54 protein-coding genes, 1 tRNA gene and 1 pseudogene (2 of these 56 running past the window's edge) are annotated in these 55785 nt (G+C 68.9%); 39 read left to right on the top strand and 17 right to left on the bottom strand.

Going from position 1 to position 55785, the window contains the following annotated elements:
• The 12 genes and pseudogenes from BMZ25_RS07765 to BMZ25_RS21420 form a co-directional block, all read left to right on the top strand.
• Positions 1-215, top strand: the final stretch of a protein-coding gene (locus tag BMZ25_RS07765; RefSeq protein ID WP_092691462.1) for a head-tail connector protein. Its footprint begins 382 nt before the window's first position; 215 of the gene's 597 nt are visible here — the last part of the coding sequence; the start codon falls outside the window, past its left edge; it ends in the stop codon at positions 213-215.
• The gene (locus BMZ25_RS07760) at positions 212-550 is read left to right on the top strand and encodes a head-tail adaptor protein (RefSeq protein WP_092691456.1); all 339 of its coding nucleotides are present in this window, start codon (positions 212-214) and stop codon (positions 548-550) included. Before BMZ25_RS07765 ends, BMZ25_RS07760 begins: the two co-directional genes overlap by 4 nt.
• Complete coding sequence (locus BMZ25_RS07755; RefSeq protein WP_092691450.1) at positions 547-957, top strand: DUF3168 domain-containing protein; 411 nt, start codon at positions 547-549, stop codon at positions 955-957. Before BMZ25_RS07760 ends, BMZ25_RS07755 begins: the two co-directional genes overlap by 4 nt.
• A gap of 18 nt (positions 958-975) precedes the next feature.
• The gene (locus BMZ25_RS07750; RefSeq protein WP_092691445.1) at positions 976-1389 is read left to right on the top strand and encodes a phage major tail protein, TP901-1 family; all 414 of its coding nucleotides are present in this window, start codon (positions 976-978) and stop codon (positions 1387-1389) included.
• Positions 1389-1709, top strand: a complete 321-nt coding sequence (locus BMZ25_RS07745; RefSeq protein WP_092691442.1) for a gene transfer agent family protein — start codon at positions 1389-1391, stop codon at positions 1707-1709. Before BMZ25_RS07750 ends, BMZ25_RS07745 begins: the two co-directional genes overlap by 1 nt.
• Positions 1702-1899, top strand: coding sequence for a rcc01693 family protein (locus BMZ25_RS07740; protein ID WP_092691436.1), 198 nt, complete (start codon positions 1702-1704; stop codon positions 1897-1899). Before BMZ25_RS07745 ends, BMZ25_RS07740 begins: the two co-directional genes overlap by 8 nt.
• Positions 1886-2536, top strand: coding sequence for a phage tail tape measure protein (locus tag BMZ25_RS07735; RefSeq protein ID WP_092691431.1), 651 nt, complete (start codon positions 1886-1888; stop codon positions 2534-2536). Before BMZ25_RS07740 ends, BMZ25_RS07735 begins: the two co-directional genes overlap by 14 nt.
• 10 nt (positions 2537-2546) lie before the next feature.
• Entirely contained in the window at positions 2547-3179 is a 633-nt protein-coding gene (locus BMZ25_RS07730) for a DUF2460 domain-containing protein (protein WP_092691428.1), read from the top strand.
• On the top strand, positions 3176-4051 hold the full coding sequence (locus BMZ25_RS07725; RefSeq protein ID WP_092691425.1) for a DUF2163 domain-containing protein: 876 nt from the start codon (positions 3176-3178) through the stop codon (positions 4049-4051). Before BMZ25_RS07730 ends, BMZ25_RS07725 begins: the two co-directional genes overlap by 4 nt.
• Positions 4048-4488 carry a C40 family peptidase gene (locus tag BMZ25_RS07720; protein ID WP_092691423.1) on the top strand — a complete coding sequence of 147 codons (441 nt, stop codon included), beginning with the start codon at positions 4048-4050 and terminating at the stop codon, positions 4486-4488. The genes BMZ25_RS07725 and BMZ25_RS07720 overlap by 4 nt, the downstream gene beginning before the upstream one ends.
• Positions 4488-6287 (top strand): annotated as a pseudogene (locus tag BMZ25_RS21425) (baseplate multidomain protein megatron); the annotation flags it as partial. The gene BMZ25_RS07720 and the pseudogene BMZ25_RS21425, both read left to right, overlap by 1 nt.
• 36 nt (positions 6288-6323) lie before the next feature.
• On the top strand, positions 6324-8879 hold the full coding sequence (locus BMZ25_RS21420; protein ID WP_456243231.1) for a baseplate multidomain protein megatron: 2556 nt from the start codon (positions 6324-6326) through the stop codon (positions 8877-8879).
• 7 nt (positions 8880-8886) lie between these two features.
• Here the strand turns inward: BMZ25_RS21420 and BMZ25_RS07710 are convergent, their stop codons facing one another.
• Entirely contained in the window at positions 8887-9225 is a 339-nt protein-coding gene (locus tag BMZ25_RS07710) for a TraR/DksA C4-type zinc finger protein (protein WP_092691418.1), read from the bottom strand.
• A 67-nt stretch (positions 9226-9292) separates the two neighbouring features.
• Here BMZ25_RS07710 and cysE point away from each other — a divergent pair, with 67 nt between their 5' ends.
• Positions 9293-10102 carry a serine O-acetyltransferase gene (gene cysE, locus BMZ25_RS07705; RefSeq protein WP_092691414.1) on the top strand — a complete coding sequence of 270 codons (810 nt, stop codon included), beginning with the start codon at positions 9293-9295 and terminating at the stop codon, positions 10100-10102.
• A gap of 7 nt (positions 10103-10109) precedes the next feature.
• On the opposite strand, the gene BMZ25_RS07700 is transcribed toward cysE, so the two are convergent.
• From BMZ25_RS07700 to BMZ25_RS07690, 3 genes are all read right to left on the bottom strand, one after another.
• Positions 10110-11381, bottom strand: coding sequence for a transketolase C-terminal domain-containing protein (locus BMZ25_RS07700; RefSeq protein ID WP_092691412.1), 1272 nt, complete (start codon positions 11379-11381; stop codon positions 10110-10112).
• The gene (locus tag BMZ25_RS07695) at positions 11378-12355 is read right to left on the bottom strand and encodes a thiamine pyrophosphate-dependent enzyme (RefSeq protein WP_092691410.1); all 978 of its coding nucleotides are present in this window, start codon (positions 12353-12355) and stop codon (positions 11378-11380) included. Before BMZ25_RS07695 ends, BMZ25_RS07700 begins: the two co-directional genes overlap by 4 nt.
• Positions 12356-12423: 68 nt before the next feature.
• The gene (locus BMZ25_RS07690; protein ID WP_092691407.1) at positions 12424-12726 is read right to left on the bottom strand and encodes an FtsB family cell division protein; all 303 of its coding nucleotides are present in this window, start codon (positions 12724-12726) and stop codon (positions 12424-12426) included.
• A 133-nt stretch (positions 12727-12859) separates the two neighbouring features.
• Between BMZ25_RS07690 and BMZ25_RS07685 the strand changes: the two genes are divergently transcribed.
• Entirely contained in the window at positions 12860-14467 is a 1608-nt protein-coding gene (locus BMZ25_RS07685) for an acyl-CoA dehydrogenase family protein (protein WP_092691404.1), read from the top strand.
• A 139-nt stretch (positions 14468-14606) separates the two neighbouring features.
• On the opposite strand, the gene BMZ25_RS07680 is transcribed toward BMZ25_RS07685, so the two are convergent.
• Complete coding sequence (locus BMZ25_RS07680) at positions 14607-15536, bottom strand: class I fructose-bisphosphate aldolase (RefSeq protein ID WP_092691398.1); 930 nt, start codon at positions 15534-15536, stop codon at positions 14607-14609.
• Between the two features lie 182 nt (positions 15537-15718).
• Positions 15719-16918, bottom strand: coding sequence for a phosphoglycerate kinase (locus BMZ25_RS07675; RefSeq protein WP_092691394.1), 1200 nt, complete (start codon positions 16916-16918; stop codon positions 15719-15721).
• A gap of 154 nt (positions 16919-17072) precedes the next feature.
• Here BMZ25_RS07675 and BMZ25_RS07670 point away from each other — a divergent pair, with 154 nt between their 5' ends.
• The 3 genes from BMZ25_RS07670 to BMZ25_RS07660 all read left to right on the top strand — a co-directional run bounded on the left by BMZ25_RS07670 (position 17073) and on the right by BMZ25_RS07660 (position 19169).
• Positions 17073-17579, top strand: coding sequence for a peptidylprolyl isomerase (locus BMZ25_RS07670; protein WP_092691392.1), 507 nt, complete (start codon positions 17073-17075; stop codon positions 17577-17579).
• Positions 17572-18117, top strand: a complete 546-nt coding sequence (locus BMZ25_RS07665) for a peptidylprolyl isomerase (RefSeq protein WP_092691389.1) — start codon at positions 17572-17574, stop codon at positions 18115-18117. Before BMZ25_RS07670 ends, BMZ25_RS07665 begins: the two co-directional genes overlap by 8 nt.
• 86 nt (positions 18118-18203) lie before the next feature.
• Positions 18204-19169, top strand: coding sequence for a DUF3179 domain-containing protein (locus tag BMZ25_RS07660; RefSeq protein ID WP_092691387.1), 966 nt, complete (start codon positions 18204-18206; stop codon positions 19167-19169).
• A 146-nt stretch (positions 19170-19315) separates the two neighbouring features.
• Here the strand turns inward: BMZ25_RS07660 and BMZ25_RS07655 are convergent, their stop codons facing one another.
• Entirely contained in the window at positions 19316-20746 is a 1431-nt protein-coding gene (locus tag BMZ25_RS07655; RefSeq protein WP_092691386.1) for a protein adenylyltransferase SelO, read from the bottom strand.
• Positions 20747-20886: 140 nt separating this feature from the next.
• On the opposite strand from BMZ25_RS07655, the gene BMZ25_RS07650 reads away from it, so the two are divergent.
• Positions 20887-21426 (top strand): CBS domain-containing protein, encoded by a 540-nt coding sequence (locus tag BMZ25_RS07650; RefSeq protein ID WP_092691383.1) that lies wholly within the window; start codon positions 20887-20889, stop codon positions 21424-21426.
• 6 nt (positions 21427-21432) lie between these two features.
• On the opposite strand, the gene BMZ25_RS07645 is transcribed toward BMZ25_RS07650, so the two are convergent.
• The 4 genes from BMZ25_RS07645 to BMZ25_RS07630 are packed head-to-tail and all read right to left on the bottom strand — an operon-like array spanning position 21433 to position 24741.
• Positions 21433-21882 carry a GNAT family N-acetyltransferase gene (locus BMZ25_RS07645; RefSeq protein ID WP_092691380.1) on the bottom strand — a complete coding sequence of 150 codons (450 nt, stop codon included), beginning with the start codon at positions 21880-21882 and terminating at the stop codon, positions 21433-21435.
• Positions 21879-22403, bottom strand: coding sequence for a hypothetical protein (locus BMZ25_RS07640; RefSeq protein ID WP_092691377.1), 525 nt, complete (start codon positions 22401-22403; stop codon positions 21879-21881). Before BMZ25_RS07640 ends, BMZ25_RS07645 begins: the two co-directional genes overlap by 4 nt.
• A 28-nt stretch (positions 22404-22431) precedes the next feature.
• Positions 22432-23370, bottom strand: a complete 939-nt coding sequence (locus BMZ25_RS07635) for a nucleoside hydrolase (protein ID WP_092691374.1) — start codon at positions 23368-23370, stop codon at positions 22432-22434.
• A 3-nt stretch (positions 23371-23373) separates the two neighbouring features.
• Positions 23374-24741, bottom strand: coding sequence for a M20/M25/M40 family metallo-hydrolase (locus tag BMZ25_RS07630; RefSeq protein WP_092691371.1), 1368 nt, complete (start codon positions 24739-24741; stop codon positions 23374-23376).
• A gap of 327 nt (positions 24742-25068) precedes the next feature.
• Between BMZ25_RS07630 and hemA the strand changes: the two genes are divergently transcribed.
• The 3 genes from hemA (at position 25069) to ispG (ending at position 28931) form a co-directional block, all read left to right on the top strand.
• Positions 25069-26292, top strand: coding sequence for a 5-aminolevulinate synthase (gene hemA / locus BMZ25_RS07625; protein ID WP_092691365.1), 1224 nt, complete (start codon positions 25069-25071; stop codon positions 26290-26292).
• Between the two features lie 120 nt (positions 26293-26412).
• Positions 26413-27714, top strand: a complete 1302-nt coding sequence (locus BMZ25_RS07620) for a helix-turn-helix domain-containing protein (RefSeq protein WP_092691360.1) — start codon at positions 26413-26415, stop codon at positions 27712-27714.
• An 83-nt stretch (positions 27715-27797) separates the two neighbouring features.
• Positions 27798-28931 (top strand): flavodoxin-dependent (E)-4-hydroxy-3-methylbut-2-enyl-diphosphate synthase, encoded by a 1134-nt coding sequence (gene ispG, locus BMZ25_RS07615; RefSeq protein ID WP_092691357.1) that lies wholly within the window; start codon positions 27798-27800, stop codon positions 28929-28931.
• 320 nt (positions 28932-29251) lie between these two features.
• Here the strand turns inward: ispG and BMZ25_RS07610 are convergent, their stop codons facing one another.
• Entirely contained in the window at positions 29252-30298 is a 1047-nt protein-coding gene (locus BMZ25_RS07610; RefSeq protein ID WP_092691353.1) for an extracellular solute-binding protein, read from the bottom strand.
• 153 nt (positions 30299-30451) lie between these two features.
• Between BMZ25_RS07610 and BMZ25_RS07605 the strand changes: the two genes are divergently transcribed.
• The 16 genes from BMZ25_RS07605 to BMZ25_RS07525 all read left to right on the top strand — a co-directional run bounded on the left by BMZ25_RS07605 (position 30452) and on the right by BMZ25_RS07525 (position 48168).
• Positions 30452-31441, top strand: coding sequence for an MDR family oxidoreductase (locus BMZ25_RS07605; protein WP_092691347.1), 990 nt, complete (start codon positions 30452-30454; stop codon positions 31439-31441).
• A gap of 174 nt (positions 31442-31615) precedes the next feature.
• Entirely contained in the window at positions 31616-33283 is a 1668-nt protein-coding gene (locus tag BMZ25_RS07600) for a BCCT family transporter (protein WP_092691344.1), read from the top strand.
• Positions 33284-33386: 103 nt separating this feature from the next.
• Positions 33387-34610, top strand: a complete 1224-nt coding sequence (locus tag BMZ25_RS07595; RefSeq protein ID WP_092691342.1) for an aminotransferase class V-fold PLP-dependent enzyme — start codon at positions 33387-33389, stop codon at positions 34608-34610.
• A 45-nt stretch (positions 34611-34655) separates the two neighbouring features.
• Positions 34656-36077 (top strand): cryptochrome/photolyase family protein, encoded by a 1422-nt coding sequence (locus tag BMZ25_RS07590; protein WP_092691338.1) that lies wholly within the window; start codon positions 34656-34658, stop codon positions 36075-36077.
• 140 nt (positions 36078-36217) lie between these two features.
• Positions 36218-37429, top strand: a complete 1212-nt coding sequence (locus tag BMZ25_RS07585; protein ID WP_092692440.1) for an SAM-dependent methyltransferase — start codon at positions 36218-36220, stop codon at positions 37427-37429.
• 4 nt (positions 37430-37433) lie between these two features.
• Entirely contained in the window at positions 37434-37886 is a 453-nt protein-coding gene (locus BMZ25_RS07580; protein WP_092691334.1) for a TrgA family protein, read from the top strand.
• The gene (locus BMZ25_RS07575) at positions 37883-38992 is read left to right on the top strand and encodes an NUDIX domain-containing protein (RefSeq protein ID WP_092691331.1); all 1110 of its coding nucleotides are present in this window, start codon (positions 37883-37885) and stop codon (positions 38990-38992) included. Before BMZ25_RS07580 ends, BMZ25_RS07575 begins: the two co-directional genes overlap by 4 nt.
• A gap of 56 nt (positions 38993-39048) precedes the next feature.
• Entirely contained in the window at positions 39049-40083 is a 1035-nt protein-coding gene (locus BMZ25_RS07570; RefSeq protein ID WP_092691329.1) for a cysteine synthase A, read from the top strand.
• A 5-nt stretch (positions 40084-40088) separates the two neighbouring features.
• Positions 40089-42503, top strand: a complete 2415-nt coding sequence (locus BMZ25_RS07565; RefSeq protein ID WP_092691326.1) for a DUF3772 domain-containing protein — start codon at positions 40089-40091, stop codon at positions 42501-42503.
• Positions 42500-43219 carry an alanyl-tRNA editing protein gene (locus tag BMZ25_RS07560; protein WP_092691322.1) on the top strand — a complete coding sequence of 240 codons (720 nt, stop codon included), beginning with the start codon at positions 42500-42502 and terminating at the stop codon, positions 43217-43219. The genes BMZ25_RS07565 and BMZ25_RS07560 overlap by 4 nt, the downstream gene beginning before the upstream one ends.
• A gap of 41 nt (positions 43220-43260) precedes the next feature.
• On the top strand, positions 43261-43782 hold the full coding sequence (locus tag BMZ25_RS07555; protein WP_092691316.1) for a DUF2799 domain-containing protein: 522 nt from the start codon (positions 43261-43263) through the stop codon (positions 43780-43782).
• Positions 43783-43826: 44 nt separating this feature from the next.
• A tRNA-Ser gene (locus tag BMZ25_RS07550) sits at positions 43827-43916 on the top strand.
• Between the two features lie 153 nt (positions 43917-44069).
• Positions 44070-45257 carry a tyrosine-type recombinase/integrase gene (locus BMZ25_RS07545; RefSeq protein ID WP_092691309.1) on the top strand — a complete coding sequence of 396 codons (1188 nt, stop codon included), beginning with the start codon at positions 44070-44072 and terminating at the stop codon, positions 45255-45257.
• Positions 45257-45949, top strand: a complete 693-nt coding sequence (locus BMZ25_RS07540) for a hypothetical protein (RefSeq protein WP_092691302.1) — start codon at positions 45257-45259, stop codon at positions 45947-45949. Before BMZ25_RS07545 ends, BMZ25_RS07540 begins: the two co-directional genes overlap by 1 nt.
• 39 nt (positions 45950-45988) lie before the next feature.
• On the top strand, positions 45989-46198 hold the full coding sequence (locus BMZ25_RS07535; RefSeq protein WP_235859818.1) for a helix-turn-helix domain-containing protein: 210 nt from the start codon (positions 45989-45991) through the stop codon (positions 46196-46198).
• Between the two features lie 407 nt (positions 46199-46605).
• A complete protein-coding gene (locus BMZ25_RS07525; RefSeq protein WP_092691297.1) occupies positions 46606-48168 on the top strand; it encodes a tyrosine-type recombinase/integrase in 1563 nt (520 codons plus the stop codon).
• Positions 48169-48626: 458 nt separating this feature from the next.
• Here BMZ25_RS07525 and BMZ25_RS07520 read toward each other — a convergent pair whose 3' ends face one another.
• The 3 genes from BMZ25_RS07520 to BMZ25_RS07510 all read right to left on the bottom strand — a co-directional run bounded on the left by BMZ25_RS07520 (position 48627) and on the right by BMZ25_RS07510 (position 50335).
• Positions 48627-49250 (bottom strand): transmembrane anchor protein, encoded by a 624-nt coding sequence (locus tag BMZ25_RS07520; protein WP_092691290.1) that lies wholly within the window; start codon positions 49248-49250, stop codon positions 48627-48629.
• 16 nt (positions 49251-49266) lie between these two features.
• On the bottom strand, positions 49267-49995 hold the full coding sequence (locus BMZ25_RS07515; protein WP_092691287.1) for a HupE/UreJ family protein: 729 nt from the start codon (positions 49993-49995) through the stop codon (positions 49267-49269).
• A 61-nt stretch (positions 49996-50056) separates the two neighbouring features.
• Complete coding sequence (locus BMZ25_RS07510; RefSeq protein ID WP_235859817.1) at positions 50057-50335, bottom strand: hypothetical protein; 279 nt, start codon at positions 50333-50335, stop codon at positions 50057-50059.
• A gap of 156 nt (positions 50336-50491) precedes the next feature.
• On the opposite strand from BMZ25_RS07510, the gene BMZ25_RS07505 reads away from it, so the two are divergent.
• Both BMZ25_RS07505 and BMZ25_RS07500 read left to right on the top strand, forming a co-directional pair.
• Positions 50492-50752, top strand: a complete 261-nt coding sequence (locus tag BMZ25_RS07505; RefSeq protein ID WP_092691282.1) for a metal-sensing transcriptional repressor — start codon at positions 50492-50494, stop codon at positions 50750-50752.
• A 7-nt stretch (positions 50753-50759) separates the two neighbouring features.
• Complete coding sequence (locus BMZ25_RS07500) at positions 50760-52085, top strand: MFS transporter (protein ID WP_092691279.1); 1326 nt, start codon at positions 50760-50762, stop codon at positions 52083-52085.
• Between the two features lie 495 nt (positions 52086-52580).
• Here the strand turns inward: BMZ25_RS07500 and BMZ25_RS07490 are convergent, their stop codons facing one another.
• Positions 52581-54911: a heavy metal translocating P-type ATPase gene (locus BMZ25_RS07490; protein WP_092691270.1), complete on the bottom strand. Its 2331-nt coding sequence runs from the start codon at positions 54909-54911 to the stop codon at positions 52581-52583.
• A gap of 49 nt (positions 54912-54960) precedes the next feature.
• Positions 54961-55785, bottom strand: the 3' portion of a protein-coding gene (locus tag BMZ25_RS07485; protein WP_092691267.1) for an APC family permease. 522 nt of this gene lie beyond the right edge of the window; the window shows 825 of its 1347 coding nt (coding positions 523-1347); its start codon lies off the right edge, out of view — the gene reads right to left on this strand; it ends in the stop codon at positions 54961-54963.

Here is a 55785-nt window from a genome sequence, read left to right as displayed (position 1 = left end):
CGACGGGCGGCGCGGCCGAGGTGCTGTTCGAGGCGGGCTATGGCGCCGGGTGGGAGACCGTTCCGGGCGACCTGGCGCAGGCGGTGCTGATGCTGGCCGCCCATCACTATGCCCGGCGCGGCGACGGCGAAGGCGAGGTGCGCCCGATGCCGGGGCCGGTCGAGGGCCTGCTGGGCCCATATCGCCCGGTGCGCCTTCTGGGCGGTGCGGCATGAGTGCGCCGGATCTGAGCCGGCGGCTGGAGTTGCAGGCGCGCGTCGGTGTGCCGGACGGCGCCGGGGGCCTGTCAGAGAGCTGGGAGACGCTGGGCGTGCTCTGGGCCGCGATGGACCGGCGGACCGGGCGCGAGACGGCCGCGCCCGGTGGGCCGGTCGGGCTGACCCGGTGGCGGATCACGGTGCGCGGCGCGCGGGTGGGTTCGCCCGCGCGGCCGGCGCCGGGGCAGCGCTTTCGCGAGGGGGCGCGCTGTTTCGCGATCCGCGCGGTGGGCGAGGCGGACCCGCGCGGGCGGTACCTGCTGTGCGATGCGGACGAGGAGGTGGCGGCATGAGCTATGCGATGGCCGGCGCGTTGCAGGAGGCCGTCTATGCGCGGCTGAAGGCGGACGCGGCGCTGCGGGCGGTGGTGGGCGACGCCGTCCACGACGCCCGGCCCGCCGGGGTGCTTTCGGGAACCTTCGTGCTGATCGGCGAGGAGCGGGTGCGCGAGGCGGGCGACATGCTGTCGGCCGGCGCCCGTCACGACCTGACGATCAGCGTGGAGAGCGACGCGGCGGGCTTTGCCACGGCCAAGGCGGCCGCGGCTGCGGTGTCGGATGCGCTGACCGGTGCGGCGCTGACGTTGGGGCGCGGGCGGCTGGTGGGGCTGTGGTTCCGCCAGGCGCGGGCGCAGCGCCTGTCGCCGGGGGACCGGCGGCGGATCGACCTGCGCTTTCGGGCGCGGACGGATGACGAGTGAGTAGCGGGAGGAGCGGAGATGGCGGCCCAGAACGGCAAGGATTTGTTGATAAAGCTCGACCTCACCGGGGGCGGGCAGTTCGAGACGGTGGCGGGGCTGCGCGCCACGCGGCTGTCGTTCAACGCCGAGAGCGTCGAGGTGACCTCGCTGGAGAGCGAGGGGGGATGGCGAGAACTGTTGTCGGGCGCGGGCGTGCGGTCGGCGACGATCTCGGGCTCGGGGGTGTTCAAGGACACCGCGACCGACGCACGGGCGCGGGACATCTTCTTTCAGGGGATCACGCCCGACTTCCAGGTGATCGTGCCGGATTTCGGCATCGTCCAGGGGCCGTTCCAGGTGACGGCGCTGGAATATGCCGGCAGCCACGACGGCGAGGCGACCTACGAGATGGCGCTGGCTTCGGCCGGGGCACTGAGCTTCACGGCGCTCTGATGGCCAATCCCCATGCCGGAGAGGTGGCGCTGACGCTGGATGGCGAGCGCCGGGTGGCGAAGCTGACGCTGGGTGCGTTGGCGGAGTTGGAAGCAGCGCTGGAGGCCGGGACGCTGATGGACCTGGTCGAGCGGTTCGAGGCGGGGCGGTTCTCGACCCGCGACGTGCTGGCGCTGATCGTGGCCGGCCTGCGGGGCGGCGGCTGGCGCGGAGGCCCACGCGATCTGCTGAGCGCCGAGATCGGCGGCGGACCGGTCGAGGCGGCGCGGGTGGCCGGGGCGCTGTTGGCGCGGGCCTTTGCGGGGCCGGGCGATGTTTGACTGGGCCGCGCTGATGCGGGTGGCGCTGTCGGGCCTGGGCCTGCGTCCCGACCAGTTCTGGGCGCTGACCCCGGCGGAGCTAGCGCTGATGCTGGGGGCCGGGCGCGCGCCGGCGCCGCTTGGGCGGGCGCGGCTGGAGGAACTGCGCGCGGCCTATCCCGACCAAGGAGGGGCGGATGACGGAACCTGACGAGATCGACGACCTGGAGGTGCAGCTGACCTCTCTGGAAGAGGCGATGGGCGGCGCAAGGTCGGTGACGGCGGCGTTCGAGGCCGAACTGGGCCGGATGCGCGGCGAGATCGCCGGCGCCGGCCGCGAGGTGACCGCCTTGTCGCGCGGCCTGTCGCGGGGATTGCGGCGGTCGTTCGAGGACCTGGTCTTTGACGGCGCGTCGCTGAGCGAGGCGCTGCGCTGCGTTGCGCAGTCGATGGCCGACACCGCCTATCGCGCGGCGGTGAAGCCGGTGTCGCGCCAGTTGGGCGGGATGCTGGCCGAGGGCGTGGGCGCGCTGATGCCGTTCGCGGACGGGGCCGGGTTCGCGCAGGGCCGGGTGCGGCCCTTTGCGACGGGCGGTGTGGTGTCGGGGCCGGTCGCGTTCCCGATGCGCGGCGGCACGGGCCTGATGGGCGAGGCCGGTCCCGAGGCGATCCTGCCGCTGGCGCGGGGCGCCGACGGCCGGCTGGGCGTGCAGGCGGGGGGCGGCGGCCGGCCGGTGCAGGTGGTCGTCAACGTCGCGACCCGCGACGCCGAGAGCTTTCGCCGCAGTCACAGCCAGATCGCGGCGCAGATGGGCCGGGCGCTTTCGCGCGGCCAGAGAAACCGCTGAGGGAGAAGATATGAGTTTCCATGAGGTGAGATTTCCCGCGGCCCTGAGCTTTGGCTCGGTCGGGGGGCCGCAGCGGCGGACCGAGATCGTGACGCTGGCCAACGGGTTCGAAGAGCGCAACACGCCGTGGGAGCATGCAAGGCGCCGCTATGACGCGGGCGTGGCCATGCGCTCGCAGGATGACCTGGCGGCGCTGGTCGCCTTCTTCGAGGCGCGGCGCGGGCAGTTGCACGGATTCCGCTGGAAGGACTGGAGCGACTACAAGTCGTGCCTGCCCTCGGCGCGGGTCGATTTCGAGGACCAGGTGATCGGGCGCGGCGACGGGACGACGACCGTGTTCCAGCTGTGCAAGACCTATCGCTCGGGGCAGGAGAGCTATGCCCGGCCGGTCCGCAAGCCGGTGGCGGGCACGGTGCGCGTCGGCGTCGGTGGGCTGGAGCTGCGCGAGGGGGTGCATTTCTCGGTCGATCCGGCGGCGGGACGGGTGACGCTGGAGGTCGCGCCGCCCTTGGGCGACGCGGTGACGGCGGGGTTCGAGTTCGACGTGCCGGTGCGGTTCGATGCCGACACGGTGCAGACCTCGCTGGCGAGCTTCGAGGCGGGCGAGGTGCCCTCGGTTCCGGTGGTCGAGGTGCGGGTATGAGCGCGCTGGAGACGCATCTCGCGGGCGGTGTCACGACGCTCTGCCGCTGCTGGCGGCTGGTGCGGCGGGACGGGATGACGCTGGGCTTTACCGACCACGACCAGCCGGTGCACTTCGACGGCGCGGTCTTCGCGCCGCAGGGCGGGCTGAGCGGGCTGGCGTTGGCGCAGGGTACGGGGCTGTCGGTCGACAACAGCGAGGCCGAGGGCGTTCTGAGCGCCGAGGGCTTGCGGGAGGAGGACATCCGCGCGGGGCGCTACGATGGCTGCGGCGTCGAGGTGTGGCAGGTGAACTGGGCGGATGCGGAGATGCGGCGCTGCCTATTCCGGGGCACGCTTGGCGAGATCACCCGCGCGGGCGGTGCCTTTCGCGCCGAGCTGCGCGGGCTGACCGAGGCGCTGAACCAGCCGCAGGGCCGGATTTTCCAGCGGCGCTGCGGTGCGGTGCTGGGTGACGCGGCCTGCGGCGTGGACCTGGGCGCCGAGGGCCGGTCGGCGGAACGGACGCTCGAGGCGGTGGAGGAGGGGTGGCGGTTGCATGTGCGCCCCGTCGCCGCTGTCGCGGAGGGCTGGTTCGAGGGCGGGCGCGTCGTGGCGCTGTCGGGCATGGCGGAGGGCGTGTCGCGACGGGTGAAGATCGACCGCGCGGGCGACGGTCTGCGCGAGCTGGTCCTGTGGGATGCGTTGCCCGGCCTGGCGGTGGGCGACCGGGTGCGGCTGGAGGTCGGCTGCGACAAGAGTCCTGGCACCTGCCGCGACCGGTTCGGCAACCTCCTGAACTTCCGCGGCTTTCCGCATCTGCCGAGCGAGGACTGGCTGATGGTGCATCCCGCCCGCGCCGATCGCGTCGACGTCGGGAGCCGGGCGCGATGAGCGGCGCGCGGGTCGTGGCCGAGGCGCGGCGCTGGATCGGTACGCCCTATCGCCACCAGGCGTCCGTGCCGGGGGTGGGGGCGGATTGCCTGGGCCTGGTGCGGGGCGTGTGGCGTGTGCTGCTGGGGACCGAACCGGTGGCGGTGCCGCCCTATGGCCCCGACTGGTCCGAGGCGGCGCGGGAAGAGACGCTGTGGGAGGCCGCGCGCCGCCACCTCGTCGCCCTGCCGCCGGGACCGCCGGCGCCGGGCGACGTGCTGCTGTTCCGCCTGCGCGCGGGCGGCGTCGCCAAGCATCTGGGCATCGTGGGCGAAGGTGCCCCCTGCGCGAGCGTGATCCACGCCTATTCCGGGCATGGCGTGGTCGAAAGTCCGCTGAGCCATCCGTGGCAACGGCGGATCGTGGCCCGGTTCCGGTTTCCTGTGGGAGAGACGTGATGGCGACACTGGTTCTGTCCGGTCTGGGGAGCGCCGTTGGCGCGTCGGTCGGCGGCGGCGTGCTGGGCGTGAGCTCGGCCATGCTGGGGCGCGCGGTGGGCGCGACCGTGGGGCGCGTGATCGACCAGACGCTTCTGGGCAGCGGCTCGGCTCCGGTCGAGACCGGGCGGTTGGACCGCCTGCGGCTGACCGGGGCCGGCGAGGGGGCGGCGGTGCCGCGCCTGCACGGCCGGCCGCGAGTGGCGGGTCACGTGATCTGGGCTTCGCGGTTCCTCGAGACCGAGACGACCCATGGCGGAGGCAAGGGTGCCGGACGTGCCCCGGCGGTGACCGAGTACGGCTATTCGGTCAGCCTGGCGGTTGCGCTGGGCGAGGGTCCCATTTCGCGCGTGGGGCGGATCTGGGCCGACGGGGCCGAGGTCGAACAGGACACGCTGACGATGCGGGTCTATGACGGAGATGACGGGCAGCTTCCCGATCCCAAGATCGCGGCGGTCGAGGGGGCAGCGAATGCCCCGGCCTATCGCGGCACGGCCTATGTCGTGTTCGAGGACCTGGACTTGTCGCCCTATGGCAACCGGGTGCCGCAATTCTCGTTCGAGGTGATCCGCACCGGAGGTGTCGGCCGCGACATGGCCGACGTGGTGCAGGGCGTCGCGATGATCCCCGGCACCGGCGAATACGCCCTGGCGACGACGCCGGTGCGCTACGAGGACGGGCCGGGGATCAGCCGGTCGGCCAACGTCAACACGCCCCTGGGCAAGACCGACTTCGCCGTGTCGGTGGAGGCCCTGACGCAGGAGTTGCCGGGATGCGGGAGCACGGCGCTGGTCGTGTCGTGGTTCGGCAGCGACCTGCGTTGCGGTACCTGCGAGATCGCGCCCAAGGTCGAACAGGACGCAACGGACGGCGCGCAGATGGCCTGGCGCGTCTCGGGCGTGGACCGCGCGGCTGCGGGTGTCGTGCCGCGGGGTGCGGCGGGGCCGGTCTATGGCGGCACGCCCGCGGACCGCGCGGTGATCGAGGCGATCGAGGCGCTGCGCGAGGCGGGGCAGCACGTGATGTTCTATCCCTTCCTGCTGATGGAGCCGCTGGCGGGGAACGGTCTGCCCGATCCCTACGGCGGTGCCGAGCAGCCTGCGCTGCCGTGGCGGGGGCGGATCACCCTGTCGGTGGCGCCGGGGCGCGACGGCTCGCCCGACCGCAGCGCCGCGGCGGCGCAGGAGGTGGCGGCGTTCTTCGGCACGGCGGAGCGGGAGGCGTTCGTTCCCGAGACCGACACAATCCGCTACGAGGGGGCGGACGGCTGGAGCTATCGCCGGTTCATCCTGCACTATGCCCATCTGTGCGCACAGGTGGGGGGCGTGGACGCGTTCTGCATCGGTTCCGAGATGCGGGGGCTGACGGGGATACGCGGGGCGGTGGACAGCTTTCCGGCGGTGACGGAGCTGCGCCGGCTTGCGGCGGACGTGCGCGCGATCCTCGGGCCTGAGGTGAAGATCGGCTATGCCGCCGACTGGTCGGAATATTTCGGCTATCAGCCTCAGGACGGATCGGGCGACGTGTTCTATCACCTCGATCCCCTGTGGGCGGACGAAGCGATCGATTTCGTGGGGATCGACAATTACATGCCGCTCTCGGATTGGCGCGAGGGCGAGGATCACGCCGATGCCGCCGCCGGGGCGATCCATGACCTCGACTACCTGTCCGTCAATATCGCGGGGGGCGAGGGATACGACTGGTACTATCCGACTGATGCCGCGCGGGCGGCGCAGGCGCGGACGCCGATCATCGACGGCGCGACGCTGCTGATCGAGCGGGAGGCGGACGAGACCGTGCCGCCGGGGCCCTTCGCGGGGCTTGGCGCGGGCGCGCGGGGGCGCACGGTGACGCTGAGCGGCTCGGTGCGGTTGCCGGAGGCGCCGGTCGATGCCGCGTTGCTGAGCACGGCCGGCGAGGGGGCCGGTCTGTGGCTGGGCGTGCGGGACGGAAAGGTGCGGTTGCGCGCCGGGGCGCTGGAGGCCGGCACGGATGTGGCGGTGGTCGAGGTGCCGGTTGCGGGGCTGCCCTTCGACGGAGACGTGCATCGCCTGACAATCGAGGCGCGGCCCGCCGCGCCGGGGGGCGTGCGGCTGTGGGTCGACGGCACGCTGGCGGGCGAGGCCGAGCTGGCCGGTGCGCTGGGCGGGTCGGTCTGGTCCGACGGGCCTGCGGGCGGCTGGCTGTCGGGCCACGTGGCGGTGGACGACGAGCCGCTGGGCGATTGGCCCGCGCCGGAGGGCGGGACGTTGTCGCTGGCGCGGGGGGCGGTCGAGACGGTGCGGCCGGAAGAGCCGTGGATCTTTCGTTACAAGGATATCCGCAACTGGTGGAGCCGACCGCATCACGAGCGGATAGGCGGGGCCCGGCGGGCGAAGCGGACCGAGTGGGAGCCCCGCTCGAAGCCGATCTGGTTCACCGAGTTCGGGTGTCCGGCGGTGGACAAGGGCACGAACCAGCCGAACGTGTTCTTCGATCCGAAATCCTCGGTATCGGCGTTGCCCCATCACTCCACCGGCCGGCGCGACGATTTCCTGCAGCTGCAATACCTGCGGGCCGTGACCGGGTTCTGGAGCGATCCGAGCAACAACCCGGTGTCGGATGTCTACGGCGGGCCGATGGTGCCGTTGGAGCGCGCCCATGCCTGGGCGTGGGACGCGCGGCCCTATCCGTGGTTCCCGGGCACGCCCGAGCTGTGGGCCGATACCGCGAACTGGACGCGCGGTCACTGGCTGCCAGGGCGCGCCGGGGCGCGGGCGCTGGCGAGCGTAGTGGAGGAGACCTGTGCGGCCGCCGGCGTCGGCTCGGTCGACGTGACGCGGCTGTGGGGGCTGGTGCGCGGCTATGCGGTGGACGAGGTGACCGGGGGGCGCAATGTCCTGCAACCCTTGATGCTGGCCTACGGGTTCGATGCGGTGGAGCGCGACGGCCTGCTGCGGTTCCAAAGCCGGAACGGGCGGGTGGATGCCGTCCTTTCGGGGGACGACCTGGCGGTGACGGACGAGCTGGACGGGGCGGTCGAGCAGGTGCGGAGCGCCGAGGTCGAGACGGGCGATAGGGTGCAGATCGGGTATCTCGGCGAGGGCAGGGACTTCGCGCCGGCCGTGTCGGAGGCCGTGTTGCCGGGACGCGCGGCGCGGATGGTCGCGCGCACCGACCTGCCCTTGGTTCTGACCGAGGGCGAGGCGACGGGCGCGGCGGAGCGCTGGCTCTCTGAGACCCACGTGGCGCGCGACAGGGTGCGGCTGGCCCTGCCGCCGTCGCGGACCGCGCTGGGCGCGGGTGACGTCGTCGGGCTGGAGGGAGAGCGCTATCGCATCGACCGGGTGGAGTTGACGGAGCACGCCCTGATCGAGGCGCAACGGATCGACCCGGAGGTCTACCGCCCGCGCCATGCCGAGGAGGCACCCGCCCGTGTGTCCCGCCATGTCGCGGCGGGGCCGGTGCGGGCGGTGTTCCTGGACCTGCCGCTGCTGACGGGGAACGAGGCGCCGCACGCGCCGCATGTGGCGATGACGGCGCGGCCTTGGTCCGGCGGGGCGGCGCTGTACGACTCGGCGTCTGGTGACGGCTTCGGGCTGAACGCGGTGATCGAACGGCAGGCGGCGGTGGGCGTGACGGAAACACCGCTGCATCGCGCGGCGAGCGGCGTGGTGGACCGGGGGGCGCCGCTGCGGGTGCGGATGTGGCACGGTGCGCCGCTGTCGGTGTCGTGGGAGCGATTGCTGGCCGGTGCGAACGGTGTGGCGATCGGCAGTGGCGAGGACGACCTGTGGGAGGTGTTCCAGTTCGCCGAGGCCGACGTGGCCGGTCCCGACCGTTATGACCTGTCGCTGAGGTTGCGCGGGCAACTCGGGACCGACGGCGTGATGCCCGAGGTCTGGCCGGCGGGCAGTTGCGTGGTTCTGCTGGACGAGCGACTGCGGCAGATCCGTCTGGCCCCGGCGGCGCGGGGCACGCGGCGGGTCTACCGGATCGGGCCGTCGCGGCAGCCGCTAGGGCACGACAGCTACGTCAGTGTCGAGCGGACGTTCGCGGGGGTGGGCCTGCGGCCCTATGCCCCGGTGCATCTGTCCGCCGCGCGCGACGGCGATGAGTTGGTCGTCCGCTGGGTCCGGCGCGCGCGGGTCGAAGGCGACAGCTGGGACGGGCTGGATGTGCCATTGGGCGAGGGACGCGAGCTGTACCTCGTGCGGGCGCTGAGCGACGGCGCGATCGTCGCAGAAGAGACGGTGACCGCGCCGCTCTGGCGGCTGGCGTCGCCGTCACCCGGCCCGCTGTCTATCGAGGTGGCGCAGGTGTCCGAGACCTACGGGTCCGGACCAGCGGCGCGCCTGACGGTCCCGGAGTGAATGGCGGTCAGCCCATGCAGTCGCGGCAGCGCAGGATCGTCGGATCGAAGGCGAGCCGGTCTTCGGCGATCTCGTCGCCACATTCGGTGCAATAGCCGAACTCGGCGCTTTCGATCCGTCGGCGGGCGGCCTGCAGGCGGGTGCGCATGGCGTCGCGGCGCCGCTGGCCGGCCTGTGCCAGCGCCTGCTGCTGCAACGCGTCCATGCGGCTGAGCCGGCCCATGGACTGCTGGTCGAGTTCGACCGGGCGCTGGCCCTCGCCGCCGCGACGGTCCTCGTCGTCGAGCGCCGCTTCGGCGGCGTCAATCGCGCGGGCGAATTCTGCGAGGCGGTCTTCGGTGAACATGATCGTTGGATCTTTCGCACCCGTGCCTATCTGGTGTAAACCGCGACAGCCACGAAAAGGATGCGCCATGGCCGATGCCCGCACGAAAATCGCCGAGCTCGACCCGGTCTGGTCGCGCATTCTGCAGGAGGCCGAGGACGCGGTGCAGGCCGAACCCCTGCTGGGCGGGCTTGTCCACTCGTCGATCCTGCACCACGCGACGCTGGAGCGCGCGCTGGCCTACCGGGTGTCGCTGAAGCTCGCCTCGGGCGAGATGTCCGAGCAGATCCTGCGCGAGATCGCGGACGAGGGCTATAACACCGACCCCGCGCTGGGCGCGGCGGCGCGGGCCGACATCGTGGCCGTCTACGAGCGCGACCCGGCCTGCCACCGGCTGCTGCAGCCGCTGCTGTACTTCAAGGGTTTCCAGGCCGTGCAGGCCTATCGGCTGGGGCACTGGCTGTGGGAGCAGGGGCGGCACGACCTGGCGTATTTCATTCAGATGCGCGTGAGCGAGGTCTATGGCGTCGACATCCATCCCGCCGCCAGGATCGGCCGCGGAATCATGATCGACCACGCCCATTCGATCGTCGTCGGCGAGACGGCGGTGGTGGGCGACAACGTCTCGATGCTGCACTCGGTCACGCTGGGCGGCACCGGCAAGGAAGACCACGACCGTCATCCCAAGATCGGCGACGGCGTCCTGATCGGGGCGGGCGCGAAGGTCCTGGGCAACATCGAAATCGGCGCCTGCACCCGCATCGCCGCGGGGTCGGTGGTGCTGGAGAACGTGCCGCCGAAAAAGACCGTCGCCGGTGTTCCGGCGCGGATCGTCGGCGAGGCCGGGTGCAGCCAGCCGGCGACGAGCATGGATCAGCTGTTTCTCAGCAAGACCTGAACCGGCGTCAGGTGCCGCGCGTGCGGCGGACGGCGGCGACGATGTCGGCCGTCGTAGGTACGCTCGCCGCTTCGAGCGCCTCGGCATAGGGGCAGGGGGTGTCCGCCCCCGCGCATGTCTCGACCGGCGCGGCGAGGTCGGCGAAGGCGGCTTGCGTCACCCGGGCGGCGATGTAGGCGCCGATCCCGCCCTGCGAGGGGCCATGCTCGACCGTCACGCAGCGGCCCGTGCGGCGCACGCTGTCGGTGACGGTGGCAAGGTCCAGCGGTCGCAGGGTGCCAAGGTCGATGACCTCGGCCGCAAAGCCTTCGGCGTCCAGACGCTCGGCCGCCGAGAGGGTCGTTGGCATTGCCGCGCCAAAACCTACGAGCGTGACGTCGCGCCCGGTCCGGACGATGCGCGCCTCGCCGATCCGGCGGGGCCGGTCCGGCCGCGTGCCGCCGTCGCAGCCGCGGGCAAAGAGCGTCTCGCTCTCCAGAAAGATCACCGGCGTGTCCGAGGCGATGGCGGCCTCCATCAGCGCGCGGGCGTCGGCGGGCTCGGACGGGGCAACCACGGTGAGGCCCGGCGCCGCCGCCATCAGTGCCGCGACGTCCTGCCCATGCACCCCGCCGAGACGGCCCGCGGGCCCGTGCACGCCGCGGATCACCAGCGGGCAGGTGGCCCGGTCGCCCGACAGCGGTCCGGTCTTGGCCGCCACGTGCAGCACCTGTTCCAGCGCGCCGTAGATATCCGCGAAGCGCCCGATGTCGATCACCACCCGCTGCCCCCCGAGCGCGGCACCCACCGCCAGCCCCAGCGCCGGTTCGGCGCCGCTGCCGGGGTCGATCACGCGGGCATGGCCGAACGCGTCGCGCAGCTCTCCGGCCAGCCGCGCACCGCCCTGTTCCGGCGGCCGTGCAAGGTAGAGAAGCGCCGGGTCCGCCTCCATCGCGCCGCGTAGGGCGGTGCCGATGGCGTGGCGATAGGTGGCGCCGCGTGGCGTCTCGCCGGTGCGCTGTTCGGCGGCTGGCGGGGCGGCGTCGTTGCCGGCCCCTGTCGGGTCGATGATCGCGATGGCGGTGTCGACGGCCACGTCGCGCGTGCCGGCGGCGACGAGGATGCGCCCGATGCGCCCCGATTGCAGCGCCTCGATCTCGCGCACGATGGTGTCTCCGACGATCTCGGCGATCACGTCACCGGCGCGCACGACATCGCCCTCGCGGACCAGCCAGCGCGACAGCGTGACCCGCGCGACGCCCGGTTCGGGGGCGGGGATGCGCAGCGCCTCGGGGGTCATACGGGCGCCCCGGTTCGAGCCGCGGTCACGGCGGCGCCGGCCTCGGGGGCCGCCCTCGCGGCCTCGGCGGCGGCGGCGACCCGGTCGCGCGCCTCGGTCTCGATGGCGCGGAGCTGTGCGGCCTCGGCGGCGCCGTCCCCGATCAGCGCCTCGCGCAGAAGATCGAGCGGATCGTGCCGGGCACGGACGCGGCGCTGTTCGTCGCGGCTGCGGGCGCGGTCGGTGTCGCCCATGGCGTGACCGCGATAGCGATAGGTCCGCGCCGCGATCAGCGACGGACCCCGTCCGCGTCGCGCCCGCTCTGCGGCCTTTTCCGCCGCCGCAGCCACCGCGCGGGCATCCATGCCGTCGACCTCGCGGGACGGAATGCCGTGCAGCTCGGCGCGGGCGGCGACGCGCGCGCGGGTTGCCGCGGCCTCGGCGCTCTCACGGTTGGTCTCGAGCACGTAGACGACAGGCAGGGCCAGCCGGACGGCCAGGGCCAGGCTCTCGTCGAGGCGCCCCTGGTCGGCGGCCCGGTCGCCGAACACGGCGAAGGTCACGCCGGCATCCTCGCGGCTGCGATGCGCCAGAGCCAGCCCGGCGGCGAGCGGGATCTGCGCCCCGATCAGCCCGTGGCCGGAGTGATAGCCATGGGCCGGGGAGACGACGTGCAGCGATCCGGCCCGACCGCCGCAGAGTCCCGTCTCGCGGCCAAGCAACTCGGCCATCAGTGCCTCGGGCGGGATCCCGGCGGCCAGCATGTGCCCGTGGCCCCGCCGCCCGGCCAGCCGCGTGTCGCCGGGCCGCGCCGCCGCGCCCAGCCCCGCCGACACCGCTTCCTGTCCGATGCTCAGATGGCAGAAGCCGCCGATCAGGCCCAGCCCGTAGAGCTGCCCGGCCTTCTCCTCGAAACGGCGGATCAGCGCCATCGTCCGGTAGAGCGCGAGCGCCGCCTCCGTCGTGTCCGCCACCGCTGCGGGATCGCCCGACATGATCGTGTCCTCCCCGGTCCGCTCCCGTGGAGGGGTAGCGTCCCACATCCCGGGAACGATGGGAAGGCTCAGCGCAGCACGACCTCGTCCGAGCGCACCATGCCGAGCACGTCGCGCACCTGCTCGTCCAGCAGGTCGAGGTCCAGGTAGGCGTCCGACAGCCGCCGCGTCTTGTTCTGCAGGACGGCGACCTCGCCTTCCAGCCGCGCGAGGTCGGCCGAGAGCGCGTCGATCTCGGCCTCGATCTGGATGCGGCGGAACAGCCCGTAATTGCCCTGCACGCTGGCATAGGTGAAATACATGCCCAGCACGAAGGCCAGCGCAAAATAGATGACGGTGCCGATCGCGGGACGGCCTGTGGACTTGGTCATGCTCTGCCTCTCGGGCCGCGTCTTTCCGCGCGGCTGTGGCGGTATGATGCCACACCCGCGGGCGCTTGTGAATCGCCAAGTGACGCCACGCACGGGCTTTCCAGCCGCCCGCCCGCCGCGCTAGCCTCGCCCCATGCTTCCGCGGGACCGCCTGCCGACCCACGAGGTCGAGAACCAGCCCGACGAGCCCGGCGACCGCGATCTCTGGGCCGAAGACCCGATCCTGCGCGCCGCCGCCGGTGCCGCCGGCGCGGAAGCGGGCCTGCTCTCCGCCCATGCCCGCGCGCTCGGCACCGCGCAGATGGCCGAGGCCGCGCGCGAGGCCGAGAGGACGGGCCCCGAGCTGAAGACCTTCGACCGGGGCGGGCGGCGGCTCGACGAGGTGCGCTTTCCCGCCGGCTACCACAGCCTGCTGCGGCTGGGCCTCGGGGCGGGATACGCCGCGCTGCCGTGGCGCGGCGCGGCGGGCGGGCACGCCACCCACGCCGCGATGGTCTACCTGCACAGCCAGGTCGAGCCGGGCACCTGCTGCCCGATGACGATGACCTACGCCTCAGTGCCCGCCCTCGAGGCCGATCCCGGCCTCGCCGCGCTCTGGCGCCCGCGGCTCACGGCGGCGGCCTACGATCCCGCGGTGGCGCCGGTGGCCGAGAAGACCGCGGCGACGCTCGGCATGGCGATGACCGAAAAGCAGGGCGGCTCGGACGTGCGCGCCAACACCACGCGGGCCGAACCCGCCGACGGCGCCTATCGCCTGACCGGGCACAAGTGGTTCTGCTCCGCTCCGATGTCCGACGGCTTCCTGACGCTGGCGCAGGCGCCGGGCGGTCTGACCTGTTTCCTGGTGCCCCGCTGGCTCGAGGAGGGGCGCAACGCGATCCACCTGATGCGGCTCAAGGACAAGCTCGGCAACCGCGCCAACGCTTCCGCCGAGATCGAGTATCACGGCGCCGTGGCCCACCGCCTGGGCGACGAGGGCGCGGGCGTGCGCACGATCATCGAGATGGTCCACCACACCCGCCTCGACACCGCGATGGCGCCCGCGGGCCTGATGCGCGCCGCGCTGGCTGAGGCCATGCGCTGGGTCTCGGGCCGCCGCGCCTTCCAGCGCCGGCTGGTGGACCAGCCGTTGATGCGCAGCGTGCTGGCCGACCTCGCACTCGATCTCGAGGGCGCGGCGGCGCTGGCCTTCCGCACCGCCCGCGCCTTCGACGACCCCGCCGAGCGTCCCTTCGCCCGGATCGCCGTGGCGCTGGCGAAATACCTGTCGAACAAGCGCTGCCCCACCGTGATCGCCGAGGCGATGGAGGTGCTGGGCGGCATGGGATACGTCGCCGACACGCCGCTGCCCATGCTCTACCGCGAGGCGCCGCTGAACGGCATCTGGGAAGGCTCGGGCAACGTCATCTGCCTCGACATCCTGCGCACGCTGTCGCGCGATCCCGACGCCCGCGCCGCGCTCGAGCGCGAACTGGCCGCTCCCGCCGGCGCCAGCCGGGCCTACGATGCCGCCCTCGCGGCCTACCGCGACCGCTGGCGCGACGGCCCGGACGAGGCCGCCGCCCGCGCCTTCGCCGAAGAGACCGCCCATCTCCTCGCCGCAGCGATCCTAGCGCCCGACACCCCCGACATCGCCGACAGCTACGTCCGCGCGCGCCTGACCCACCGCCCGCTCACGCCCGGCACCGTCACCGGCCTCTCGACGGACAGCCTCCTCGCCCGCCTCGCGCCGCCGGCCTGACCCGCCTCTTCGGTTCCTGAAATATCCCGGGGGAGTCCGCCCAACGGGCGGACGGGGGGCAGCGCCCCCCAACGCCGGCACGCCCCCGAAGGGGCGCGCCGGAAATGGCATGCGGGCCGTCAGGCCCGCGCCGCGTGGCTCACTCCTGGCCCTTGTAGATCGACACCAGCTTGTCGAGCATCAACAGCGCCTCGTCGCGGTCCCGCTGAAAGGTGTTGCGGCCGATGATCGAGCCGTTGCCGCCGCCGTCGCGGATCGCGCGGGCATCGTCGTAGACTCCGTCCGAGGCCTTCTTCGAGCCGCCCGAGAACACGATCAGCCGGCGTCCGTTGAAGGCCGAGCGCACGCATTCTCGCACCCGCGCCGACTGGCTCGAGATGTCGATGTCCTGCTCCTCGAAGACCTTCTTGGCCTCCTTCTGCTCCAGGTGGTCGGTAGACAGCTTCACCTTGATGATATGTGCGCCGAGCAGCGCGGCGATATGCGCGGCATAGGCGCCGATATCCACTGCCGTCTCGCCGTCCTTCGAGATCGCTTCGCCGCGGGGATAGGACCAGATCACGGTCGGCAGGCCCTTGGCGGCGGCCTCCTTGCGCATCTCGACGATCTCTTCGAACATCCCCAGCGCCATGTCCGAGCCGGGATAGATGGTAAAGCCGATCGCGGTGCAGCCGAGCCGCAGCGCGTCGTCGACGCTGGCGGTGATCGCCTGGTCCTTGCCGGCGGTGTCCGACATCAGCGAGTTGGCCGAGTTCGCTTTCAGGATCGTCGGGATCTGCCCGGCGAAGGTGTCGGCGCCCGCCTCCAGCGGCCCCAGAGGCGCGGCATAGGCGTTCAGACCCGCGTCGATCGCCAGCTGGTAATGGTAGTGCGGATCATAGGCCGGCGGGTTCGGCGCGAAGGAGCGCGCGGGCCCGTGCTCGAAGCCCTGGTCCACCGGCAGGATGATCATCTTGCCGGTGCCCTTGAGCTTGCCGTGCATCAGCATCTGGCACAGCTTGCCCTTCACGCCGGGCGTTTCCCCCTCGTAGTTCGAGAGGATGCGTTTGACTTCGCGGGAGGCCTTCATCGGCGGGTCCTTCCTGGTGCTTCGGTGAACTGCGGCCAAGGCTTAAGTGCCGTCGCCGCGCCGCGCAACGCCGGTGGCGCTAACGGAGACCGCATTTCCCGGCACCGGCACCGATCCGCCCAGCTTCGGCGGCCAAGTCCTTGAGCGGGCGGGGGAAGACGCCGCCCGCACCGCTTTCCGCGTCAGTCCTGCGAGCCGGTGCGCAGCGCCGCGACGCCGGGCAGGGTCTTGCCCTCCATCCATTCCAGGAACGCGCCGCCGGCGGTCGAGATGTACGAGAACTTGTCGGCCACCCCGGCGCGGTTCAGCGCCGACACGGTGTCGCCGCCGCCCGCGACCGAGATCAGCTCGCCCGCCTCGGTCAGCTCGGCCGCCTTCTGTGCGGCGGCGTTTGTGGCGGTGTCGAAGGGCGGGATCTCGAACGCGCCCAGGGGGCCGTTCCAGATCAGCGTCTCGCACTTCCCGAAGATGTCGCCGATCCGCGCCACGCTGTCGGGGCCGGCGTCGAGGATCATCGCGTCCGACGGGCAGGCCTCGGCTGCCACCGTCTCGCTCTCGGCGCCCGCCTCGAAGGCGCGGGCGACGACGATGTCGACCGGCAGCACGATCTCGCAGGACACCTCCTCGGCCGCCGACATCACCTCGCGCGCGGTATCGGCCAGGTCGTGCTCGGCCAGCGACGTGCCCACGTCGATCCCCTTGGCCGCCAGGAACGTGTTCGCCATGCCGCCGCCGATCACCAGGTAATCCACCTTGCGCAGGAGGTTCGACAGCAGGTCCAGCTTGGTCGACACCTTGGCGCCCCCGACCACCGCCGCAACGGGCCGCTTGGGATCGCTCAGCGCCGCCTCCAGCGCCTTCAACTCGGCCTCCATCAGCCGGCCGGCGCAGTTCGGCAGCAGCTGCGCCACCGCCTCGGTCGAGGCATGCGCCCGGTGCGCCGCCGAGAAGGCGTCGTTGCAGTACACATCCGCCAGCGCGGCCAGCTCGGCCGCCAGCCGGCCGTCATTCGCCTCCTCGCCGGGATCGAAGCGCATGTTCTCCAGCAGAAGAACCTGTCCCGGCTTCATCTCGGCCACGGCCTGCTTGTTGGTCTTGCCGCTGTCGCCCACGAAGACCACCTCGCGCCCCAGCGCCGCTTCCAGCGCCGGCACCGTCACCTTGAGCGACATCTCGGGGACGACCTTGCCCTTGGGCCGGCCGAAATGCGCCACGAGAACCGGCTTGCCGCCCGCCTCGAGGATGTCCGTCACCGTCGGCACGATCTTCTCGATCCGGGTGGGATCGGTGACCTTCCCGTCCTCGACGGGAACGTTGATGTCGACGCGGACCAGCACGGTCTTTCCGTCGAGCTCCATCTCGTCGAGCGTTTTCCAGGGCATGAGGGGGCTCCTTGTTGCGGCGGCGTCTGCCCCTGTGAAGACCCGATCGGCGCCCTGCCGTCAACCGGACAGCGCCCCGCGCGGCGGCCCTTTCCCTCGCTCCGTGGCGCCGCTAGGGTCCGCGCCGGACGCATTTCCCGCCAAGGAGGGCCGCATGGCCGAGATCACCGATCCCGAGAACACAATCATCATCGAGCTCAAGGACGGCCCCGTCACGATCGAGCTGATGCCCAAGATCGCCCACGAACACGCCGAGCGGATGAAGACGCTCGCCCGTCGCGGCGACTACGACAACGTCGTCTTCCACCGCGTGATCGAGGGCTTCATGGCCCAGACCGGCGATGTCGCGCACGGCGACTTCGAGGACGGGTTCGACCTGCGCATGGCCGGCACCGGCGGCTCGGACATGCCGAACCTGCCCGCCGAGTTCTCGAAGGTGCCGCACGATCGCGGCACGCTCGGCGCCGCCCGCAGCCAGAACCCGAACTCGGCCAATTCGCAGTTCTTCATCAACTTCAAGGACAACCACTTCCTCAACGGCCAGTACACCGTCTACGGCCGGGTGATCTCGGGGATGGAGCATGTCGACGCGCTGACCCGGGGCGAGCCGCCGGAAAAGCCCGACCGCATGCTCAGCGTGAAGGTGGCCGCCGATGCGTAAGCTCGCCCTTCTGCTGGCGCTCGCCGCCGGCCCCGCCGCCGCTACCGGGATCGAGATCGACGTCGCCGGCGAGGCCGAGGGCACAATCGCCATCGACCTCTTCGAGGACGTCGCCCCGAACCACGTCGACCGGATCACCAGCCTGGCGCGCGAGGGCGCCTACGACGACGTCGTGTTCCACCGGGTGATCGAGGGCTTCATGGCCCAGACCGGCGACGTCTCGAACGGCAAGCTCGGCTCCGATCTCTCGCGCGCCGGGACCGGCGGCTCGGACCGGCCCGATCTCGAGGCCGAGTTCTCCGACCGCCCGTTCGAGCGTGGCACCATCGGCATGGCCCGCTCGTCCGACCCGGATTCGGCCAACAGCCAGTTCTTCATCATGTTCGCCCCCGCGCCGCACCTGAACGGCGGCTACACCGTGGTGGGCGAGGTGACCGACGGCATGGACGTGGTCGACGCGATCAAGCGCGGCGAGGGCCGCAACGGCGCCGTCACCGGCCGCCCCGACGTGATCGAGGCGGTGCGCGTCACCGACTGACGCAGGGTCACATTGCCGTAGGCGGGGCTTCCCGGCCCCGCCTACTGCGGGCATCCTCGCTCTCGGGAAAAGGGGGAGGAGGGCCCATGATCCGCATCTGTCTCGCCGCGCTCGTGGCGCTTGCCGCCGGCGCCGCGTCCGCCGATCCGTCGTTCTGGCGCCACGAATGGCCCGGGACGGACTTCTCCCGCACCAGTGTCGACAATTGGGCCGAGATCCGCTCCGGCGGCCCCGGCAAGGACGGGATTCCCGCGCTCACCGCGCCGCGGATGCATCCGGTCGCGGACGAGACCCGGCTCGCCCCGCGCGAGCCCGTGATCGCGGTCGAGATCGACGGCGCCGCGCCCCGCGCCTACCCGGTCCGCTACCTCACCTGGCATGAAATCGTGAACGACACGGCGGGCGGCGTGCCGGTCGCGGTCACCTTCTGCCCGCTCTGCAATTCCTTCCCCACCTTCGACCGCCGCGTCGACGGGCGGACGCTGACCTTCGGGGTCACCGGCAAGCTGCGCCATTCCGACATGGTGATGTACGACCGCGAAACACAGAGCTGGTGGCAGCAGGCGACGGGACGCGGCATCGTCGGTGCCATGACCGGACAGGCGCTGCACCCGGTCCCCACCTGGATGGAAAGCTGGGAAACGTTCCGCGCGCGCAATCCGGACGGCCTCGTGATGGACGAGCCCGACTGGCCCCGACGCTACGGCCGCAATCCCTATCGCGGCTACGACACCGCCGCGCGCCCGTTCCTCTACGACGGCACGCCGCCGCCCCACGGCATCGCGCCGCTCGCCCGCGTGGTGCGGGTCGGCACCATGGCCTGGCCCCTGTCGCGCCTGTCGGCCGAGACGCCGCTCACCGAGGCGGGCGTCACCCTGACCTGGTCCGCGGGCCTCGCCTCGGCCCTCGACAGCGCCCGCATCGCCGACGGCCGCGACATCGGCGCCGTGCGGGTCCGCGATGCGCAAGGCCAGGACGTCCCCCACGACGTGATGTTCGCCTTCGCCTTCCACGCCTTCCACCCGGACGGCACCTGGATGCTGGGCGACTGACCCACGGTCATCGTCCCCACCCAACGACCGCCCCTTCTTCTGCCCCAGAATATCCCCGCCGGAGGCAAGGCGCCGCGCCGGATGGCGCGGCCATGATCAAGTCGCGCCGAAGGCGCGCCAATTTCAGGAAGCCGCCAAACGCGCCCTCAGGTCCCGCAGAAGGTCCGCCGCACCGCCTCGTCCGGGGCCGGCGGTCGGGAAAGGTCGGCGTCGGGCGCGAACGGCGTGGCGAGCGCGGTGCGCAGCCGCTCGAAGGGGCCTAAATCGCCGTCGACCGCCGCGGCGGTCGCATGTTCGATGCGGTGGTTGCGGGGGATCACGGCGGGGTTGGCGGCCTCCATGACCGCGCGGCGCGCCTCGGGGCCGGCGGGGTCGCGGGCGAGACGTGCCTCCCAGTCCGCCTGCCAGGCGTCGAGCGCCTCCGGTGCCTCGAAGGCATCGGCGGCGGTGCCGTCGGCCAGGCCGCGGAACGCGTTGGTGAAATCGGCGCGGCCCGCCGCCATCCGGTCGAGCAGCCCGTGGATCAGGTCGGCATCGCCGTCCTCGGCCGATGTCAGGCCGATCTTCGGGCGGAATACGTCCAGCCACGCCGCGCGGAACAGCTCGGGGAAGCGGTGGACCGACTCGGTCGCATGCTCCACCGCCGCGTCGCGGTCCTCGCCCATCAGTGGCAGCAGGCATGTGGCGAATTGCGCCAGGTTCCAGACCGCGATGTCCGGCTGGCGGCTGTAGGCGTAGCGCCCGAACTGGTCGATGGACGAAAACACCGTCTCGGGATGGTAGGTGTCGAGGAAGGCGCAGGGGCCGTAATCGATCGTCTCGCCGGCGATCGAGACGTTGTCGGTGTTCATCACGCCGTGGATGAAGCCCACGCCCAGCCAGTGCGCCACCAGCCGCGCCTGCGCCGCGACCACGGCGTCCAGCAGGTCGAGCGGCCCGGCGGCCTCGGGATAGTGGCGGGCGATGGCGTGGTCGGTCAGTGCCTGCAGCGCCTCGGTATCCTCGCGCGCGGCGAAGTATTGGAAGGTGCCGACGCGGATATGGCTCCGAGCGACGCGGGTCAGGACGGCGCCGGGCAGGGGGGCTTCGCGCAGTACGGTCTCGCCGGTCGTCACGGCGGCCAGCGCGCGGGTCGTCGGCACGCCGAGCGCATGCATCGCCTCGGACACGATGTATTCGCGCAGCACCGGCCCGATCCAGGCGCGGCCGTCGCCCATGCGGCTGAACGGCGTGCGGCCCGCCCCCTTGAGCTGGATGTCGCGGCGGGTGCCCGTGCGGTCGACGATCTCGCCCAGCAGCACGGCGCGGCCGTCGCCCAGCTGCGGCACCCAGCCACCGAACTGGTGGCCGGCATAGGCCTGGGCGAGCGGCTCGGCGCCCTCGGGCACGCGGCTGCCTGCCAGGATCTCAAGTCCCTCGGGCGTGTCGAGCGCGGCGGCGTCGAGCCCCAGCTCGGCTGCGAGATCGGCGTTGATGGCGATCTTGCCGGGCGTCGCCACCGGGGTCGGGTCCTGCCGGGCGTAGAACCGGTCGGGCAGGCGGGCATAGCTGTTGTCGAAGGCGAAGCGGAGCTGCATGGCGTCCTCCTTTCTCCTCCAGCTAGGCGCGGGCACCGCCGATTGCCAGCCCCGCCTGCGGCGGTTTGACCCGCTGGCCGCCCCGCGCGGTGCCCTATCGTCCCTGACGCAAGGTCATGCAGAGCCAGGGAGGAAAGCGCATGTCAGAGGACCGCCGCGCGGGGAACCGGATCAAGGACCGCCCCGAATTCGCCAGCAAGCCCCGGCCGCTGAGCTTTGCCGCCGACACCACGGTTGCCGAGGCCGTCGCCGCGATGTGTGACAAGAACTACGGCTCGGTGATGGTGGTGGACGGCGATCAGAAGGTGATCGGCGTGGTCACCGAGCGCGACGTGATGCGCAAGGTCGTGAACGGATCCCTCGACGCCGGCAGCACCCGGCTTGAACAGGTGATGACACGAGAGCCGCGCCTCGCACACGAGGATGACGACGTGGTCGACTGGCTGCGGATCATGTCGAACGAGCGCTTCCGCCGCCTGCCGGTCGTTGATGCCGACGGGCGCATCAAGGCGGTGTTCACCCAGGGCGACTTCGTCTCGTACACTTGGCCCGACCTGATGTACCAGGCGACGCAGATGGGCCGTGCCACGCTGACGCGGAACTTCCCCGTGGTGCTGATCGGCGGCGGCGTGATGCTCTACACGATCCTGATGGTGATCGTGCTGGGCGTGGTGCTGTGACCGCCCTCAGAGACGGCGGCTCATCGTCTTGGTGCCGTTGCGCGGGTTGAAGCCCTGCCGGGTGAAGAGGTCGATCAGCCGCCCGGCGTCTGCCGGGACCTGAAGGTGCAGGGCGCACACGTCGTGCTTTGCCAGGCTCTTGGCCAGGGCGGCCAGCGCCTCGGACCCCATGCGGCGGCGGCGCACGGCGGGCCGGACGTAAATCTCGTCCACGGTTCCGGCGAGACCGCCCTCGGCCAGCGAGAAGCCGAACGAGATCATCAGGTAGCCCACGGGCGAGGACGGCGGGCCGATCAGGTAGGCGACCCCGTGGGGTGTGCCCTCCAGCAGGGTCGCCAGCGCCTCCCGGCGGCTCTCGGCATCCTGGCTGAGCCCGGTCTCGTCGCGATAAGCGGCCGACATCCTGTCGATCCGCTCGAAATCGTCCTGCGTGGCGATGCGGAGGGTGACGGTCACTGGGGCAGCGTGCCCGTGAAGGTGCCCTCGACCGCGACGGGCGTGCCGCCCTCGATCGGGCTGGCGTCCATGTCGTCGCCGCTTTCCATCGGTTGCATCTCTCCGCTGAAGGACAGTGTGATCGCGCCGTCGTCCCCGCGCGAGAAGTCGGTGACATCGGCCGGTGCGCCGCTGTCGGAATTTGCCATGAGGACCCGGTCCTCGGTGCGCCAGTCGACCGACACGGTGCCGTCCGCGACCGCGCCGTCCTCGAGCGTGGCGAGCAGGGTGGCGAAGGGCCGGGCAGGGCGGCCGTCATCCTCGGCCACGGCGCTGATCGTCACGATGGTGAAGCCCGCCGAGTCCTGCGCGGTGACGTAGGCGCGGTCGCGCTCGGTGTCGTTGAGGGCGTAGAGCGTGTGGTCCTCGCCGCCGAGCGTCAGCTCGAGCGTGCCAATCACCTCGTAGGCGTCGTCGAACTCCTGCGCGGCCACGGGCGCGGCGGCGAGAAGGGCGGCAAGGGCGAGCGGGGTGGGGCGCATGGTCTGGCTCCGGGTCGGTCTGGCGGTGTCAGGCATAGGTGGCGAGCCGGTCGGTGAGAAGCGCGAAGAAACCGTCCGGTTCCACGTCGCCGATGAACCGCGCGTTGCGGGGGCGGTCGGTGACGCCCCACCAGTCGGCCACGGTCATGCCGCGGGTCAGGTCCGAGACGGTCTCGATCTCGACGTTGATCTCGCGGCCCGAGAACAGGTCGGGCCGCAGCAGGTAGGCGGTCACGCAGGGGTCGTGCAGCGGGGCGCCCTCGCTGCCGTACTTGTCCTTGTCGAAGCGCTCGAAGAAGTCGGTCATCTCGGCCACGGCAACGCCCACGGGCGTGCCGAGGTTTCGGAACGCGTCGTTGCGCGCCGTCGTCACCAGCGCCTTGTGGGTGGCGTCGAGCGGCAGCACGGTCAGCGGCGCTCCGGCGCGGAACACGATCTCGGCCGCCTCGGGATCGACGTAGATGTTGAACTCGGCCGCCGGGGTGATGTTGCCGACCTCGAAATAGGCGCCGCCCATCAGCACGATTTCCTGCACCTTTTCGGCGAGGTCGGGGGCGCGGGTCAGGGCGGTGGCGATGTTCGTCAGTGGCCCCAGCGGGCACAGCGTGACGCTGCCCGCGGGCTCGCGCCGCAGCGTGTCGATCAGGAAGTCGACGGCGTGGTCGTCCTGCAGCGGCATCGCCGGATCGGGCAGGATCGGCCCGTCGAGCCCGGTGCGTCCGTGCACGTGCTCGGCGGTGACGAGCGGGCGCTTCAGCGGCGCGTCGCAGCCGGCGAAAACGGGCACGTCGGTGCGGTCGGCCAGCTCACAGACGATGCGGGCGTTCTTCGCCGTCAGGTCGAGCGGCACGTTGCCGGCGACCGCGGTGATGCCCATCACGTCGAGTTCGGGCGAGGCGAGCGCCAGCAGGATGGCGACGGCGTCATCCTGGCCGGGATCGGTGTCGATGATGATCTTCCGCGCCATCGCTCAGCCGATCGCGTCGAGGATGCGGGCCCAGGAGCGAATCCCGCGGTGGAAGCTCTTCATGTCGTATTTCTCGTTCGGGCTGTGGATCTGGTCGTCGTCCTTGCCGAAGCCGATCAGCATCGAGTCCATCTCGAGATGGGTCTTGAAGTAGCCGGCGATCGGGATCGAGCCGCCGCCGCCGACATAGGCCGCGTCGTGGGGCCATTCGTCCGACAGCGCCCGGCGGGCGGATTCGAAGGCCGGATCGCCGATCGCCATCTGGCTGGCGGGCGAGGCGCCGTGGGCGTGGAACTCGACGGTGCAATCTTCGGGCAGCTGCGCCTCGACCCACTTGCGGAAGTGCTCGCGGATCTCGTGCGGGTTCTGCTGTCCGACGAGACGGAACGACACCTTGGCGTGCGCCTCGGCCGGCAGCACGGTCTTGAAGCCCGCGCCGGTATAGCCGCCCCAGATGCCGTTGATCTCGGCCGTGGGGCGGGACCACAGCTGCTCGAGCGCGGTGCGGTCGCGCTCGCCCGCGGGGGACTTGAGCCCGACGCCCTCGAGGAAACGGTGTGCATCGAATCCGAGTGCCTCCCACTGGGCACGCAGCTGCTCGGGCAACTCGGGCACCGCGTCGTAGAAATGCGGTACCTGCACGCGCCCCTCGTCGTCGTGCAGCCCGCCGAGAATCCGGGTGAGCACGCGGATCGGGTTCATCGACACGCCGCCGTAGAGCCCGGAATGAAGGTCCTTCGAGGGGCCGTGAACCGTGATCTCCTCGCCCACGAGGCCGCGCAGCATGGTGACGATGGCGGGCGTGTCCTCGGCAAACAGGCCGGTGTCGCAGATCAGCGCGATGTCGGCCTTCAGCTCTTCGGTGTTGTCCTTGAGGAAGGGCACCAGCGACGGCGAGCCCGATTCCTCTTCGCCTTCGAACAGGAAGGTGACGTTGGGCAGGTCGCCGCGCTCGGCCTTCCAGGCGCGGCAGGCCTCGACGAAGGTCATCAACTGGCCCTTGTCGTCGCTCGCGCCGCGGCCGCGGATCACCTTGCCGTCGGCGCCGTCCTCGATCGCGGGATCGAACGGGTCGCGCGCCCACAGGTGCAGCGGATCCACCGGCTGAACGTCGTAGTGGCCGTAGAACAGGACGTGCCGCCCGGTGCCGTTCGTGTGCCCGACCACCATCGGATGCCCCGGCGTCTCGCGGATCGAGGCCTCGGCCCCCAGCTCGGTCAGCTGCGCGACCAGCCATTCGGCGGCGGCGCGGCACTGTGCCTTGTAGGCCGGATCGGTCGAGATCGACTGGATGCGCAGCAGATCCTTGAGACGGTCGGTGGACGTGTCGATGTCGGCGTCGATACGCGACAGAACGGCGTTGAGGGACATGGGCTCTCCTGTCGGTGTTCGGGCGCGACACTATCAGGCGGCAAGGGGGTGTCCAGTAGCGGTGGAAGTCACCCCGCGCGCGCACTAGGTGATCGGCGGAAAATTGAATGATAGGCTGTCCGTACCCGACTCGGAGGCCCGCCGGCGCGCGCCGCGCGGCGGGGCCGGGTCACCCGGACCGGCGGGGCGATTGATCCAGATCATTGCCGCCGGTGTCCGGGGAGCGGCAAATCGTCCGTGGTCGCCGCCCCGCGGCTTGACTAACAAAGCCTTGCGGCGGCACACGGAGACACCCGGTCGAACCGGGGCGAGAAGGAAGGAAGAGACGTGGACTATTCGGCCAAGATCGATGCGGCGCTGCAGAGGCTTCATGACGAGGGCCGGTACCGCACGTTCATCGACATCGAACGCCGCCGCGGGCAGTTTCCCCACGCGAACTGGCGCAAGTCCGATGGCAGCGAACGCCCGGTGACCGTCTGGTGCGGCAACGATTATCTCGGCATGGGGCAGCACCCGGTCGTGCTGTCGGCGATGCACGAGGCGATCGACGCCACCGGTGCGGGGTCGGGCGGCACGCGGAACATCAGCGGCACCACCGTCTATCACAAGCGTCTCGAATCCGAGCTGGCCGACCTGCACGGCAAGGAGGGCGCGCTGCTCTTCACCTCGGCCTACATCGCCAACGACGCGACGCTGTCGACGCTGCCCAAGCTGCTGCCGGGGCTCGTGATCTTCTCGGACGAGCTGAACCACGCCAGCATGATCGAGGGCATCCGCCGCAACGGCGGCGCCAAGCGGGTGTTCCGCCACAACGACCTCGCGCATCTGCGCGAGCTGCTCGAGGCCGAGCCCGAGGGCACGCCCAAGCTGATTGCCTTCGAGTCGATCTACTCGATGGACGGCGATTTCGCCCCGATCGACGAGATCTGCGACCTGGCCGAGGAATTCGGCGCGCTGACCTACCTGGACGAAGTGCACGCCGTCGGCATGTACGGCCCCCGCGGCGCCGGCGTGGCCGAGCGCGACCGCCTGATGCACCGCATTGACATCGTCAACGGCACGCTCGCCAAGGCCTATGGCGTGATGGGCGGCTACATCGCCGCCGACGCGAAATTGTGCGACGCGATCCGCTCTTACGCGCCGGGCTTCATCTTCACCACGTCGCTGCCGCCCTCGGTCGCCGCCGGCGCTGCCGCCTCGGTCGCCCATCTCAAGACCGACGCCGCCCTGCGCGAGCGGCACCAGACGCAGGCGAAGATCCTCAAGACGCGGCTCAAGGGCCTGGGCCTGCCGCTGATCGACCACGGCAGCCACATCGTGCCCGTCCACGTGGGCGACCCGGTGCACTGCAAGATGCTGTCGGACATGCTTCTCGAGGATTTCGGCATCTACGTGCAGCCGATCAACTTCCCCACGGTGCCCCGCGGAACCGAGCGGCTGCGATTCACCCCGTCGCCGGTGCATGGCCCCGACGAGATCGATGCGCTGGTGCACGCTCTCGACGCTTTGTGGTCGCATTGTGCGCTGAATCGCGCCGAGCTTTCCGCCTGAAGCGCCTTTCAATCTGTGCATTCGGATTAGCCCTGTGGTATTGGAACATCAGGGCAGGGTTTGGCGTATCGATTCGCAGTCTTTGCGGGGACTTACGGCAGTGAACAGAAAGCAGGCAGCATGATCGGGCGCTTCAAAACGCCCGCAGCCGAAGAGGATGAACGCCCAAAGGGCTTCGACGATTTCGACCTTCGGCTCGGTGACGTCATGCGCGGCGAACGTGCGACGCTGGGCAAGTCGCTGCTCGACGTCCAGCGCGAGCTCAAGATCCGCGCGACCTACATCGCGGCGATCGAGAACGCCGATCCAAGCGCCTTCGAGACGCCTGGGTTCATCGCGGGCTACGTACGGTCGTATTCGCGCTATCTCGGCCTGGATGCCGAGTGGGCGTGGCGTGCCTTCTGCCGCGAGGGCAATTTCGAGACGGCGCACGGCATGTCCCAGGCTGCATCGATCAAGCAGTCTCGTCCCGAGCCCGCCCAGAGCGCCGCGCACAGTCCCAAGAAACGCGACCCGTTCCTGGAACCCTCGATCAGCTACACGCCGCCGGGCCAGCGCATGCTGTCGGGAATCGAACCCGGCGCGATCGGTTCGGTCGCGGTGATGATCGCCCTGATCGGGCTGATCGGCTACGGCGGCTTCGCGGTCCTGAAAGAGGTCCAGAAGGTCCAGTTCGTGCCCGTCGAGCAATCGCCCGGCGTCGCCTCGGACATCGACCCGCTCGCCGGCGCCGCCCCGCAGCAGCCCGAGGGCGAAGAGACCGAGGTTGCCGGGCTGAACGCGGACGCGGACGAGGGCGAGATGTTCGACCGCCTCTACCGCCCGCAAGCGCTGGACGTGCCGGTGATGACGCCGCGCGACGGTCCGATCGCCGCACTCGACCCGTCCTCGGTGGGCGCGCTGTCGGATGCCAGCGAACGCCGCCGCCTCGCCGCGGCCAGCTCGTCGCTGGCCCAGCAGACCGGCCCGGCGCCCGATCGGCAGGACATCGCGGCGGCGACGCCCGACATGCTGACCGACGGCACGCTGAACCAGGACGGCGGCGTCCAGGTGGTCGAGGACACACCGCCCCAGGTCGTGATGCTGGCCGTCCGCCCCTCGTGGGTGCGCGTCCGCTCCGCCGACGGCTCGGTGATCTACGAGCGGATCATGGAGCCTGGCGACCGGTTCGAACTGCCCCGGACCGAAGAGCCGGCGACCCTGCGCACGGGCGAATCCGGGGCGATCTATTTCGCGGTGAACGGCCAGACCTACGGTCCGGCGGGCCAGAGCGGGCAGGTGACGAGCGATCTCAGCCTCGCCGCCGCGTCGCTGACGGACACCTATTCGGTGGCCGATCTCGGCAGCGATTCCGATCTGCAGACCTACGTGGCCGAGCTGGAACTCGGCACCGGCGACGACGCGGACGCGCCGTCGGAGTGAGCCCGGCGTTGCCACCGCGCCGCGCGGTCCCTAGGTAGGGGCCATCAGCCCAAGACGAGGCCAAGACGAGGAAGGTCCGGCGCATGTCGCTCAATCACGTCCGTCCCTGGCGCAACATCTATCGCCGCCAGTCCCGCAAGATCATGGTCGGGAACGTCGCCGTGGGCGGGGACGCCCCGATCTCGGTCCAGACGATGACGAACACCGACTCGGGCGACGCCGCGGCGACCCTGCGCCAGATCGAGCAATGCGCCGAAGCCGGCGCCGACATCGTCCGGGTCTCTGCCCCCGACCAGGACGCCACCCGCGCGCTGCGAGAGATCTGCGCCCATAGCCCGGTGCCGATCGTCGCGGACATCCACTTCCACTACAAGCGCGCGATCGAGGCCGCCGAGGCCGGCGCCGCCTGCCTCCGCATCAATCCGGGCAATATCGGCGACGACAAACGCGTGAAGGAAGTCATCGACGCGGCCCGCGACCACGGCTGCTCGATCCGGATCGGCGTCAACGCGGGCTCGCTCGAGCGGGATCTTCTCGAAAAATACGGCGAACCCTGTCCCGAGGCGATGGTCGAGTCCGCGCTCGATCACATCAAGATCCTCGAGGACAACGACTTTCACGAGTTCAAGATCTCGGTGAAGGCGTCCGACGTCTTCCTCGCCGCGGCCGCCTACCAGGGAATCGCGGACGCCACCGACGCACCGATCCACCTCGGTATCACCGAAGCGGGCGGGCTGATGTCCGGAACGATCAAGTCGGCGCTCGGCCTGGGCAATCTCCTGTGGATGGGCATCGGCGACACGCTGCGCGTCTCGCTCTCGGCCGACCCGGTCGAAGAGGTGCGCGTGGGCTACGAGATCCTCAAGGCTCTCGGCCTGCGCCACCGCGGCGTGAACATCATCTCCTGCCCGTCCTGCGCCCGCCAAGGCTTCGACGTGATCGAGACCGTCCGCGTCCTCGAAGACCGGTTGGCCCACATCAAGACGCCGATGTCGCTGTCGATCATCGGCTGCGTCGTCAACGGCCCGGGCGAGGCGCTGATGACCGATGTGGGCTTCACCGGCGGCGGCGCCGGCGCCGGCATGGTCTATCTTGCAGGCCAGCAGAGCCACAAGATGTCGAACGACGAGATGGTCGACCACATCGTCGAACAAGTCGAACAGCGCGCCGCCGTGATCGAAGCCGAACGCGACGCCGCCGACCAGGCCGCCGAGTAACCGGCGGCATCGAAAAGGCCGCGCCTGCGGCGCGATACGATGTCTTGCCGCGCCTTTGGCGCGGCGGTGCCTCCGGCGGAGATATTTCAGGACAGAAGAAGCTGCGGGTCAGCCCCCGGTCCGCCGGACCGGGGGCCTTCTCCTGCCGCGGTCATCGGCGTCTCCGCCTGTACCGCCGGGATAGAATTGTCTGAAAGTGTTAACAGACGCTTATCTTCTTCTGCCCGACAAATATCTCCGCCGGAGGCGGAAACGCGCCGCCCGGAGGGCGGCGCAGATGTCATGCGCGCCGAAGGCGCTCCGCAGGGTGAAGGGCGGTTTCAGAAGCCGGCCTTGATCTTCTCGAACTCGGCCGATTGCCGTTGCCGCAACTCGCCGTCGATCGGCAATTGTGCCAGGACCGGGGCGTCGATCGGGCCGAGGCCGACCTCGGTCAGGGCTTCGTCCCCGATCTCGCTCATCGCGGCCTGGTTCGAGTGGCCGTAACCGGCGTCGAGCAGCGGCTGCGTCGCGCTGGGGGCGAGCAGGGCGTTGAGGAAATCGTAGGCGCGCTCTTCGGAACCCTCGCCATCCTGCAGGTTGACGTAGCCGCAGAGCCAGAGCGACGAGCCTTGCTCGGGCTCGCGGGCGAAGCCGATCGGGAAGCCCTGCTCGGCCATCGTCGGCAGCGTCTCGTTCCAGGCCCAGCCTGCCAGTACTTCGCCGCTGGCGAGAAGCTGCGAGAGTTCCGCAGGATCGGTCCAGTAGGTGCGCAGGTTGGGGTGCACCTCGCGCAGCCAGTCGGAGGCCGCCTGGAACTGCTCGTCCGTGGCATCCTGCCAGTTCGTCGTGCCGGTGGCGAGGTAGGCCAGCGCGTAGGCGTCGTCGACATTGTCGGGCAGAGTGAGCCGGCCCGCGTAGTCGGGGTTGGCGAAGATGTCGAGCGAGGCGACGTCCTCTTCGGGGACCTCGTCGGCGTTGTAGGCGATCGCGGTCGAGCCGAAATCGGTGGGCACGAAGTAGACCTCTTCTGTGCCGTCGGTCACGTCCTGGCCGGTGAGGTTGCTGTTGAGGTCGCCGAAATGCTCGATGCGCGAGGTGTCCCACGGCTCGAGGATGCCCGCCTCGATCCACTTGTTCACCGAGCCGGCGCAGACATGGCTGACATCGGCCCGGAAGCCAGAGCGCAGTTTCTGAAACGCTTCCTCCTCGTCCCCGAAGTAGGCGAATTCGGGACTGTCGCCGTGCTGTTCGACGTAGTTCGAGTGGAAGTCCGGATTCTCGAAGCCGGGATAGTCGAAGACCAGCAGACTGTCGTCCTGCGCGGCGGCGGCGGTGGCGAGGCAGCAGGCGGCGGAAGTTGCGAGGAGGCGGGCGAGGGCGGTCATGGCGGTCCTTTCTCGGGTGAAACCAGACGAAACGCTAAGGCGGCTTGCAGGCCTTGCCAAGGGTGTCGGCGGGCTTGGCGGACGCGCCGGACGCGTTACCTTGACCTGCGGGCGGCGCGGGGGAGCGGCCGCCCTGGTCAAGGGAGGCATCGCATGTTCAGAGCGCTGATCGTGGACAAGACGGAGGACGGCGGCACCGAGGCGGGCGTCCAGGAGATCCCGCCCGATCGTTTGCCCGAGGGCGAGGTCACGGTGGCGGTGGAATACTCCACCGTGAACTACAAGGACGGCCTGTGCGTCGGTCCCGGCGGCGGGCTGGTGCGCAGCTATCCCCATGTACCGGGGATCGACTTTGCCGGGACGGTCGAATCCTCGGATGACGCGCGGTATTCCCCCGGCGACCGGGTGGTCCTGACCGGGTGGCGCGTGGGCGAGGCGCATTGGGGCGGCTTTGCCGAGAAGGCCCGCGTCAAGGCGGACTGGCTGGTGCCGCTGCCCTCGGGCCTGTCGACCTTTCAGGCGATGGCGGTGGGCACGGCGGGGTTCACCGCGATGCTGGCTGTCATGACGCTCGAGGATCACGGGCTGCGTCAGGGGCAGGGGCCGGTGCTGGTCACCGGTGCCTCGGGCGGTGTCGGGTCGGTCGCCACCGCGCTGCTGGCGAACCTCGGCTACGAGGTGGCGGCGGTCACCGGGCGGCCCGAGAATGCCGAGTACCTCATCGCTCTCGGCGCCAGCCGGATCGTCCCGCGAGAGGACATCGCCGAGACGGTCAAGCGCCCGCTCGAGACCGAGACCTGGGCGGGCTGCGTCGATGCGGTGGGCGGCCCAATGCTGGCCCGCGTGCTGGGTCAACTCAAGTATGGCGCCGGCGCGGCGGCGGTGGGCCTGACGGGCGGGACCGATCTTCCCGCCAAGATCGTGCCGTTCCTGTTGCGGGGGGTGAATCTCCTCGGGATCGACAGCGTCATGCAGCCTCAGGACGCCCGCGCGCGGGCGTGGCGGCGCATCGCGCAGGAGCTTCCGCTCGACATGCTGGAGGAGATGGTCCAGACGGCGGCCCTGGCAGACGTGCCGCGACTGGGCGCCGAGATCCTCGAAGGACGTCTGAGGGGCCGGGTCGTGGTAGACGTGACACGGTAGACGCGCCTCACGCGGGGCGCGGCTTGCGTGCGTGCGCGTTCGCCGGACAGTGTCACAGGGTGAATTGTGCGGGTTTCCGCTGGTCGGAACGCGGCCGAGCTGTATGCGCTCGACCATGGCCGAATCCCGACCGCGACGAATGCGGGGCGTGCAGGGCAAACAAGGGGAGCCACCATGGCCGAAACGACAGCAGAGGGGATACCTTCGCCAGAGGGTGATGTGCACATCATCGACACCGACTACAATGTCGGTCAGGACAATCTCGAGGGGTCGGTCGGGCCCTTCGGCTTCGACATCCACAATCCGGTCTTCCTGATCTCGGGTCTGACGATCGTGGCCTTCGTGCTGCTGACGCTGATCTTCCAGGATAGCGCGAGCGCTGCGTTCTCGTGGCTGTTCAACTTCGCGACCAAGCAGTTCGACTGGTACTTCCTTGGGGCGGCGAACATCTTCGTGATCTTCAGCCTGGTGCTGATCGTCTCTCCGTACGGATCGGTGCGGCTCGGCGGGACCGACGCGGTGCCCGAATACGGCTACCTGTCCTGGTTCGCGATGCTGTTCGCCGCCGGCATGGGCATCGGCCTGATGTTCTTCGGCGTGCTCGAGCCGGTCTATCACATGGCGGTGTCGTCCCCGCTCGGGCTGGAAAGCCCGATCGCCGAGGACGGTTCCATCATCCAGGACCAGGTCGCGGCGGCGCGGAACGCGGGCCTCGCGGCGACGGTGTTCCACTGGGCGCTGCATCCCTGGGCGATCTACGCGGTCGTCGCGCTCGCGCTGGCGCTCTTCAGCTACAACAAGCAGCTGCCGCTATCGCTGCGTTCGGCCTTCTATCCGCTGTTCGGCGACCGCGTCTGGGGCTGGCTGGGCCATTGCATCGACATCATCGCGGTCTTCGCGACGCTGTTCGGGCTGGCGACCTCGCTGGGTCTGGGCGCACAGCAGGCGAATGCGGGCCTGCAGCACGTGTTCGGCATCCCGCTGAACACCACGTCGCAGATCTTCATCATCATGGGCGTGACCGCGGTGGCGCTGGTGTCGGTGCTGCGCGGCCTCGACGGCGGCGTGAAGATCCTGTCCGAGGTCAACATGGCGATCGCGGCGCTGCTGCTGTTCTTCGTCTTCCTCGTCGGGCCGACGCTGTCGATCCTGGGTGACTTCTTTGGCGGCCTGACGACCTATATCCGGGACGTGGTGCCGCTGTCGAACCCGGTCGGTCGTGACGACGACAGCTTCCGCGAAGGCTGGACCTCGTTCTACTGGGCCTGGTGGATCAGCTGGTCGCCCTTCGTCGGCATGTTCATCGCCCGCGTCAGCCGCGGCCGCACGGTGCGCGAGTTCATCACCTGCGTGATCCTGATCCCGTCGATCGTGTCGGTGTTCTGGATGGCCGTGTTCGGCGGCACCGCCATCGAGCAGGTGATCACCAACCCCGAGACGAGCCAGGTGAAGAACTACGTCATCGACAACTACAACGCGCCGTTGTCGCTGTTCGGCATGCTGGGCGAGATGCCCCTGGGCATGATCACCTCGACCGTGGCGATCGTCCTGGTGCTCGTGTTCTTCGTCACCTCGTCCGACTCCGGCTCGCTGGTGATCGACACGATCACCGCCGGCGGCAAGACCGACGCGCCGAAGCCGCAGCGCGTGTTCTGGTGCGTGGCCGAGGGCCTCGTCGCGATCGTGCTGCTGATCGGCGGCGGGCTCGAGGCGCTGCAGGCGATGGTGAACGCGACCGGCCTGTTCTTCACCCTCGTGCTTCTGGTGATGTGCGGCGCGATCTGGAAGGGCCTCGCCAACGAGCGGCGGGTCCAGGTCAAGGGCACGCAACCGACCGAGTGATCTCGGCGACATCCGGCGCGGCGGCCAGGGGCTGCCGCGCCACTCCTTGCGCGGGTTGGCCGACCCGCTTGACGCTGCAGGCGAAAACACTGATCTCGCTGGCATGAGCCTCGATATCGATTTCGTCCGCAGCCAGTTTCCCTCACTTCAGCAGCCGGCGCTCACCGACCAGGCGTTCTTCGAGAACGCGGGCGGCGCGTTTCCCTGCCGGCAGGTGATCGACCGGCTGACGCATTTCTACACCGATCACAGGGTTCAGCCCTATGGCCCCTTCGCCGCCTCGCGCCTGGCGGGGGAGGAGATGGACGAGGCCCGCGCGCGGCTTGCGGCGATGCTGAACGTCGAGACGGATGAGCTGACCTTCGGTCCGTCGACCAGCGCCAACACCTACGTCCTCGCGCAGGCCTTCGGCCAGTCGATGCGCGCGGGCGAGGCGATCGTCGTCACCGACCAGGACCATGAGGCGAATACCGGGCCCTGGCGCCGGCTGGCCGACGCCGGGATCGAGGTGCGCGAGTGGCGGATGGACCCCGAGACGGGGCATCTCGACCCCGCAGACCTGGACCGGCTGCTTGACGGCGACGTGCGGCTGGTATGCTTTCCGCATGTCTCGAACGTGGTTGGCGAGATCAACGACGTCGCCGCGATCTGCGAGAGGGTCCACGCGGCGGGGGCGGTGGCCTGTGTCGATGGGGTCAGCTACGCCCCGCACGGCCTGCCGGATGTCGGGGCGCTCGGCGCCGACATCTACCTGTTCTCGGCCTACAAGGTCTATGGGCCCCACCAGGGGCTGATGACGATCCGCCGGTCGCTGGGCGAGCGGCTGCCGAACCAGGCGCACTGGTTCAACGGAGACACGCTTTACAAGCGGTTCACACCGGCGGGGCCGGATCATGCGCAGGTCGCGGCCTGTGCCGGGATCGCGGACTACATCGACGGGATGCACCGTCACCACGGCGGCGGCAGCGCTGCCCCGCACGAGCGGTCGCGCCATGTCCACGACACGATGCGCGCGCACGAGACCGATCTGCTGGCGCCGTTGATGGCGTATCTCTCGGGCAGGCAGGGGCTGCGCGTGCTGGGTCCGGCGCGGGCCGAAGATCGCGCGCCCACGGTGGCCATCGCGCTCGGCACGCCGGGGCGAGAGATCGCGGCGTCGCTGGCGCGCCACGGCATCATGGCGGGCGGCGGGCACTTCTACGCGGCGCGGGCGCTGAGCGCTCTGGGGATCGATCCCGACCACGGAGTGCTGCGGCTGAGCTTCGTCCACTACACTTCGCGGGGCGATCTTGACCGTCTGATGCGGGCGCTAGATCGGCATCTGTGACGGCGGGGCCTGCGGGCTCCGCCTTGGCCGTTCCAGGGAGCCCCGATGACCGACGACAGCCCGATCCTGTTCTGGCACCGCCGCGACCTGCGGCTGACCGACAATCCGGGTCTGGCGGCGGCGGCGCTCACCGGGCGGCCCGTGATCCCGGTCTTCATCCTCGACGAGGTGTTCGACAGCCACGGCGCGGCGCCGAAATGGCGGCTGGGGCTGGGGCTCGAGGCGTTCGGCGCGGCGCTGGCCGAGCGCGGCGCGCGCCTTGTCCTGCGGCGCGGCGGCGCGTTGCAGACGCTGGCCGCTCTGGTGCGCGAGACGGGCGCGGGCGCGGTCTGGTGGAACCGGCTCTACGATCCCGACAGCGTAGAGCGCGATACGGGCGTCAAGGCCGACCTCAAGGCCGACGGGATCGACGCCCAGAGCTTTGCCGGCCACATCCTGCACGAGCCGTGGGAGGTCGAGACGAAGCAGGGCGACTACTACAAGGTGTTCACGCCGTTCTGGCGGGCGGTCAAGGACCGCGAGGTGCCAGACCCCGTGACGGCGCCCTCCGATCTGACGGCGCCCGACAGCTGGCCCGACAGCGACGCGCTTGAGGACTGGCAACTCGGCGCGGCGATGGATCGCGGCGCCCCGATCGTCGGCAAGCATGTCGTCGTCGGGGAAAGGGCCGCGCAGGGCCGTCTGGCGGCCTTCATCGGCCAGCGTGTGCAGGACTATGGCGATGCGCGCGATCTGCCGTCGGTGGATGGCACCTCGCGGCTGTCCGAGAACCTCACGCTGGGCGAGATCTCGATCCGGTCGTGCTGGCATGCCGGGCTCAGGGCGCAGGCCGACGGCAAGGACGGTGCGGGGACGTTCCTGCAAGAGCTCGTCTGGCGCGACTTCGGGCACCACCTGGCCTACAACACGCCGCGCCTGACGTCGGAGAACTGGCGCGAGGAATGGGACGCCTTTCCCTGGAACGAGGACGAGCGGAAGGCCGAGGTCATCGCGTGGAAGCGCGGCCGCACCGGCATCCGGTTCGTCGACGCGGCGATGCGCGAGCTTTACGTGACCGGGCACATGCACAACCGCAGCCGGATGATCGTCGCCAGCTACCTTTGCAAGCACCTGATGTGCCACTGGAAGATCGGCAAGGCGTGGTTCGAGGAGCACCTGACCGACTGGGATCCGGCGTCGAACGCGCTCGGCTGGCAATGGTCGGCGGGGTCGGGGCCGGACGCGACGCCCTATTTCCGCGTCTTCAACCCCGTCACCCAGCTGGATCGGTTCGACAAGAAGCGCACCTATGTCGGCCACTGGATCGCCGAGGGACAGTCGCAGCCGTCGCGGGATGCGCTGGACTACTTCGAGGCGATTCCGCGCCGCTGGGGCCTGTCGCCCGACGATGACTATCCCGAGCCGGTCGTAGGCGCCGACGAGGGCCGCAAGCGCGCGCTCGAGGCTTACGAGAACCGCTCTTTCTGATCCTTCCGCTTCCCTGTGCGGCGGGGACATTTTTGTCACGCCGCCCGGTCCCTGCCGGCTGGCGCCATTCGCCGCAGCCCGGCCGGGTTGCCGCTTCGCGGGCCTGACCGTAGCTTACGATGATCGAACGGGGAGAGGCGATGACAGTCCAGACGAGTGTGAGCGGCCAGGGCGATCTGCCGCGGTACTTCAGCCAGGTCTTCCGCATGGCCGCCGACATGGAAAACGGCCGGCTGGACTTCGTGCTTCCCGATGGCCGGGTGTTTCGCGCCGAGGGCCGCAATCCAGGCCCCGTGGCCGAGCTGCACATCCACAACGCCGACATCTTCGGCCGCCTGATCCGCGAGGGCGACCTGGGCTTCTGCGAGGCGTATCTCGACGGCTGGTGGTCGACCCCGGACCTGCAGGCCTTCATGGACCTGGTGCACGCCGACAACGACGAGATGTACGACGGCTTTCCCGGCATGGGACTGGTGCGCACGTTCGAGAAGCTGCGCTTCTGGCTGCAACGCAACACCAAGGCCCAGGCCCGTCGCAACATCGCGGCGCATTACGACCTGGGCAACGAGTTCTACGGGCTCTGGCTGGACGACACGATGACCTATTCCTCGGCCAAGTTCGAGACCGGACAGGAAAGCCTCGAACGCGCGCAGGAGCTGAAATATGCGAGCTTGATCGACCAGATGGGCGCGAACGAGGGCGACCACGTGCTCGAGATCGGGTGCGGCTGGGGCGGCTTCGCCGAATACGCCGCCAAGGAGAGGGGCCTGCGGGTGACCGGTCTGACGATCAGCCAGGCGCAGCACGACTACGCCGTGGCCCGGATCGAGCGCGCCGGCCTGTCGGACCGGGTGTCGATCAAGCTGCAGGATTACCGCGACGAGACCGGGCTCTATGACGGGGTCGCGTCGATCGAGATGTTCGAGGCGGTCGGTGAAAAATACTGGCCCGTCTTCTTCGACAGCCTGCGGGCGCGGATGAAGCCCGGCGCCAACGCGACGCTGCAGATCATCACGGTGCAGGACCGCCGCTGGGAGGTCTATCGCCGCGGGGTGGATTTCATCCAGAAATACATCTTCCCCGGCGGCATGCTGCCCGCACCCAATGCGTTGCGCGCCGAGGTCGAGCGCGCGGGGCTCGCGGTGGCCCGGTCGGTCGAGTTCGGCGAGAGCTACAGCCAGACCCTGCGCCGCTGGCACGACACCTTCAACGACCGCTGGGACGAGGTCGCGAGCCTGGGTTTCGACGACCGGTTCCGGCGGATGTGGAATTTCTACCTCACCTCTTGCGCGGCGACCTTCCACAGCGGAAATTGCGACGTGACGCAGATCACCGTGACCCGGCCCGCCTGACCGCATGTATCCCACCGCTGCCAAGATGTTCGCAGGCCTGCTGTTCGCCGGCCTCGCCTGGTGGATCAGCGACCTCGTCAAACCGCTGCTGCCCGAGCAGCTTCCGGTGGGGCTTCTGTCGCCGGTGAACGCGGCGCTCGGGTTCGTGATGGGATGGCGCATCGTGGGCCGCCGCGCCGGTGACGGTTTCGTCAAGGCGGCCGGGCTCGGGTTGACGGCGCTGGCCGCGACGGTTTTCTGGGCCCTGGTGGTCTGGGGCGGACGCGAGATGCTGCGGCGGTCTCTGCGCAAGGCCTATGACGGACCGATCGAAGCGCTGGAAGACATGGTGACGCTGATGACAGACTACGCCCTGACCCTCACCGATCCGTCGGTCCTGATCCCGGCGGTGGCAGGAGCCGTGTTCTGCGCGGCGGTGACCGAGTATGTGGCGCCGGCGCCCGGTCAGACGCGATGAACCTGTTCCTGTTCGGCACATTGCGCGACGACGCGCTGCGCGAGATCGTGATCGGCCGGGCTGTCGGGGGCCGGGCCGCCCGGCTGGCGGGCCACGGGGTGCGCCGCGCCGCCGAGGGCGATCATCCGGTGATCGGCGCGGGCGAGGGGGCCGAGGGCCTTCTGGTCGAGGGACTGGGCACCGAAGAGGCCTCGCGCCTCGACTATTACGAGGGCGCGTTCGGCTGCCGGCGGCATCCCGTGCGCGTGACGACCCAAGCGGGCGAGATCGCCGCGCAGGTCTATGCCGCCGAGCCCGACAGCGCGTCCGACGCGGCCTGGGACCTGTCCGAATGGCAGTCCGAGTGGGCACCGCTGGTGCGCAAGACGGCCGAGCAGGCGATGGCGCTTTACGGTCAGGGCGACTCGGCGACGCTGGCCCGGCGTCTGCCGATGATGCGGGTCCGCGCTTCGTCGGCGCTGCGCGCGGCCGAGTGCCCGGCACCGCGCCACATCCGCGCCGACCTGACCCGCGACGACGTCACCGTCGAAACGGCGCGGCGGCCCTACGTCAACTTCTTCGCGCTGGACGAATACGACCTGGAGCATCCGCATTTCGACGGCGGGCGCAGCGGCACGCTGAACCGCGCGGGTCTCGTCAGCGGCGATGCGGTGACGGTGCTGCCCTATGACCCCGCCCGAGACCGGGTGCTGGTGATCGAGCAGTTCCGCTTCGGCCCCTTCAGCCGCGGCGATCTGCGCCCCTGGTGTCTTGAGCCCGTCGCCGGCCGCGTCGATCCCGGCGAGGCGCCCGAGACGGCCGCCCGCCGCGAGGCAGAGGAAGAGGCGCGGCTGGATGTCGGCGCGCTCTGGACCGTGGCCAGCTATTATCCCAGCCCCGGCGTCCTTACCGAGTACCTCTGGAGCTATGTCGGCGTCTGCGATCTGCCCGACGGGGCCGAGACGCTGGCGGGCAAGGCCGACGAGGGCGAGGACATCCGCACCCATGTCCTGTCCTTCGACCGGCTTATGGAGCTGATCACGGCGGGCGAGGTCGATACCGCGCCGCTGCTGCTGACGGCGTTCTGGCTGGCGCGGGCCCGTGCCGAGGGTCTGCCCGCCGCTTGAGTTCGTCCCGGCCGCGCCATAGACAGGCGCAACACGTCAACAAGAGGAGCGCGGAGATGGAGATTTACAGTGATCTGGCGGACGCCGTCGGCCACACGCCCCTGATCCGCCTGAAGGGCCCGTCCGACGCCACCGGCTGCGAGATTCTCGGCAAGGCCGAGTTCCTCAATCCCGGCCAGTCGGTCAAGGACCGCGCGGCCTTGTTCATCATCCGCGACGCGATGGAAAAGGGCCTGCTGCAACCCGGCGGAACCATCGTCGAGGGCACGGCCGGCAATACCGGCATCGGCCTCGCGCTGGTCGGGGCGTCGATGGGGTTCAAGACGGTGATCGTCATCCCCGAGACGCAGAGCCAGGAAAAGAAGGACATGCTGCGCCTCGCGGGGGCCGAGCTGGTGCAGGTGCCGGCGGTGCCCTACAAGAATCCCAACAACTACGTCCGCTATTCCGAGCGGCTGGCCAAGGAGCTGGCGAAGTCCGAGCCGAACGGCGCGATCTGGGCCAACCAGTTCGACAACGTCGCCAACCGCCGCGCCCATATCGAGACGACCGGCCCCGAGATCTGGGAGCAGACCGACGGCAAAGTCGACGGCTTCATCTGCTCGGTCGGGACCGGCGGCACGCTGGCGGGCGTCGGCATGGCGCTACAGCCCAAGGGCGTGAAGATCGGCCTGGCGGACCCCGAGGGGTCCGCGATCCACTCCTACTACACCGAGGGCACGTTCAAGGCGCCCGGCACGTCGATCACCGAAGGGATCGGGCAGGGGCGCATCACCGCGAACCTCGAGGGGTTCACGCCGGACTACAGCTATCGCATACCGGATTCCGAGGCACTGCCGGTGGTGTTCGACCTGCTCGCGGCCGAGGGGCTGTGCCTGGGCGGTTCCTCCGGCACCAACGTCGCCGGCGCGATCCGGCTGGCGCGCGAGCTGGGGCCGGGCCACCGGATCGTCACCATCCTGTGCGACTACGGCAACCGTTATCAGTCGAAGCTGTGGAACCCCGAGTTCCTGGAAGAGAAGGGACTGCCGGTGCCCGCCTGGCTGGCGCATGACAGCCGAACCCTTCCCACCGTCTTCGAGGACGTCTGACCGTCATGGTGCGGCTGACGTCCCTGTTCGGGGCGCTGGCCCTGGTGCTCGCGCTGGCGCTGAGCGCGGCGGCGCAACCGGTGCGGCCGCCCGATTATTCGCAGTTCGACACCGTCGCCAGCAATGCCGAGCAGATGCTCCAGCGCGGGCAGGCGACGAATGACGCGTTGACGCAGCTGCGCGACCGGCTCGTGTCGTGGCGGGACGAGTTGCTGACGGCGCAGTCCATCAACCAGACGCGGGTCGACTCGGTCCGCAACCAGCTGAACGCACTGGGGCCGCCACCGGGCGAGGACGAAACCGAACCGGAGGCGACCGCCGAACAGCGCGAGACGCTCAACGAACAGCTCGAGACGCTTCTCGCCCCGCGACGGCGTGCCGAGGCCGCCTATAGCCGGGCGGATTCGCTGATCGGCGAGATCGACGCGCTGCTGCGCGCGCGGCAGGCCGAGCAACTGATGGAGCTCGGGCCCAGCCCGCTGAACCCGGTCCTCTGGGTCGACGCGGTCGGGGCCACGGCCGAGACCGGCCGGAGCATCGCCAAGGAAAGCATCGCGGGGTGGGAGCAGCTTGGCGGCGACGAGTTCGCCCGGCGCGACCTGCCGATCGCGCTGGTCTACTTCGTCATCTCGCTGTTCCTGCTGGTGCGGGGCCGCTACCGGACCGAACAGCTGACGGACTATCTCTGGCGCCGGATCTCGGGGCAGAGCCGCGACGTGTTGTGGTTCGTCATCTCGCTGGGGCAGATCCTGCTGCCCTATGCGGGAATCCAGCTGCTCGTCGCGGCGATCCAGCGCCTGTCGCTGGTGGGGCAGCAGGGCAATGCGCTGCTGGGGACGCTGCCCGAGATCGTGCTGACGGTGTTCGCGGCGCGCTGGCTGGGCAGCCACGTCTTCCCGCGCGAGCCGGACGCCGACACGCCGCTGAACGCGCCCGGCACGATGCAGTACCAGGGGCGCGTCCTGTCCGCCGGGCTTGGCGTGATCCTGGGGCTGAACCTGCTGGTGACCGAGATCGGCGATCTCTCGGCCTTCGCAGCGGGCGAGGAGGCGGTGCTGAGCCTGCCGCTGATCCTGGTCTCGGGCCTGGTGTTCCAGCGTCTTGGGCAGATCCTGCTGACCGACGCGGCCTATCGACGGTCCGAGGAGGAGGACAGCATCAGCGTCCGGGCGCAGGTCACCGCGCTGCTCGGACGGGTGGTGCAGGTGGTGGGTGTCTTCGCGCCGCTGATGGCCGCGATCGGCTATATCAACCTGGCGCAGTACATCATCTATCCCTCGATGCTTTCGCTGGCGCTGATCGGCTTCCTCGCCGTCCTGTCGCCGCTCGTGCGCGACACCTATGCCCTGATCCGCCGTGCCTCGACCGAAGAGGCGGACCAGGCGCTGATCCCGGTGCTTCTGAACCTCGCTCTGACGCTGGCCGCGATCCCGGTCTTCGCGCTGATCTGGGGCGCGCGCAAGACCGACATCCTCGAGGTCTGGGCGCAGTTCCGCAGCGGCTTCTCGATCGGCGACACGCGGGTGTCGCCGACGGATTTCCTCGTCTTCTTCGTCGTCTTCGCGATCGGCCTGATCATGACGCGGCTGTTGCAGGGCACGATGCGCTCGACGGTACTGCCGCGCACCAAGATGGATGCCGGCGGCCGCAACGCCATCGTGTCCGGCCTGGGCTATATCGGCATCTTCCTGGCCGTTGTCCTGGCAGTGACGAGCGCGGGCATCGATCTCAGCAGCCTTGCCATCGTCGCCGGTGCGCTGTCGGTCGGGATCGGTTTCGGCCTGCAGACCATCGTGTCGAACTTCGTCTCGGGCATCATCCTGCTGATCGAGCGTCCGATTTCCGAGGGCGACTGGATCGAGGTCGGCGGCCGCATGGGCATCGTCAAGGACATCTCCGTCCGCTCGACACGGATCGAGACCTTCGATCGCACGGACGTGATCGTGCCCAACGCCGATTTCGTCTCGGGCACCGTCACCAACTGGACCCGCGGCAACCTGGTCGGCCGGGTGACGCTGAAGATCGGCGTCGCCTACAACTCGGACACGCGTCATGTCGAGCGTATACTGATGGAGGTCTGCGAAGCCCACCCGCTCGTCGCCATCGACCCGCCGCCGGCGGCCTACTTCCTGAACTACGGCGAGCACGCGCTGGAATTCACCTGCTACTGCATGCTGCGGGACGTGAATTACATCCTCGTCGTGCAATCCGAGCTGAACCACCAAATCCGCGAGCGCTTCCGCGAGGAGGGGATCGAGATCCCGCTGCCGCAGCGCGACGTGTGGCTGCGCAATCCCGAGACGCTACAGCAGCCCAAGGTGCCCGACGGCGCGCCCGAGCCCGACGAACGCCCCGAACGGCCGCAGCCGGCCACGCGGGACGCCGAGGCGATCGACCATGCGCAGGGAGAGGACGTATGACCACGCGCCTGCTGTTCCGCGACGCCCCCTATGCCCGCGAGGCCGAGAGCATCGTCACCGCGGTGACGGACGAGGGCGGCATCGTACCCGAGGCCTCGCTGTTCTATCCCACCGGCGGCGGTCAGCCGGGCGACAGCGGGCGGCTGGACTGGGCCGGCGGATCGGTCGAGATCGCCACCACCGTCAAGTCCGAGAACGGCGGCGTGATCCTGGTCCCGGCCGAGCCCACCGGCCTGCCGCAGCCCGGAACGCCGATCGTCCAGCACCTCGACTGGCCCCGGCGGCTGGGCCACATGCGGGTGCACACGGCGCTGCACCTTCTGTCCGTGGTCGTGCCGCTGCCGGTGAGCGGCGGTGCCATCGGGGCCGAGAAGGGGCGGCTGGATTTCGACATGCCCGAGGCGCCCGAGGACAAGGCCGCGCTGGAACAGGCGCTGAACGACCTGATCGCACGTGACCTGCCGGTGCGGCAGGACTGGATCACCGAGGACGAGCTCGACGCCAATCCCGGCCTCGTCAAGACGATGTCCGTGGCGCCGCCCAGAGGGGCAGGGCAGGTGCGCCTGATCGCCATCGGGGACGGCGCCGACCGGGTCGACTTGCAGCCCTGCGGTGGCACCCATGTCGCCCGCACGGGCGAGATCGGCGCGGTGCGCGTCGGCAAGATCGAGAAGAAGGGCGCCCGAAACCGGCGCGTCACGCTGCACCTCGCCTGAGGCGCACACCCGCGCTAGGCTGGCTGGCGAAGGAGACCCAGATGCCCCGACTCGCCGTCCTGTCGCTGATCCCGCTGCTGCTTCTGACCAGCTGCGCCTCGTTGAGCGAGGAGGAATGCCTGCGGGGCGACTGGCGCGGGATCGGCTACGAGGACGGGGTCGACGGCCGCGAGCGCGACTTCATCCTGCGCCACGCCAAGGCCTGTGCCGAGGTCGGCGTATCGCCGGACCGCGAGGCCTGGCTCGCCGGCCGGGCGGAGGGGCTGCCGCTCTACTGCACGATCGACAACGCCTATGACGAGGGGCGCCGGGGCGTGGTTCTGAACAATGTCTGCCCGCCGGCCCAGTATGCCCGCCTGCGCGCAGCGAACCGGCAGGGCCTGCGCTACCGCGCGGTGCTGGACGATATCGACGACGCCGAGGACCGCCAGCGCGCGATCCGCGCCCAGCTTGCCGAGCTGCCCTCCGACAACCCGATCCGCGGCGCGCTTCGGGCGGAATACTCCTCGCTCCAGTCCAAGATCATGTTTCTCCGCCTCGAACGGCTCAGACTGCGCCGCTGACCCCTTGCAACGCCCGGCACTTCTTGGCACATACCGCCCTGCACGGAGAGGTGGCCGAGTGGTCGAAGGCGCACGCCTGGAAAGTGTGTAGGCGGGAAACCGTCTCGAGGGTTCGAATCCCTCTCTCTCCGCCACTTCACAATTTCAACCAAGTTGTCATGCTACCTTCAAGTGGCCCTACGGCCATGTTTTATTGATGGTTCGCGGCCGCGGATTGTGGTTTCAGTTCTCCTCAATCGCGCCAATTTGCGCTCGCTGTGTGGTATGGATCGTGGTACGAGAGCCGCATGGCTCTGTCAGGCAAACTCACGAAGAAGCTGGTTGAGAATCTCGGCTCCGGGCGTCATGGCGACGGCAACGGGCTCTACCTGGTTGTCGATCCTTCCGGGGCGCGGCGGTGGATCGTGCGGGTTGTCGTGACGGGGCAGAAAAACAGGAAGGGTGGGCCGCTTCGGACCGATTTCGGTCTGGGCAGTGCCGAGCTGGTGCCTTTGAACCAGGCGCGAGAGCGCGCGCTGGAATATCGACGGATGGCGAAGCAGGGGCTGAACCCGCGCTTCAACACCCGGAAGGAAGCGCCGACGTTCGAGGAAGTCGCGCAGCAGGTCCACATCGAGCGCATGCCCACCTGGAAGAACGCCAAGCATGGCGTGCAATGGATCAATACCTTGCGCGACTATGCCTTCCCCAAGATCGGGCGCATGCCGATCGACAGTATCGGCCAGCCCGAGGTGATGATGTGTCTCGCGCCGATCTGGACCGAGAAGCACGAGACCGCGACACGACTGGCACAACGGATCAAGGTGGTCCTGGACGTTGCGCGTTCCAGGGGGTTCCGCACCGGGGAGAACCCGGTCACAGCCATCAAGGAGTCGCAGGCCCTGCCGAGGGTCAAGGCGAAGCCGAAGCATCACAGCGCGATGCGGTGGCAGGACATGCCCGACTTCTACGCTGGTCTCCGAGAGCGCAAGGCGATGGCAGCCAAGGCCCTGATGTTCATCTGCCTGACAGCGGCTCGAACCGGCGAAGTCCTTGGGATGCGCTGGGCAGAGATCGATTCCGCGAACCGGTTGTGGGTTTGTCCCGCCGATCGCATGAAAACCGGCGAGGAGCACCGCGTGCCTCTGACGGACGAGATGCTCTCGATCATCGAGCCCCTCCGGGCCATGCGCTCGGACTACGTGTTCGAAGGGCAGAAGCGGCATCGCCCCATGTCGAACATGGCGATGCTGACGTTGCTGCGCCGCATGGGTGCTGATGATGTGACCGTTCACGGCTTCCGGTCGACCTTCCGAGACTGGGCGGCAGAGGTTGCCAATGTTCCGCGGGAAGTTGCCGAGAAGTGCCTGGCCCACACAGTTGGAAGCGATGTCGAACGCGCCTACGCCCGATCCGACTTGCTGGACAAGCGGCGCGCATTGATGCGCGACTGGTCTCGATACGTCGCATCTGGTCGCTTGGAGGCGCATGGATAGTGCACACGGTCTCGATCAACGAACCGGAAAGCTCCTACCTTGAGCTGTTCCGAATAGCACTAAGCGCGGAAGACCACGAAGCCCGGATTGCCGCTCTGCGTCAGGTCAAGCAGGTGGTGAGCGCAGAAAGGTTGCGCGTCCTGTCGCAAAGCGATTGCTGGACCGATGAGCCGGACAACCAGGCACTTTTGACCTGGGCGGCTCGGACGGCGGCAGAACGCGAGGACGCCATCTGTGAATTTCTTCGCGTGTCGCGGGTCTATGAGGACCGAAACGAACGACGCTTGACCATCGCGGAGCATGCCGGGAAGCTGGTCTATCTGTCGATCAAGGAGGAAAAGCGAGAGGGCGTTCAGACGCCTTCTGGCATCCTCTACCAACTGACGCAGGCTGCCAAGGAACACGGGATACAAGGTGGCCGGGACAAGGACACGGTGCGCCGCAGCTGGGGCGCGTACCGCGGCATCGTCCATCTAGGAATGGCGATCGACCTCTGTGACGAACAGGCGTCTCCACCGGAGGAGGTGCTCTTTCTCGCCGAACAGATTCGCCGCGTGCTGTCCACTTCCTGTCCGAAAGGGGCGTCCGAGCCCTATGTTCCGCAGGCGGAGCAAATATCTTTCGTATACAAATCAGGTATTTGGGGTCCCCGGTTTCGAGATCGGGGACTGCCGTACCGCGTGGAGGATTGAGCATCTCCTGCTGCATCGAAACGCAGCAGAAGGAACTCGATGTTGCCCCAACTCTTCGAAAACGACCGGAATTACCTGCTGGGCGATCCCGAACTGGAGATCATCGGCGATCGCGAGAAACTCGCGCAGTGGCGTCACCGGATGAAAGGCCCCGCCTTCTACCGGCTGGGTCGGAAGATCGTCTATCGCGGCTCCGACCTGAACGAATGGGTTGCGGCGAACCGCGTCGACCCGTCCGAACAGGCGTAAGGCGCGGCGATGACGAAGAAGAAGCGCAAACCCTGCGAAGGACCTGACCTGTTTGCCGCCGCTGGACTGTCGGAGCAAACCGCGCCCAGGTCCGGCTACCATAAATGTACGCCAGGGGCAGCCAAGCCCAGTCGCAAGGCCCGAGGGAAGACCAGTACGTCGCCTACTGGGAAGGAGCACAAGAACGAAAGCTATTTGCGGGATTCAGCGGTTGCTGAGCGCTATGGCGTGGCTCGTCAGACCGTTTGGCGCTGGGCCGCACAGGGAACGCTGCCGAAGCCGGTCAAGCTGTCGGAGGGCGTCACGCGTTGGCGCATGTCCGACTTGTGCGCCCACGAGGCTTCGCGGCCGACAGCGAAAACGGTTCGTCCGCGCAGCGGGACGCCCTCCAAGGGACGGGGGCAGCAATGAGCCGATCGTACCGCAATATCCGGCCGCACGACGCGATGGTCTATACGGTCGCCGAGGTGCAGGCGCTGTTCAGCGTGTCACGGAACACGGTTTCGAACTGGGTGGGCTCCGGCCTGCGGCCCTCTGACGGGTCGTTGCCGCAACTCTTTCGGGGCGCCGAGCTCCGGCGTTTCCATGCTGATCGAGCTGCGCGTAGCCGCCGCAATCTGCGGCTTGGCGAGTTCAAGTGTATTGCATGCGGGAATGCTGCGTTCCCGGAACTCAGCACCCTTTCGTTCCAGCCGCGGGAAGGAAATGCCACGCTCGCTCATGCGACGTGCTGCGACTGCAGTGCAACCGTGCACAAGTTACTGGGTGTGACGGAGTGTGACAAGGTTCAGGCATGCCTCGATACCAACACGCCGCTGGCGCTCATAGACGAAAGTGAAGGGACGCCCCCGACTGGTGTTGGGAAGGATGCGGGATCTCAAGGCGCGGAATGTTTCACCACAAACGATCGGCCAATCCACGAGTGGCAAGCCTATGCGGGGCGGTACAGCCCGAAAACCGTCCAGGCCCATCTGGTCAGTATCCGGGATTTCGAGGCGTTTCTGGACGGCATGACCTTCAGCAAGATGACGCCCAGACTCGCCGGTAAATATCGTGATCACCTGGTTGGCTTGTTGGCTCAGCCGAAGGAGCATGGCGGCCTAAGCAATTCAACGGTGCGTCACCGGGTCTCGCATCTCAGGGCGTTCTTCGAATGGCTCCGCGGGCAGGAAGGCTATCGCCGTCTAAGTTCCAGCATCCCGGACTACTTCGTGTTGCCGCGCTGTGCTGCGGCCCCGCAGACCAAGGAACGACACAAACAGTACCCCTCGATGGACGAGGCGTGGTGCATGGTCGAATTGATGCCCCAGAAGACCGTTATTCAGCGCAGGGATCGTGCGATGGTGGCTTTCGCTTTCGTCTCGGGCTTCCGGGCGTCGGCCCTTTCCGCGCTCCGCTTCGACCATGTGGACTTCGAGGGGCTATCGGTCGAGCAAGATGCGCGGGACGTTCCTGCAAAGAACGGCAAGACCTATCGTGCGAATTGGTTTCCACGGACGGAGCAGTTTCAAGGCGTCTTCCTGAGCTGGGTCCAAGAGCTGAAAGCCCTCGGGTTCCAGCCCCGGGACGCCCTGTTTCCGGACGGAAAAAACGTCGCAGCACGAGATCCGGATGCTCCTCCCGTAGAGCCCTTGGCGTCGAGCAAACCTCTGCAGGACGCCTTTGCCAAAGCGTCCGAGCGCATTGGCAAAGCTTACACGCCGCATTCAGTTCGACACACGCTGAAAGCGCTGGGCGCCCGGATGTGCCGATCGCACGAGCAGCGCAAGGCGTGGTCGATGAACCTTGGTCATTCGGACGAGCAGATCACGGAAAAGCACTACGCCAAGATGTCCCAATCCCGCAGCAGCGAAATCATGGAGGCGCTTAGCTCCGATCAGGTGTTCACCGAAGAGGAAAACGAGATTTGTTTTGGCGGACTTGCGGAAAAGCGCGACCAAGCGCGAGGAGATTTCGATGTTCTGGAATAGTACTGACCGGCAGTAAGCCTTCGTCCCACCCTTCCCGCCCAAGGGCGCATCGACGCTCTCGGCCGGTACCGGACCTTCCCGCCACCTGCCGTCGCGGCGGCGCAGCGTCCCGGAAGCGGCTGTCGGAGGCGCGGCATCGTCTTGCTTGCGGAGGTCAGCTCCGCGGACTTTCCGGTCATTCGTCGGCCGAACAATTCAATTGCAGCATGACGATGGAGAAGCTCGCAGCTGCAGCAACCGGGGTTCTGCGCCGCTGCGAAGATCACGGAAGCGGTCGTTCAAAAGCTGCGCCAGACCGGGGAAACTAAACCCAGCATTCGCTGCGCCTCGGCGCAGCGCCACCGATGCGGACCTTCCTGCCATTCGCTGCGCGTGCTCAATCTTCACTGCGGCCGTGAAGACCCTCGGCAGGGACGGTGTTGAACTGCCACTGCGCCAAGCAATGGCAGCTCTTGTTGTCAGCTCGCGTCCTTGAACTCGGCGTATTCGCCGCGAACCTGGATGGTCACGGTGGACGCCGCATCGTCGCGGTTACGCCAGAACCAGCCATGCTCGCCATCGAACTCGGCGACAATTTCGCCTTCGTCACCGGCGGAGCCGCGGCCCTTCTCGTAGGTCACTGACTCACCGCCTCCGTGGCCGTGCAGGTCGAAGTTCACCCGGCCCCCATCGACCAGCATGCGGTATTGGGCGGTCTGGCCTTCCTCCATCACGAGCTTCCACTCGGCGGTGTCGCCGGGCTCGAGCGTGAACGTGGTCTCGTCGCGCCAGGTTTCGGCGTCCTGCGCGTGCGCGGCGCCCACGAAGAGACCGAAGACGTCGTTCAGGAGGCTCGATTGCTCGCCGGCCGCCTGGTCCATCTGCCGGTCGGCCTCGGCCTCCTCGGCGAGCTGGGTCTTGAGCTCGCCCATCTCGGTCAGGCCGAGCACGCCGCCGATCCGGGTCGGGTCGATGCCGTATTCGGCCGGCAGGACCACGGTGACGAGGATCGCCACGGCGGACACCCCGGCGATGATTGTGGAGCGGATCAGCTGGGCCGAGCTCGGCAGTTCGTCGAGGCTGGGTTTCTGTGCGTTGAACATGGGTGGATATCTCCCTTTACGCGGCCGCGAAGAGGCCGGTGATCTGGTAGCCCATGAGGATGAAGCCCATGGACATCATGATGACGTTGGCGGTGTAGGCTTGGCGGAAGAAGTTCGGGGACTTCCGCCAGAAGCCCATGACGATGAGGATCACGGCAAGCGCCATGAGCTGGCCCAGCTCGACGCCGACGTTGAACGCCAGCAGGTTGGGCAGGAGCCCGTCCGAGGCGATGTCGTAGTCGAGGATCTTGGTGGCCAGGCCCGTGCCGTGGAAGAAGCCGAAGATCAGCGTGGCGGCCTTGGTGTTGGGCTGGACCCCGAACCAGCGCTGGTAGGCGCCGAGGTTGTCGAGCGCCTTGTAGACGACCGAGAGGCCGATGATGGCGTCGATGACGTAGGCATTGATGCCCCAGCCGAACCAGACGCCGAGCAGCATCGTGGTCGAGTGCCCGATGGCGAAGAGGCTCACGTAGATGCCGACGTCCTTCATCTTGTAGAGGAAGAACACGACGCCGAGCAGGAACAGGATGTGGTCGTATCCGGTCACCATGTGCTTGGCGCCGAGATACATGAAGGGGATGATGTTCACCCCCCAGATCTCCTGGATGTAGCCCGCGTCACCTTCGGTGACGTTGTGGGCCAAGGCGTGCCCGGCGCTCAGCAGGAGCGCCGACAGCGTGAAAAGGGACAGGATGGCGAGCCGGCGTACGCCCGGATCACCCCATCCCCGATGGAGTGTGGTCATGGATGGTCTCCGCGTGGATTTGCGTGATCGATGAGTGTGCTCCCCGAGGGAGCATCCTCGATCAGGCCCGCGGAGGTCGCTCGATGCGGAACTTGGTCGAGGGCCCGTCAGCGGCTGGCCTGAGCCGCCAGGACGACCTGTAGCCCTCGAATGGCTGCGAAGTATCGTCGGGCGTCAGGACGGCCTGACTGTGGTCGTGATCTGCGCTGTCGTGACTGTGCCCGTGCATGGCCCAGGCGAGGTCTTCCTCGAGCCCGTGGGAATGCCCGTGCTCGGTGATCATCTCCACGTGCTCCTGGAGGGTCTCGAAGATCGACGGCGCATGGGACGTGGCAGGCATGACGGACCATGCCAAGACTGCGAGGCAAAGAAGCCCCGCGAGCACATGCTGTCCGACTGTCCGGATCGATTTCATCGGACCTGCCTGTTCCCTCGCCTCGTGCAGCGTGTTGCCCGCTGTCTTGCTCTATCCCCCCCTGGAGGATAGCATCAGCCTATGTCAGACCCTCATGTCCACGCAAGTCATCCCGCCCTGATCGCCCGGCTGAAACGTGCCGACGGGCACCTGCGCTCGGTCATCGAGATGCTCGAGACCGGCAAGCCGTGCCTCGACATCGCGCAGCAGCTCCAGGCGGTCGAGAAGGCGGTGACGAACGCGAAGCGGGCGCTGATCCACGACCATGTCGACCACTGTCTCGACACCGAAGGTTCGGACACCGATCGCGCCGAACTCAAGGCGATCTCCCGCTACCTCTGAGGGCATCATGCTGTCCATCCTCGGCGACCGCACCTACCGCCATCTCCTGCTTGCGCAGGTCGTTGCCTTGCTCGGCACGGGCCTTGCCACGGTGGCGCTCGGGCTTCTGGCTTACGATCTTGCCGGCGAGCGAGCCGGCCTCGTCCTCGGCGCTGTCTTCACGATCAAGATGGTGGCCTATGTCGGCATCGCGCCGATCGCAGGCGCCTTCGCAGACCGTGTGCCGCGCCGCGCGATGCTGGTCACGCTGGACCTCGTGAGGGCAGGCGCGGCGCTCTGCCTGCCTTTCGTCACCGAGATTTGGCAGGTCTACGTGCTGATCTTCCTGCTGCAATCGGCCTCGGCCGCGTTCACGCCCACCTTCCAGGCGACGATCCCCGACGTGCTGCCGGAGGAGGATCGCTACACCCGCGCGCTGTCTCTGTCGCGTCTGGCCTACGACCTCGAGAACATCGTCAGCCCGACGCTCGCGGGTCTCCTGCTCGCGTTCATGTCCTACAACGCGCTGTTTCTGGGCACGGTCGTGGGCTTCGTCGCTTCGGCGGCACTGGTCGTCTCAGTCCTGCTGCCGAGCCCGCAGCCATCGGAACCGCGCGGGATCTACAACCGCTCCACCCGCGGCATTCGTATCTATCTCGCCACGCCGCGTCTGCGCGGGCTGCTCGCGCTGAACCTCGCGGCCGCGGCAGGCGGGGCGATGGTGCTGGTCAACACCGTCGTTCTGGTGCGCAGCGAGCTGGCGCTCGGAGAGAGCGCACTGGCCTGGACGATGTTCGCCTTTGGCGCGGGCTCCATGCTTGCGGCGCTCGGCTTGCCGCGCGTGCTCGACAGGGTCTCGGACCGTCCCGTCATGCTCGCGGGCGCCATCGCCCTTACGGCCACGCTCGTGCTTCTCGCGGCACTCATTCTGATGGCGGGTCTCACTTGGGCATTGCTGCTTGCAGCATGGCTCGTTGGGGGGATCGGGTATTCTGCGGTGCTCACGCCATCGGGGCGTCTCCTCCGACGGTCCGCCCATCCCGAGGATCGCCCTGCCATCTTTGCCGCGCAGTTCGCGCTCAGCCACGCCTGCTGGCTCGTAACCTATCCGCTCGCCGGGGTTCTGATGACGGTGGCCGGTGCGCCGGTGGCTCTCGTCGGCCTCGGTCTCCTGGCCGCGCTCGGCATTGTCTTCGCCGTCGGCCTGTGGCCCGCGGGAGATCCCGAGACGATGTCCCATCGGCACAACGATCTTCCACCTGATCACCCACATCTCGCAAAGCACGGTAGCGGCCATAGTCATGCCCATGCGCTGATTATCGACCGATTGCACTCGGAATGGCCGGCCGGATAGCCGTACGCGGTTCGTCAATCAGCCGAGCTGTGGGATTCGGCGAACCTGACGCAAACCCTAATCGAAGTGAACGGGGGGCTTTCGCAGGCCCCGCAACATCTCAAGCTGCGCCGCAAGCGCGAACTCACTCTACCTCGCCGCAAGTGATTTGGGCTCGCTTCTGACCTTCGCCGCAGATCGCCGGAGCGGCGACAGCTCTGCCGTTCATTGCGGCAGAACCAACTCGGGTGGCGCCGGGGGGGTCCTGACCCCGGATTTGATCCAAGGCTCACGCGAGTTTTCGGGCTGGTGTCAGTAGGGCCGCGAAGGCGCTCGGCGTCAACGGCGGAGAAGGTGTGGAACGCGTCCAAAATCACCGCGATCAACCCTGTCCAGAGGCCGATGCCCATCTCGATGACGAAGTAGACCCCCGTCAGCCAGGCGGAGATTGCCATGCTGCGCCCGCCAGACGGCATATGCCCGTGATGTGAACTGGCCATCGCGGCTTCCATTCGCTCAGAGTTTTGCGCGCCGCAGCCGCAGCGCGTTCGAGATGACGGAGACCGACGACAGGCTCATCGCCGCCGCCGCGATCATGGGTGACAGCAGCAGGCCGAGCACCGGGTAGAGGATCCCGGCCGCGATCGGCACGCCCGCCGCGTTATAGGCGAAGGCGAAGAACAGGTTCTGGCGGATGTTGCGCAGCGTCGCCACGGCCAGCTTGCGCGCCCGCACCAGCCCCACCAGATCGCCGCGCATCAGCGTGATGCCCGCGCTCTCCACGGCGACGTCGGCGCCCGTGCTCATGGCGATGCCCACGTCCGCCGCCGCCAGCGCCGGGGCGTCGTTCACACCGTCGCCGGCCATCGCCACCGACGCGCCCTTCGCGCGCAATTCCTCGACCAGCTTCTGCTTGTCCTCGGGCAGAACGCCGGCGCGCACCTCGTCGATGCCCAGTTGACGCGCGACAGCCTCGGCCGTTCGCTGGTTGTCGCCAGTCGCCATGATGATGGTCAGGCCAAGCGCGTGCAGATCGCGGATCGCCCCTTCGGTGCTTTGCTTGATCGGATCGGCCACGGCGACGATCCCCGCGAGCGCCCCGTCGACGGCCACGAACATCGCCGTCTTGCCATCCGCGCGGAGCGTGTCGGCCCGCGCCTCAGCGTCGCCGGTATCGAGCCCGAGATCCTGCATCATCGCCGGGTTGCCGAGCGCCACGTTGCGTCCGTCGACGGTGCCGCACACGCCCTTGCCGGTGACCGCTTCGAAATCGGCCGCGCTGCCGGGCGACAGACCACGATCCCGCGCGCCCGCGACTATCGCCTCGGCCAGCGGGTGTTCTGAGCCGCGTTCCAAAGCGGCGGCAAGTCCCAGCACCTCCGCCTCGTCGCCCTGCGGCGCCACGACATCGGTTAGCGTCGGCTTGCCCTCGGTCAGCGTGCCGGTCTTGTCCACGATCACGGTATCGACGCGGGCCATGCGCTCCAGCGCCTCGGCGTCCTTAATCAGCACGCCCGCCTGGGCGCCGCGGCCTGCGGCCGTGGTGATCGAGATCGGAGTCGCGAGGCCGAGGGCACAGGGACAGGCGATGATCAGGACGGAGACGGCCGAGGCGATGGCGAATGCCAGCGCCGGTTCGGGACCGAAGGCAAGCCAAGCGAAGAACGCCGCGATGGCCACCGCGACGACCGTCGGCACGAAGATCGACGAGACCCGGTCGGCCAACCCCTGGATCGGTGCGCGCGACCGCCTGGCGCCAGCGACCATCTCGACGATCTGGGCCAGCACGGTGTCGGCACCGACCTGGGTCGCCCGGATCGCCAGCGTGCCGTTTTTGTTGATCGTGCCGCCAGTGACGCGGTCGCCTTCCGTCTTCTCGACGGGCACAGGCTCGCCGGTGATCATGCTCTCGTCGACCGACGTGCGCCCCTCGATCACCTCGCCATCGACAGGCACGCTGTCTCCGGGACGGACCCGCAGCATGTCGCCTTCGACGATGTTCTCGAGCGGTGCATCGTATTCCGAACCGTCCGGCAGGACGCGGCGCGCGGTCTTGGGCGCGAGATCCATCAGAGCGCGGATCGCATCGCCGGTGCGTTCCCGCGCGCGAAGCTCCAGCACCTGACCGACAAAGACCAGAGCGATGATGACGACCGCCGCCTCGTAATAGGTGCCGACTCCGTCGCCCATTCGGTATTGCTCGGGGAACACGCCTGGCGCGAAGGTGGAGACCAGCGAATAGACATAGGCCGCGCCGACCCCGAGCGAGATCAGCGTCCACATGTTGGGGGACAGGTTCCGGAACGAGTCGAGGCCGCGCCGGAAGAACGGAAGCGCCGCCCAGAGAATAATGGGCGTGGCGAGGACGAATTCGGTGTAAACCGAGAGCTGATGGCCCAGCCGGTCGCGGATGGGCAGACCGACCAGTTCGCCCATCGTCAAGATCACCAGGGGCACAGCCGCGGCCGCGCTGATCCACATCCGCCGGGTGAAGTCGGTCAGTTCCTCACTGGGCTCGTCCGATGGCACCATCGGTTCCAGCGCCATGCCGCAGATCGGGCAGCTCCCTGGTTCGTCGCGGACAATCTCGGGGTGCATCGGGCAGGTCCATTGAGTGCCGGGCTGGGCTTTCTGGTCAGTCTTCTCGGAATTGCCCGAAGCGTAGAAATAGGGGTCGACATCGAACTTCGTCTCGCAGCCTTCGGAGCAGAACCAGTAGGTCTCGCCGCCATATTCCCGCGACCGCGCGTCCTCGCGCATTTCGACGTGCATGCCGCAGACGGGATCCGTCGCAGTCTTCGCTCCGGGTGCCGGAGCATCGTGGTGGTGATGGGAATGATCTGACATCGGTTTTCCCCTTTCGGGACTCAATGTGGGGCTTCCAACGGTTGGAAGGTCAATGGGATGCCTTCTCGGGCTCGCCTGTCTTTCCGTGCCCGTGATCATGGTTGCCGGCCGTGGGCGGATTGCGCTTCAGAAAGCCATGCTCGAATGCGAAGACGGCTGCCATGCCAACAACGGCGACGAGGACGATCGTCGGGTCGCTTTGCCATTTCATCACGGTGAAGGCCCCGAGAACGATGGCGTCGAGTCCGATGGCCGTCAGCAGAACCCAGCCGCGCGCGCCGATCTCTTCTCTGAGATGTCGCCAAACGCCCCAATGGATCAGTATGTCCATCACCAGGTAAAAGAAGGCGCCAAGGGAGGCGATGCGGCTGAGGTCGAAGAAGACTGTGAGTACGCCGGCGATCACCACCGTGTAGACAAGAGTGTGATCCCGGATCGTGCCCGGCATCCCGAAATGGCTGTGCGGGATCATCTTCATGTCGGTCAGCATGGCGAGCATGCGGGACACTGCGAAAATGCTTGCGATCACGCCCGATGCCGTCGCGACGAGCGCCAGCGCGACCGTCAGGTAGAAACCGATCCGGCCAAGCGCCGGCTCTGCCGCCTCAGCAAGAGCGTAGTCTTTCGCGGCCACGATCCGATCGAGCGGCAGGCTCGAGCCCACGGCAAAGGCCACGAGCAGGTAGACCACCACGCAGATCGCGATGGAGATGACGATGGCGCGACCGACGTTGCGGTGGGGAGCCGTGATTTCGGCACCGGAATTCGTGATCGTCGTGAAGCCCTTGAAGGCGAGGATCGCGAGCGCCAGCGATGCAATGAACCCGGCGGCGCCCGTTTCCCTATCGCCCGTCGCTTCGAAGGAGATGCCACC

The sequence above is a fragment of the Tranquillimonas rosea genome, assembly GCF_900111315.1.
In the GTDB taxonomy this organism is placed as follows: Bacteria; Pseudomonadota; Alphaproteobacteria; order Rhodobacterales; family Rhodobacteraceae; genus Tranquillimonas; species Tranquillimonas rosea.
The sequence above is the reverse complement of the archived record's forward strand: the minus strand, read 5'-3'. Positions and strand labels throughout refer to the sequence as shown.

Bases quoted from the DNA above. Each gene is read 5' to 3' on its own strand.
- BMZ25_RS07635 (WP_092691374.1), bottom strand. From the start codon at position 23,370: ATGGCGCGGAAGATCATCATCGACACCGATCCCGGCCAGGATGACGCC.
- BMZ25_RS07650 (WP_092691383.1), top strand. From the start codon at position 20,887: ATGTCAGAGGACCGCCGCGCGGGGAACCGGATCAAGGACCGCCCCGAA.
- BMZ25_RS07580 (WP_092691334.1), top strand. From the start codon at position 37,434: ATGTATCCCACCGCTGCCAAGATGTTCGCAGGCCTGCTGTTCGCCGGC.
- BMZ25_RS07675 (WP_092691394.1), bottom strand. From the start codon at position 16,918: ATGCCCTGGAAAACGCTCGACGAGATGGAGCTCGACGGAAAGACCGTG.
- BMZ25_RS07500 (WP_092691279.1), top strand. From the start codon at position 50,760: ATGCTGTCCATCCTCGGCGACCGCACCTACCGCCATCTCCTGCTTGCG.
- BMZ25_RS07730 (WP_092691428.1), top strand. From the start codon at position 2,547: ATGAGTTTCCATGAGGTGAGATTTCCCGCGGCCCTGAGCTTTGGCTCG.
- BMZ25_RS07665 (WP_092691389.1), top strand. From the start codon at position 17,572: ATGCGTAAGCTCGCCCTTCTGCTGGCGCTCGCCGCCGGCCCCGCCGCC.
- BMZ25_RS07640 (WP_092691377.1), bottom strand. From the start codon at position 22,403: ATGCGCCCCACCCCGCTCGCCCTTGCCGCCCTTCTCGCCGCCGCGCCC.
- ispG (WP_092691357.1), top strand. From the start codon at position 27,798: ATGTCGCTCAATCACGTCCGTCCCTGGCGCAACATCTATCGCCGCCAG.
- BMZ25_RS07570 (WP_092691329.1), top strand. From the start codon at position 39,049: ATGGAGATTTACAGTGATCTGGCGGACGCCGTCGGCCACACGCCCCTG.
- BMZ25_RS07710 (WP_092691418.1), bottom strand. From the start codon at position 9,225: ATGTTCACCGAAGACCGCCTCGCAGAATTCGCCCGCGCGATTGACGCC.
- BMZ25_RS07490 (WP_092691270.1), bottom strand. From the start codon at position 54,911: ATGTCAGATCATTCCCATCACCACCACGATGCTCCGGCACCCGGAGCG.
- BMZ25_RS07520 (WP_092691290.1), bottom strand. From the start codon at position 49,250: ATGTTCAACGCACAGAAACCCAGCCTCGACGAACTGCCGAGCTCGGCC.
- BMZ25_RS07725 (WP_092691425.1), top strand. From the start codon at position 3,176: ATGAGCGCGCTGGAGACGCATCTCGCGGGCGGTGTCACGACGCTCTGC.
- BMZ25_RS07700 (WP_092691412.1), bottom strand. From the start codon at position 11,381: ATGACCCCCGAGGCGCTGCGCATCCCCGCCCCCGAACCGGGCGTCGCG.
- BMZ25_RS07660 (WP_092691387.1), top strand. From the start codon at position 18,204: ATGATCCGCATCTGTCTCGCCGCGCTCGTGGCGCTTGCCGCCGGCGCC.
- BMZ25_RS07740 (WP_092691436.1), top strand. From the start codon at position 1,702: ATGTTTGACTGGGCCGCGCTGATGCGGGTGGCGCTGTCGGGCCTGGGC.
- BMZ25_RS07590 (WP_092691338.1), top strand. From the start codon at position 34,656: ATGACCGACGACAGCCCGATCCTGTTCTGGCACCGCCGCGACCTGCGG.
- BMZ25_RS07560 (WP_092691322.1), top strand. From the start codon at position 42,500: ATGACCACGCGCCTGCTGTTCCGCGACGCCCCCTATGCCCGCGAGGCC.
- BMZ25_RS07680 (WP_092691398.1), bottom strand. From the start codon at position 15,536: ATGAAGGCCTCCCGCGAAGTCAAACGCATCCTCTCGAACTACGAGGGG.
- BMZ25_RS07690 (WP_092691407.1), bottom strand. From the start codon at position 12,726: ATGACCAAGTCCACAGGCCGTCCCGCGATCGGCACCGTCATCTATTTT.
- BMZ25_RS07610 (WP_092691353.1), bottom strand. From the start codon at position 30,298: ATGACCGCCCTCGCCCGCCTCCTCGCAACTTCCGCCGCCTGCTGCCTC.
- BMZ25_RS07620 (WP_092691360.1), top strand. From the start codon at position 26,413: ATGATCGGGCGCTTCAAAACGCCCGCAGCCGAAGAGGATGAACGCCCA.
- BMZ25_RS07505 (WP_092691282.1), top strand. From the start codon at position 50,492: ATGTCAGACCCTCATGTCCACGCAAGTCATCCCGCCCTGATCGCCCGG.
- BMZ25_RS07655 (WP_092691386.1), bottom strand. From the start codon at position 20,746: ATGCAGCTCCGCTTCGCCTTCGACAACAGCTATGCCCGCCTGCCCGAC.
- BMZ25_RS07535 (WP_235859818.1), top strand. From the start codon at position 45,989: ATGTTGCCCCAACTCTTCGAAAACGACCGGAATTACCTGCTGGGCGAT.
- BMZ25_RS07630 (WP_092691371.1), bottom strand. From the start codon at position 24,741: ATGTCCCTCAACGCCGTTCTGTCGCGTATCGACGCCGACATCGACACG.
- BMZ25_RS07510 (WP_235859817.1), bottom strand. From the start codon at position 50,335: ATGCCTGCCACGTCCCATGCGCCGTCGATCTTCGAGACCCTCCAGGAG.
- BMZ25_RS07755 (WP_092691450.1), top strand. From the start codon at position 547: ATGAGCTATGCGATGGCCGGCGCGTTGCAGGAGGCCGTCTATGCGCGG.
- BMZ25_RS07760 (WP_092691456.1), top strand. From the start codon at position 212: ATGAGTGCGCCGGATCTGAGCCGGCGGCTGGAGTTGCAGGCGCGCGTC.
- BMZ25_RS07525 (WP_092691297.1), top strand. From the start codon at position 46,606: ATGAGCCGATCGTACCGCAATATCCGGCCGCACGACGCGATGGTCTAT.
- BMZ25_RS07575 (WP_092691331.1), top strand. From the start codon at position 37,883: ATGAACCTGTTCCTGTTCGGCACATTGCGCGACGACGCGCTGCGCGAG.
- BMZ25_RS07685 (WP_092691404.1), top strand. From the start codon at position 12,860: ATGCTTCCGCGGGACCGCCTGCCGACCCACGAGGTCGAGAACCAGCCC.
- BMZ25_RS07695 (WP_092691410.1), bottom strand. From the start codon at position 12,355: ATGTCGGGCGATCCCGCAGCGGTGGCGGACACGACGGAGGCGGCGCTC.
- BMZ25_RS07585 (WP_092692440.1), top strand. From the start codon at position 36,218: ATGACAGTCCAGACGAGTGTGAGCGGCCAGGGCGATCTGCCGCGGTAC.
- BMZ25_RS07600 (WP_092691344.1), top strand. From the start codon at position 31,616: ATGGCCGAAACGACAGCAGAGGGGATACCTTCGCCAGAGGGTGATGTG.
- BMZ25_RS07735 (WP_092691431.1), top strand. From the start codon at position 1,886: ATGACGGAACCTGACGAGATCGACGACCTGGAGGTGCAGCTGACCTCT.
- BMZ25_RS07595 (WP_092691342.1), top strand. From the start codon at position 33,387: ATGAGCCTCGATATCGATTTCGTCCGCAGCCAGTTTCCCTCACTTCAG.
- BMZ25_RS07565 (WP_092691326.1), top strand. From the start codon at position 40,089: ATGGTGCGGCTGACGTCCCTGTTCGGGGCGCTGGCCCTGGTGCTCGCG.
- BMZ25_RS07670 (WP_092691392.1), top strand. From the start codon at position 17,073: ATGGCCGAGATCACCGATCCCGAGAACACAATCATCATCGAGCTCAAG.
- cysE (WP_092691414.1), top strand. From the start codon at position 9,293: ATGGCCGATGCCCGCACGAAAATCGCCGAGCTCGACCCGGTCTGGTCG.
- BMZ25_RS07745 (WP_092691442.1), top strand. From the start codon at position 1,389: ATGGCCAATCCCCATGCCGGAGAGGTGGCGCTGACGCTGGATGGCGAG.
- BMZ25_RS07515 (WP_092691287.1), bottom strand. From the start codon at position 49,995: ATGACCACACTCCATCGGGGATGGGGTGATCCGGGCGTACGCCGGCTC.
- BMZ25_RS07720 (WP_092691423.1), top strand. From the start codon at position 4,048: ATGAGCGGCGCGCGGGTCGTGGCCGAGGCGCGGCGCTGGATCGGTACG.
- BMZ25_RS07555 (WP_092691316.1), top strand. From the start codon at position 43,261: ATGCCCCGACTCGCCGTCCTGTCGCTGATCCCGCTGCTGCTTCTGACC.
- BMZ25_RS07605 (WP_092691347.1), top strand. From the start codon at position 30,452: ATGTTCAGAGCGCTGATCGTGGACAAGACGGAGGACGGCGGCACCGAG.
- BMZ25_RS07750 (WP_092691445.1), top strand. From the start codon at position 976: ATGGCGGCCCAGAACGGCAAGGATTTGTTGATAAAGCTCGACCTCACC.
- BMZ25_RS07545 (WP_092691309.1), top strand. From the start codon at position 44,070: ATGGCTCTGTCAGGCAAACTCACGAAGAAGCTGGTTGAGAATCTCGGC.